Here is a 55,306-nt window from a genome sequence, read left to right as displayed (position 1 = left end):
TCAAGCGCGTCGGGGGCACCCGCCTGGCTTCGCGCTGACACCATGACGAACACCGACAACCCAGGGCCCGCCGTCACCGACGGCGGGCTTTTTCTTGGCCTGATCTCGGGCACCAGCGCCGACGGTATCGACGCCGCGCTGCTGCGCTTCGACGCCCGGCCGCAGGTGCTCTTCGGCCGCACCTATCCACTGCCGGCGGACCTGCTTGCCGACGTGCTGCGGCTGTCGCAGGCCGACGCCCGGCTCAGCCTCGACGAGGTCGGCCGGCTCGATACGCGCCTGGGCCAGGCTTTCGCCGGCGCCGCGCGCCAGGCCCTGGCCGATGCTGGCGTCCCGGCCAGCGAGGTGACCGCGATCGGCTCCCACGGCCAGACCCTGCGCCACGACCCGCGCGGCCCGGCCCCGTTCACCCAGCAGCTGGGCGACGCCAGCGTGATCGCAGAAGCCACCGGCATCACCACGGTGGCCGACTTCCGGCGGCGCGACGTCGCCGCCGGCGGCCAGGGCGCGCCGCTGATGCCGGCCTTCCACGCCGCGGTGCTGCGGGCGCCCGACGAGGACCGCGCCGTGCTCAACCTCGGGGGCATCGCCAACCTCACCCTCATGCCACGCGAGGGCGAGGTGCGCGGTTTCGACACCGGCCCCGCCAATGGCCTGATGGACGCCTGGTGCCTGCTGCACCGCCAGCAGGCCTACGACCGCGACGGCGCGTTCGCCGCCCAGGGCCACGTCGACGCTGGCTTGCTCGAGGCCCTGCTGGCCGACCCCTGGTTCAGCCTGCCGCCGCCCAAGAGCACCGGGCGCGACCAGTTCCAGCTGCAATGGCTGCAGGCGCGGCTGGGCGGGCAATCGCCGGCCGACGTGCAGGCGACCCTGTGCGAACTGAGCGCCGCCACGGTCGCCCAGGCCCTGCGGCGCGAGATGCCCGGCTGCCGGCGTTTGCTGGCCTGCGGAGGCGGCGTGCACAACCCCGAACTGATGCGACGGCTGGCCGTGCGCTTGCCGGACGTGACGGTGGCGAGCACGGCCAGCGCCGGCATCGACCCGGATTTCGTGGAAGCGGCGGGATTTGCCTGGCTGGCGCGCGAAACCCTGGCGGGACGCCCGGGCAACCTGCCGGCGGTCACCGGGGCGCGCGGGCCGCGCGTGCTGGGCGCGATCCACCCGGCCTGAGCCGGCGCTTCAGTCGCCGGACTTCTTGCCGGGCGGCGGCATGTAGGCCGGGGCGTCGTCGGGCAGGTTGTTGAGCGCCGCCATGGCCTCGGCGAAGGCCCGGCTTTCGTCGTCGTTCCAGGAGCCGGTGAGCCGGGCGATGTCGCCTGGCTCCGGTGCCGGCTCGGGCTCGACGATCCCCAGCGCCTGCTTGAGCAGGTGCAGGATGACGTCGTTCAGGGGCCAGCCCTTCTGGCGCGCCATCTCCTTGATGCGCTCGGCTACACGCTCGTCGATGTCGCGCAACAGGAAGTCGGCCATGGCCTCGATCCTCGGGGGGACGCCCAGCATACGGCCACTGGCCGCGATGGCAAGACCATGGGTTCAGCCGCTGTTGTCCCGATAGCCGGCATCGCCCAGCGATTGTTCGATCAGGCCGGCGCGCAGCATGAACAGGTAAAGCAGCACGCCGGGCAGGGCCACGAGGGTCGTGAGCAGGTAGAACTGCACGTAGCCCAGCGATTCGATCAGTCCGCCGGCCGTGGTGCCGGTGACCAGTCGCCCGACCACGCTCGCCGCCGCCGACAGCAGCGCGAACTGGGTCGCGGTGAACGCCAGGTTGCACAGCGCCGACAGGTAGGCCACCACCACCACGCCGCCGATGCCGCTGGCCAGGTTCTCGAAGCCGATGGTGAAGGCGAGCAGCGCATTGGAGTGGCCCACCGAGGCCAGCCAGGCGAAGCTGAGGTTGGAGACGGCCATCAGCACCAGCGCCACCAGGACCGAGCGCTTCATGCCGATCGCCGCGTACATCATGCCGCCCAGGAAGATGCCGGCGAGCATGGCCACGAAGCCAAAACCGACGTCGTAGGTGGCGATCTCGTCGTTGGAGAAGCCCAGGTCGTTGAGCAGCAGGCGCAGGGTCAGGTTGGCCAGGGTGTCGCCGATCTTGTGCAACAGCACGAACAGCAGCACCAGGAAGGCGCCCCGGCGGCGGAAGAACTCCAGCAGCGGGCCGGCAGTGGCTTCCCAGGCCTGCCGCAGGCCGCGATGCGTGGACACGACCACGTGCCGGGCCGGCTCACCCATCACCAGGCCGGTCAGCATCGCCGGCAGCGCGAACACGGCGCACAGCATGTACGCCAGCGCCCAGCCATGCCGGGCAGCCACGAACAGGGCCAGCGATCCGGCGGCGACCGAGCCGATGCGCCAGCCGTACTGGGACATGCCCGAGCCGACGCCAAGCTGTTCGGGCTTGAGCGTTTCGATGCGGTAGGCGTCGATGACGATGTCGTAGGTGGCGCCGGCCGCGCCCACCGCCACGGCCGCCAGTGCGAACAGTCCCAGGTTGGCGGCCGGGTCGAGCAAGGCCAGCCAGACGATCGCCGCCATCGCCAGCGTGCCCGCCAGCACCAGCCAGGACACGCGCTGGCCCAGCCGCCCCAGCAGCGGCAGCCGCACCGAATCCACCAGCGGCGCCCAGAGGAACTTGAAGTTGTAGACCAGGAAAGCAAGCGAGAACGCCGTGACCGCCTTCTTGTCGATGCCGTCCTGGGCCAGGCGCGTGGTCAGCGTCGCGCCGATCATGGCGTAGGGAAATCCGGAGGAAATCCCCAGCATCAGCGCCGCCAGCGGCTCGCGCTGGACGTAGGGCTTGAGGCCGGCGCCAATCCGGTCGATCCAGCCGGCGCTCACGCGTAGTCCACCACGAAGGGCGCGTGGTCGCTGAACTTCGGCTCGGGGTGGATGGCGCAGCCGCGCAGGCGGTCACGCAGCGAGGGCGTCACCACCTGGTAGTCGATGCGCCAGCCCACGTCCTTGGCGCGGGCGGCGCCGCGCTGGCTCCACCAGGTGTAGTCCTCGCCTTCCGGGCGCAGGTGGCGGTAGCTGTCGACCCAGCCGCGTTCCTTGAACAGCTGGTCCAGCCAGGCGCGCTCTTCGGGCAGGCAGCCGGAGTTCTTCTGGTTCGAGGTCCAGTTCCGGATGTCCCTGCGCGTGTGCACGATGTTCCAGTCGCCGCAGATCACGTAGTCGCGGCCGCTGGCCAGCCACTGGTCGAAGATCGGCGTGATCCAGTCCATGCAGCGGAACTTGTAGTCCTGGCGCACGTCCCCGGACGAACCGGAGGGAAAATACAGCGACACCACGCTCAGGTTGCCGAAACGCGCCTCGATGTAGCGGCCTTCCTCGTCGAAATCCGGCCAGCCCAGCCCGGTCAGCACCTCGTCGGGCGCCTGCCGGCTGTAGATGCCGACGCCGCTGTAGCCCTTCTTGGTGGTCGCGTCGCGAAAATGCGCGTGGTAGCCGTCCGGGCGCAGCCCGGGGGCGCCGAGCTGGTGCTCCTGGGCCTTGGTTTCCTGGATGCAGACGATGTCGGCGTCCTGGCCGGGCAGCCAGTCGAAGAAACCCTTGCTGGCGGCCGAGCGGATGCCGTTGGCGTTGAAGCTGATGATTCTCAAGGCGGGGGGGACCGATGCGATGTCGGGGGAAGGTTAGCCCAATCAAGCGCCATCGCGGGTGCCGACGGCACGCCGGCTGTTGCACAATCGGGTTTTGCCCACCGGGTCGCCCCATGAAACCGCACCAGCGCCGATTCCTGGACCTGGCACTGGACCGGCAGGTCCTGCGCTTCGGCCAGTTCACCCTCAAGTCCGGCCGCACCAGTCCGTACTTTTTCAACGCCGGGCTGTTCGACTCCGGTGCCGCGCTGCAGGCCCTGGGCGACTGTTATGCCGATGCACTCGACGACAGCGGCCTGGCCTACGACATGCTGTTCGGGCCGGCCTACAAGGGCATCCCGCTGGCCACCGCGCTGTCGGTGGCGCTGGCGGCCCGCGGCCGCGACGTGCCGGTGGCCTTCAATCGCAAGGAAGCCAAGGCGCACGGCGAGGGCGGCACGCTGATCGGCGCCCCGGTGCGTGGCCGGGTGCTGGTCGTGGACGACGTCATCACCGCCGGCACCGCCATCCGCGAATCGATCCAGACCATCCGCGCCGCCGGCGGCGAACCCTGCGGCGTGCTCATCGCCCTGGACCGCCAGGAGCGCGGCCAGGTCGGCGAGCGCTCGGCCGCCGAGGAGGTCACCGCCGAATTCGGGCTGCCGGTGCATGCCGTGGCCGGGCTGGATGAACTGTTGGCCCGCGCCGACGAGCGGCCCGACCTGGCCGGGCACAAGGACGCCCTGGTGGCGTATCGTGCGGCGTATGGAAGTCGTCGCTGAACGCGGGAGCCCGACCATGAAGACCAAACTCACCCTGATCGCCCTCGCCCTCGCGCTGGTCGCCGGCGCCGCCGATGCCCAGAACAAGGCCAAGAAGCTCTACCGTTGGGTGGACAAGGACGGCAAGGTCCAGTTCTCCGACACGCTGCCGCAGGAGGCGCTGGACCAGGCGCGCACCGAGATCAACGCGAGCAGCGGCCGCACCACGGGTGAAGTCGAGCGTGCGCTCACCGAGGAAGAGCAGGCCGAACGCGACCGCCTCGCCGCCGAACGGGCCCTCCAGCAGCGCGCCGACGAACAGGAACGCCAGACCGAGGAGGCCATGCTGGCCTCGTTCCAGACCGAACAGGACCTGCGCCGCTCCTACGGCGTGCGCGTCACCCTGATGCAGGAAAACCTCAACGCCATCGAAGCCGGCATCGGCAGCCAGCGCAACAGCCTGACCTCGCTGCTGGCCGAAGCTTCGGAGGCCGAGCTGCAGGGCAAGCCGGTGAACGCCAAGCAGGCCGCCACCATCCGCGAGCTGCGCGAGGAAATGGCCAAGCAGCAGAACATGCTGGTCGTGAAGCAGGCCGAGTTGATGAAGCTCGACGAAGAGCTCGAGTACCTGGTGCAGCGCTTCCACGAGCTCAAGGGTGGCGGCGCGGCGCCGGCCACGCCCGAAGCCGCCGCCCAGCCGGCCGGAGAAGACCCGACCGGCTGAGGCCGGTCAGGCGATCAGAACGGCAGCTTCAGCGACGAGTCGGTCGCCAGCAGCTGTTCGCGGAAGGCTTCCTTGATGCGCGTAAGCGCGGCCTCGTCCTTGGCGTCGAAACGCAGCACCAGCACCGGCGTGGTGTTCGACGCCCGCACCAGACCCCAGCCGTCGGGCCAGTCGGCACGCAGGCCGTCGATGGTCGCCAGGCGCGCACCCTCGAACTTCGCCTTGGCCAGGAAGTCCTCGATGAAGGTGTACTGGCGGCCTTCCTCGACCTCGATCTTGAGTTCGGGGGTCGACACGCCCTTGGGCAGGGTGTCGAAGATCTCCTGCGGCGTCTCGGCGCGGCTCGAAAGGATCTCGAGCAGGCGCGCGGCGGCGTACAGGCCGTCGTCGAAGCCGTACCAGCGCTCGCGGAAGAAGAAGTGGCCGCTCATCTCGCCGGCCAGCTCGGCTTCGGTCTCGCGCATCTTGGCCTTGATCAGGGAGTGCCCGGTCTTCCACATCAGCGGGCTGCCGCCATGGCGCAGGATGTGCATGGCCAGGTGGCCGGTGCACTTGACGTCGTAGATGATGCAGGCGCCCGGGTTGCGCTCGAGCACGTCGGCCGCGAACAGCATCAGCAGGCGGTCCGGGTAGATCATCTCGCCCGACTTGGTGACCACGCCCAGGCGGTCGCCGTCGCCGTCGAAGGCCAGGCCCAGGTCGGCGTCCACGCGCTGCACCACGTTCACCAGGTCGCGCAGGTTGGCCGGATCGCTGGGGTCGGGATGGTGGTGCGGGAAGTTGCCGTCCACCTCGCAGAACAGCGGCTCGACGTCGGCACCGATGGCTTCTAGCAGCTGCGGCGCGATGGCGCCGGCGATGCCACTGCCGCAGTCGACGACGACCTTGATCTTGCGCTCGATCTGGATGTCGCCGGCGATGCGGTTGACGTAGTCCTCGGTGATCTCGCGCTTGCTGGCCAGGCCGGGTTCGTCGGCCAGGTAGAGGTCGTTTTCGACGATGCGTTCGTAGAGGTTCCCGATGGCGTCGCCGGCCAGGGTTTCGCCCTCGATGACGATCTTGAAACCGTTGTAGTCCGGCGGGTTGTGGCTGCCGGTGACCGAGACGCAGGAGCCGGCGCGCAGCTGGTAGGCCGCGAAGTAGGTGACCGGGGTCGGCGCTTCGCCGATGTCGAAGACCTCGCGCCCGGCACGGCGCAGGCCGTCGATGAGCGCGGCGGCCATGCGCGGCGACGACAGGCGGCCGTCGCGGCCGACCACGATCGCCTTGGCGCCCTGGGCCTGCATCACGCTGCCGATGGCCTGGCCGATCAGGCGTGCGGTTTCTTCGTCCAGGGTTTTCCCGACCACGCCGCGGATGTCGTAGGCGCGGAAAATGCTGCGATCGAGCACGGTGCGGCTGGCGGCGGCCGCCGGCGGCATGGGCGGCTTTTGCATGCCGTCGGCTTCGGGCTCGGGCTCGGGCGGCTTGATCCGGCCGCTGGCCTGCAGCTCGGCCAGGGTCGGGCCGGCATCCGCGGTGTCGCCCGGGGCTTCGTCGCCGTCGGCCTTGCGGCGCAGCTTCAGGTGCGGCTGCAGCAGCAGGCCGGCCGCCACCAGCAGCGACAGGGCCGCCAGCAGGAAATGGGTGAGCATGCCGCCACTGCCGGCGGGCGCCGCGGCGACCACGCGCAGGCGGGTGCCGGCCAGCGGCACCGCGCCGTATTCAGCGCTGTTGGCCAGCGCGGTGTCGCCGCGCTCGAACACGCTGTGCCGGCCCTGGCGCAGGGCCAGGTAGGACTGGTCGGACAGCTCCGCCGACGCCAGCGGCGCGGTCACGGTTTCCAGCGGCAGGCGCACGTAAACGACCGACAGCACGCGGCCATCGGCCAGCACCGGCGCGGCCAGCGCAAGGCGCGGCGCGCCGGCGTCCTTCACGATGGCGGCGCGGGTGGTGTTGTCCTGCAGGGCCAGTTCCAGCACGCCGAGCTTGCCGTAGCCGAAGGCCTTGGGGTCGGCATAGGGTTCGTCCAGGCCCGGGTCGTGCCACTCCACGGCTTCCACCGCGGCCCAGGCACCCTTGATGACGTCGTCGGCCGACGCCTGGTCCTCGCGCTGCAGCGCCGTGGCCAGGGCCACGCGACTGCGCCGCCCCTCGAGTTCGGAGATCGCCTTCTGCACCCGGCTCACCGCCTCGGCACCGGCGGAAATACGCGTGGCGTCCACCTGCGACTGCAGGCGGGCAAAGGCCAGTTCCTGGACACCCGCCCAGGCGAACCAGGCGGCCGCCAGCAGGGCCAGGCCAGCCAGCAGCCAGGCCGGCTTGATGGATTTGAACGCGTTCTTACCCGACGATTTCATGCTTCCCCCTGGTTCCGGCGCGACTGTGAGCGCCGTTCAACGCGTCCCGGTGTGGCCGAAGCCACCTTCCCCGCGCGCGCTGCGTTCGAAGTCGTCCACCTGGCGCAGCGCTGCCCGGGCCACGGGCAGGAAGACCAGCTGGGCGACACGGTCCCCCGGACTGATGGTGAGCGGTTTCGGCCCGCGATTCCAGAGGCTGACCATCAGCGGTCCCTGGTAGTCGGCGTCGATGAGCCCGACCAGGTTGCCCAGGACCAGCCCATGCTTATGTCCCAGGCCCGATCGCGGCAGGATGACCGCGCACAGGGCCGGGTCGCCGATGTGGATCGCCAGGCCGGTGGGCACCAGTTCGGCCTCGCCCGGGGCCAGCGCCAGCGGGGCGTCGGTCATCGCCCGCAGGTCCATGCCCGCCGACAGCGCGGTGGCGTAGTCGGGCAGCGGGAATTCACCGCCCAGGCGTGCGTCCAGGCGCTTGAATTGGATTTCGACGGTCATTCCATGGCCTCCAGGCGTTCGGCGATGATCAGCAGCAGATCGGTGGCGATGCGCGTCTTGGGGCCCAGCGCGAGATCGCGGCGGCCGTCGCGCCAGAACACCGACAGGGCGTTGTCGTCGCCTTCGAAGCCCTGGCCGGGACGCGAGACGTCGTTGGCGGCGATCAGGTCCAGGCCCTTGCGATGCAGCTTGTCGCGGGCATAGGTCTCGAGATCGGAGGTTTCTGCGGCGAAACCCACCACCAGCCGCGGGCGCGCGGGATGCGCGGCGACGTCGGCGAGGATGTCGGGCGTGCGGACCAGGGTGAGGGTCAGGCTTTCGCCGGATTTCTTCAGCTTCTGCGGCAGGGTTTCGGCCGGGGCGTAGTCGGCGACGGCGGCGGCGCCGACGTAGGCGTCCTGGCCAGGCAGCGCCGACAGCACGGCCTCGCGCATCTGCGCGGCGCGGCGGACGTCGACCCGGGTGACGCCCGGCGGCGTCGGCAGCGACACCGGCCCCGCCACCAGCGTCACCTCGGCGCCCATGCGGCGGGCGGCGTCGGCGACCGCGAAGCCCATTTTCCCGGAGCTGCGGTTGCCCAGGAAGCGCACCGGGTCGATGTCCTCGAAGGTGGGCCCGGCGCTGACCAGCAGGCGCCGCCCGGCCAGCCGCGGCGGCCGCAGGCTGGCGATCACGGCGGCGACGATCTCGCCGGGCTCGGCCAGGCGGCCTTCGCCGACTTCGCCGCAGGCCTGGCCACCGCTGCCGGGACCGACCACCTGCACGCCGCGGGCGACCAGCGTCGCCAGGTTGGCCTGGGTGGCCGGATGCGACCACATCACCCGGTTCATCGCCGGGGCGACGATCAGCGGGGCTTCGCTGGCCAGGCACAGGGTGGAAAGCAGGTCGTTGGCCTGGCCCTGGGCCAGCCGGCGCAAGGTGTTGGCGGTGGCGGGGGCGACCAGGACGCGGGTGGCCCAGCGCGCCAGCTCGATGTGGCCCATGGCGGCCTCGGCGGCCTCGTCCCAGAGCGAACTACGCACGGGGTGCGCGGACAGCGCCTGGAAGGTGGTGGTGCCGACGAAATGCCGGGCCGCGTCGGTCATCACCACGCGCACCTCGGCGCCTGCGTCCTGCAGGCGACGCAGCAGTTCGGCGGCCTTGTAGGCGGCGATGCCGCCGCTGACGCCGAGCAGGATGCGCTGTCCCTTCAGCTCGTGCACCGGGTTTCCTTACCTTGCTGAACGCGCCTAGCTTACCCGAAGCGCCAGCCGCCCCCGACGCCGGGTCATCGCGTCGACGGCCATGCTGCAGGCATGCGATTGCAGGACTGGCCCGAACAGGAAAGACCCCGCGAAAAACTGCTCGCGCGCGGCGCCGGGTCGCTGTCGGACGCCGAGGTGCTGGCCCTGCTGGTCGGCACCGGCCGGCAAGGCACCCACGCGGTGGCGATGGCGCGGCGCCTGCTGGCCGAAGCCGGCGGCCTGCGCGGCTTGCTCGACCAGCCGGCCGAGCGCCTGGCGCGGCTGCCGGGCATCGGCATCGCGCGCGCCTGCCGCCTGGCGGCGGTGGTCGAACTGGGCCACCGGCACCTGGCCCAGGACCTGGCCCGCGGCGAGGCGCTCACCGACCCGGCCAAGGCCGGCGACTACCTCACCCGGCGGCTGCGCGCCCTGCCCTACGAAGTCTTCGCCTGCCTGTTCCTGGACACCCGGCACCGGGTGATCGCCTTCGAGGAACTGTTCCGCGGCACGCTGGACGGCGCCGAGGTGCATCCGCGTGAAGTCGTGCAGCGCTGCCTGGCGCACCACGCGGCGGCGGTCATCCTGGGCCACAACCATCCCAGCGGCTGCACCGAGCCCAGTGCCGCCGACCGCGCGGTCACCACGCGCCTGCGCCAGGCCCTGGGCCTGGTCGAGGTCCGCCTGCTGGACCACTTCATCGTCGGCGACGGCCCGGCTTGCTCGATGGCGCGGCTGGGGGCCCTTTGAAACCCCGGCTGGCTGGCGGCGGCCCGTCGCTACGTATACTGCAGGCAGGCACTGGCCAGGACTCCGGGAGCAGGCGTGATCCTCGGGATATCCAATCTCTACGCCGGCGACGCCGTCGAAGCCGCCCTGCCCGATGCGGCTGCCGCACGGCGGCTGCTGTCGGAAAAGGAACCGGACCTGGTGCCGCGGCTCGAGGCCATGGGTCGGCGCGCCGCCGGGGCCGGCTTCGATGCCGCCGACCTGGCCCGCCATGTCGATGCCACCGTGCTGGGCCTGGCGCGGCTGGGCCTGCGCCACGGGCGGCTTGGCCAGGACCTGCACGACTACCACTGCGAAGCCCACGTCATGGAGCTGGCCGAGCGCCGCCTGGGCCACGTCATCGACGTCCTGGGCCACGGCGCCCTGGCGCCGGTGGAGTGGCTGGCGCTGCTGGTGTTCTCGGCCTGCCACGACCTGCGCCAGCGCGAGCCGGTGCCGCCCCCGGGTCCCGTGGGTGGCAACGAGGCCGCCTCGATCGCCGAAACCTTCCGCATCCTCGCCGCGTGCGGCTTCGACCCGGTGGCCGACCGCGACCAGTACGTCACCCTGGAACTGATGATCGCCGGCAGCACCTTCGACGCCCGGCCCCTGCCCCACCCCGAGGCCGCCGAACTGGCCACCGCCGCCGGCGGGGCGCTGGCCCGCGGGCTGGGGCTTTGGCTGGACGGCGAGCGGCCGGACTGGACCGCCGATCCCGCGGCCCGTCGCGGCGAACGCCTGGGCCGCCTGGCCGCCGACCTCGACACCGCCAATGTCGGGGAGTCCTTTGATTTGTTGTCCGAAAGCGCCCTGCGCCTGTGCCGGGAGCTCGAGCGGCGCGCCGGCCGGTCGCTGGACGAGCCGGCCAGCGGCCGCAGCTGCCTGGGCTTCCTGAGCCGGGGCCAGGAAGCGTATTTCTTCGAACTGCACCGCTTCGCCAGCCGCGAAGGCGAGCGGGTGTACGGCCCGGGCAAGATCGCCAACGGACCCGGCGTGCGCCGGGTGTCGGCCGGCCTGGTGCAGCGCTTCGCGGCGCAGGCCCCGGCCTCGGGCCAGGCGGTGCTGGACGCCTTCGCGGCCCTGGGCGCGGCCGAAGCCGGCTGACGGGCAAAAAAAGAGCCGGCCCCGGGCCGGCCCTTGCCCCGGTACCCGGCGCCCTGGCCAGTCCGAAAGTTGGGAGAGAGCACGTTGTCTGTGCGTGCCGGGGCATTGTCCGGTCGCTTGGTGACAGGCCCATGACGGAAGATGCCCGCCCATGCCGGCACCTGCCCCCGGGCGCGATACAATAGCCAGTTCACCTCCGTGGAAACCCCTATCCCGTGAAAGACCACCTTCGCGAACTCGTGGCGCAGGCCCTGCTCGACCTCAGGCGGCATGGCCGCCTGCCCCAGGACCTGCCGACCCCTGCCTTCGTGGTCGAACGCACCAAGTCGCGCGAACACGGCGACTACGCCTCGAACGTGGCGATGCTGCTGGCCAAGCCCACCGGCATGAAGCCGCGCGAGCTGGCCGACCTGCTGGTGGCGGCGCTGCCGGCTTCGCAGCACGTCGAGAAGGTGGCCATCGCCGGCCCCGGTTTCATCAACTTCACGCTGGCGCGCGGCTGCCGCCTGGGCACCATCCGCCGCGTGTTCGAGCTGGGCAAGGACTATGGCCGCGCGCCGGAAGGCAGCGGTGAGTCGGTGACGGTGGAGTTCGTTTCGGCCAACCCGAACGGCCCGCTGCACGTCGGCCACGGCCGCGGCGCCGCCTACGGCGCGTCGGTGGCCAGCCTGCTCGACGCCGCCGGCCACAAGGTCCAGCGCGAGTACTACGTCAACGACGCCGGACGGCAGATGGACATCCTGGCGGTGTCGGTCTGGTTGCGCTACCACGAGCTGGGCGGCGTCAACATCCGCTTCCCGGACAACGGCTACAAGGGCGAGTACGTGGTGGACATCGCCCGCGGCCTGCGCGCCAAGGCCGGCGACGGCCTGCGCCACAGCGCCATCGAAGTCACCGACGGCCTGCCGCCCGACGAAGGCCAGGGCGGCGACAAGGAAAGCCACGTCGACGCGCTGATCGCACGCGCCAAGCAGCTGCTGGGCGAGGCCGGCTACCGCCAGGTCTTCGAGGCCGGGCTGTCCTGGTGCCTGGGCGACATCCGCGAGGACCTCGCCGGTTTCGGCGTCAACCACGACAACTTCTTCTCCGAACGTTCCCTCATGACCGAGGGTTACGTCGATCGCGCCATCAAGACCCTGGAAGAACAGGGCCACCTGTTCGAACAGGACGGCGCGCTGTGGTTCCGTGCCACCGCCTTCGGTGACGACAAGGACCGCGTGGTTCGCCGCGAGAACGGCGTCACCACCTATTTCGCCTCCGACCTGGGTTACCTGCTGAGCAAGTTCGAGCGCGGCTTCGAGCGCGCGATCTACATCTTCGGCGCCGACCACCACGGCTACGTGGCGCGCCTGAAGGCCGCCGCCCAGGGCCTGGGCCTGGACCCGGCCAGGATCGAAGTGCAGCTGGTGCAGTTCGCCATCCTCTTCCGCGGTGGCGAGCGCGTGCAGATGTCCACCCGCGCCGGCAGCTTCGTCACCCTGCGCGAGCTGCGCGAGGAAGTCGGCACCGACGCCGCGCGCTTCTTCTACGTGATGCGCGGCAACGACCAGCACCTGGACTTCGACCTGGACCTGGCCAAGAGCCGCAGCAACGAAAACCCGGTCTATTACATCCAGTACGCCCACGCCCGCGTCTGCTCGCTGTTCAACCAGCTCGCCGAACGCCAGATGAGCTACAACCGTGGCGCCGCCGAAGCCGCACGCCAGCGCCTGGCCGAACCGCACGAAGAAGAGCTGGTCGACGAACTGATGCGCTTCCCGGAAGTGGTGGAAGCCGCCGCCCTCGCCCGCGCGCCGCAGACCGTCGCCAATTACCTGCGTGAACTGGCCGGCGCCTTCCACGCTTTCTACAATGCCCAGCCGATCCTCGTCGCCGACGAAGAGCTGCGCAACGCCCGCCTGGGCCTGGCCAAGGCCACCCAGCAGGTGCTTGCCAATGGCCTGGCCCTGCTGGGCGTGTCCGCCCCGGAGAAGATGTAATGGCCCGCCGATCCAAGAACCAGGCCAAGCGCAACGGCAACCAGGGCACGCCCGGCTGGGTCTGGCTGCTCGGCGGCCTGGTCGGCGGCGCCGTCATCGTGCTGTTCCTGCTGATGCGCAACGGCGGCGACGTCGGGCAATTGCTGCCCAAGCCCGACCCGGAAGCCCGTGCGCCGGTCGTCACCGACGAGCCGGTGGCCCAGGACGCGCCCGAGCCGCGCAAGCCCAAGTACGACTTCTACGACGTGCTGCGCGACAAGGAAGTGGTCATTCCCGACGCCGAGCTCAACGCCCAGGCCCAGGCCGAAGCCCAGGCCCCGGCCACCGAGGACCCGGCCCCGGCCGCCAGCGGCGTCCGCTACCTGATCCAGGCCGGCGCGTTCCGCTCTTCGTCCGACGCCGAAGCCTTGAAGGCCCGCATCGCCCTGACCGGCGAACTGGCGCGGGTGGAATCGGCCCAGATCGAAGGCGGTACCATCTACCGCGTGCGGCTCGGGCCCTACCCGAACGCCGCCAGCCTGGCCGCCGCCAAGCGCGCGCTGGGCAACCACGGCATCGAAGCCCTGGCGATCAGGGCGGAATAGGCGACTGGCGCGGGGGATCCTCCCGATGACCTGGAAAGTGCAGTACCTGGCGGACGAAGACGTGGTGCAGGTGACCGCGCAGGGCCTGCACGACCGCGCGATGCTGCGCGAGCTGACCCGCGACGCGGTCGCCGCCGGCCACCGGCACGGCACCCCGCGCTTCCTGATCGACCACCGGCTTACCCGGCTGGCGCTGGGCACGGCCGAGATCTTCGACATGCCCAAGCGCGGGGAGGACGCCGGCTTCGGCAACCAGCTGCGCATCGCCATCCTGATCGATGCCGATGGCCCGGCGCGCGCCGACTTCGAGTTTTATGCCGTGCAGTGCGGCAACCTGGGCATCCACTTCATGCGGCTGTTTTTCGACCGCGACCAGGCGATGGAATGGCTCAAGTCCGACCGTCGGCCGCCTGGCTAACCCCCTGTGGGAGGGACTTCAGTCCCGAAGCCCCTGGCGAGTAAGCTTCGGGACTGAAGTCCCTCCCACAGAAGTGGGGGTCAGCCGCGTTTTAGCGTGATCAGTGCCGAGGTGTCGGCATCGCCTTCGCCGCGCTCCACCAGTTCGGCGTAGTCGGCCAACGCCTGTTCGATCACCGTGGTGCGCAGGCCCAGCGCCGACGCCATGCCATGCACGATGCGCAGGTCCTTGAGCAGGTGCGCGCACTTGAAGCCGGGCGTGAACTGGTTGGCCAGCATGGTGGCGCCGCGCTTTTCCAGGAACCAGTTACCGGCGGCCCCGGCCATCAGCGTGGGCAGCAGCTTGTCCGGGTCCAGGCCCAGCTTCTCGCCCAGCGCCAGGCCTTCGCAGACCGCTTCGTTGATGCCGGCGACCAGCACCTGGTTCACCGCCTTGGTGGCCTGGCCGGCGCCGGTGTCGCCCATGTGGGTGATGCGGGCGGCATAGGCGTCCAGCACCGGCCGCGCCTTGGCCAGTTCGGCCGCGTCGCCGCCGGCCATCACCGACAGCTTGCCGTTGCGGGCGCCTTCGACGCCGCCGGACACCGGCGCGTCGATGAAGCCGATGCCCTTCGCGGCCAGCAGATCACGGGCCTGGCGCGCGGTGTCGACCGACACCGTCGAATGGTCCACGACCACCGCGCCGGCGGGCAGCACGGCGGCCAGCGCCTGCACGTTTTCGATGACGTCGGCGTCGAGCGAGACACACAGCGCGACCACGTCGCAGCCGGCGAAATCCGCGGCCGAGGCCGCGGCCGCCACGCCCAGCTCCTGGGCCAGGGACTGCGCTTTCGCCGCCGTGCGGTTGCCTACCACCGCCAGCAGGCCGCGGGCGTGCAGGTGCCGCGCCATCGGGGCGCCCATCGCGCCCAGGCCGATGAAACCGGTGCTCATGCCGGCGTACCGCCCGCGTTTTCTTCGTGCAGGTAGGTGTAGCCGGTCAGGCCCGTTTCCAGGTCCACCAGCAGCTTGGCGGCTTCGCCCGGCTCGAGCGCGGCGGCGTCGACCTTGGCCTTGTAGGCGCTGCGCAGCTCGGCCAGGTCGTAGCCGACGTAGTCGAGCATCACGTCGGTGGTGTCGCCCTTGCGCTGGCGGGTCACCAGATAGCCGCCGTCCGGACCCAGCTGGACGTTGGCGGTGTCGGTGTCGCCGAACAGGTTGTGGATGTCGCCCAGGGTCTCCTGGTAGGCGCCGACCATGAAGATGCCCAGCCGGTAGCTTTCGCCCTCGCGCGGCGAATGCAGCGGCAGCGAGCTGTCGAGCGATTCGGACTCGACGTAGCTGTCGATGCGTCCGTCCGAATCGCAGGTGAGGTCGGCGATGACGCCACGGCGGTCCGGCGCCTCGTCCAGGCGCGCGATCGGCACGATCGGGAAGACCTGGTCGATGGCCCAGACGTCGGGGATGGATTCGAACACCGAGAAGTTGACGAAGTACTTGTCCACCAGGCGCTCGTTGAGTTCGTCGAGCACGTCGCGATGGCTGCGTTCGTGCGCCGTCAGGCGCTCGCGCACGTCCTGGGCGATGGCGTAGAACAGGTCGTCCAGCCGCGCCCGGTGGCGCAGGGTGATCTGGCCCAGGGCGTAAAGGGCCTGGCCCTCGGCGAGGTGGTGCTGGGCTTCGTGGAAGAGTTCCAGCGCCGGGCGCTGGCCCAGGGCAGCGTGGGTTTCACGCAGGTGGCGCAGCACGGAGGGTTCGTCGTCGTCGGTGCGCGGCACCTGGCCTTCGGGGGCGCGCTCGACCTCGGAGACGTTCACCACCATCACGGCGTGGTGCGCGGTCATCGCGCGGCCGGCTTCGGTGACCATGCGCGGCGGCGTGATGCCCTCTTCGGCGCAGGCTTCGGCCAGCGGCTGCACCAGGGTGTGGGCGTACTGGTCGAGGCCATAGTTGACCGAGCAGAAGCCGCGTGAGCGGGTGCCTTCGTAGTCCACGCCCAGGCCGCCGCCGGAATCCATGAAGCGCACGTTGCAGCCCAGGCGGGTGAGTTCGACGAAATAACGCACGGCCTCGCGCATGCCGTTGGCGATGTCGCGCACGTTGGAGATCTGGCTGCCCATGTGGAAATGCAGGAGCTGCAGGGCATCGACCATGTCGGCGGCCTTGAGGCGTTCGACCAGGTCGAGCACCTGGCGCGGCGAGAGGCCGAACTTGGCCTTGTCGCCGCCGCTGTTCTGCCACTTGCCGGCGCCCAGCGAGGCCAGGCGCAGGCGCACGCCCAGGCCCGGCTTCACGCCCAGGGCCTTGGACTCTTCAATGACCATCGCCAGCTCGCTGGGCTTTTCGATGACGATGAAGGTTTCCAGGCCCAGCTTGCGGCCGATCAGCGCCAGGCGGATGAATTCGCGGTCCTTGTAGCCATTGCAGATGACCAGGCTGCCCGGGCGGGCCAGGCCCAGCACGGCCATCAGCTCGGGCTTGGAGCCGGCTTCCAGGCCAAAGCCTTCGCCGCCCGCGGCGGCCAGCTCGCCGGCGACGCCGCGGTGCTGGTTCACCTTGATCGGGTACACGGCGGTGTAGCCGCCCTGGTAGTCGAGTTCCTTCATCGCCCGGCCGAAGGCGGCCTGCAGCTTGCCCAGGCGGTCGCCCAGGATGTCGGAAAAACGCAGCAGCAGCGGCAGCTTCAGGCCGGCGTCGGTGGCCTTGGCCACGACCTCGGGCAGGGCCAGCGCCGGGCCTTCGGCGCCGCGCGGGCGCACGACCATGCGGCCCTGCGCATCCACGTCGAAATAGCCCTCGCTCCAGTAGGGAATGGAGTAGGTGTGGCGGGCGCGGTCGAGGGACCAGGCGGACATGGCGGATTCCAACGCGGGTGGGCCTTGCATTGTACCTCCCGCGCCCCGGTGGCGCGGCCCGCTCAGCGCCGGAACACCGGCTCGCCCGCGGCCTTTATGACGCGGCGTGCATTGGCGCCGTTGCCGGGTTTTTCCAGCGCGTAGAGGCTGCCTGGCAGGTTGAGCAGGGCCAGCAGGCGATTGAGCTCAGACTCGGCCGACAGGACCATGCCGCGCCAGTCCACCACCAGCACGAAGTGCGGCGGGCCCTCGCCCGGCACGTCTTTGCGCACCAGCCAGGCCTTCTTGATCTTGCCGTGTTCCCCGCACGCGTCCAGCAGCGCCTGCAGCTCGTCCGTGCCAAGCGCGTGCGGACCGTAGCGGTCGTTCTTGCCCAGCCGCCCGCGTTCGGCGTCATGCGCCGCCTGGCGCGCATGCCAGGCGCGCAGGCGGGTGGCGACGGCGTCGTGGGCGGCGTCCTCGTTGCGCCGGTAGTGGAAGTCGGCCATCAGCTGCAGCGCGCGGCCTTCGAACGCCGGGTCCTGCACCAGGGCATGCTCGACCAGCGCCAGGCCGTCCGGGTCGCCCCGCTCCAGGCGCAGCGACCCTACCGACCACAGCGCCGCGGCATTGTCGGGCGCCGCCGCCAGGGCCTGTTCGTACAGCCGCAGGATGTCGCCACCCAGGCCCAGCTGCTCGCAGAGCATCGCCCATTCCAACTTTTCAGCCGGGGACAGGTCTTCACCGAACTGCTTTTCCTCCAGCGCGGCGTGGGCCTCGCGGGCGGCGGCGTAGCCTCGGTGGCGATTGGCCCAGTGCTTGCTAACCCAGGCCTGCCAGTCCTGGTCGAACTTTGTCTGCAGGGTGTCGGCCAGCGGGCCCAGCCAGGCGTCGGCGGCGGCCTGCCCGGCCGGGGCAGGCAGCTCGGCCGTGACGCCAAGGGCGGCCAGGCGGGCCGAGAGCACCGGATGGGTGTCATCCAGGCCGGGCGATTCGGACAGGGCGCGGGCCAAGCGGTCGGCGTCGTCGGCTGCGGGCTGCGACAGATGCCGGGCCATGTTGCCGTAGAGCGCGGCCGGCGGCTCGGGCTCGACCAACGCCAGGCGATCGACCTCGGGCCAGAACTGGTTCCCCAGGCGGTCGCCCGCCAGGCTGACCCGCACCAGCGCACGGCCGGCCACCTGCGCGCCGGCCACCTGCGCTGCCATCGCATCGGCATCGTATTCGTTGCTGCGGGCCAGCACAAAGCTGTAGGCATTGAAGTACGGCGCGTACCAGTCGAAGAAGCGCACGAACAAACCGGTGGCTGCCGACTGCTGCGCCTGGAGGGCACTGAGCAGGCGGAACCAGGACAGGCGCACCCGGTAGATCCAGCCGCTGAATCGCCCGTGGCCACCGCCGAAATGGCCGAATTCATGCGCGATGACCGACGCCAGCTCCTCTGGCGACATCACCCGCATGAGCGGCAGGCCCAGCACCAGGAAATGGCGATTGCCGGCCAGACCGAGCAGGCGCGGCACGCTGGCCGCGGCGGCATTGAGGTCGGCGTCGATGACGATGCCGGCGAGCTTCGGTGCGCCGGCTCTCTGCCGCAGGCGTTCGACCTCGGCTTCCAGCACGGGGGCTTCGCCGGGCTGCAGGTGGTGGCCTTCGGGCTCGGGGATCTTGACCCACAGCGCCTTCAGTATCAGCCAGGCCAGCACGAGCGGGATCCACACCAGCTTGATCAGCTTGATCGCCCAGACGCTCTTGGTGAGCAGCAGCAAGATGCCCAGCCCGACCGACAGGGCGAGCGCCACCAGCACAGCCACGGCGAGCACGCCATAGCCGGCGAGCGCCAGCAACATCAGCTGGACACGGTACAGTCGCGGCGAACGCACGGCGATGCGCTCGAGGCGCTCGACCAGGTGGCGGTGGCTGGCTACGGAAGGCATGGCAGGGCTCGCTCGACAGGAACGGCGATGCTAAGTCGCGCCGCGGCGCCCGCCAAGCTGGCCGCAGCCCCGCGCCCGAGGCGTTACAATGCGCCCCCCTTTCTGGACCACCCCGGGACCCGGCGATGACGACTACCTGGCTACACGAGAATTTCGAACACACCGGCTCGGCCTTCGGCCTTCGCATGAAGCGCAAGCTCGAAGAGGTGCAGTCGCCGTTCCAGAAGATCGAGATGTACGAGAGCACCGACTGGGGCAACGTCATGCTGATCGACGGCGCGATGATGGTGACCACGCGCGACAATTTCTTCTACCACGAGATGATGGCGCATGCGCCGCTGTTCACCCACGCCGATCCCAAGGACGTGGTGATCATCGGCGGCGGCGACTGCGGCACCCTGCGCGAGGTGCTGCGCCACCCGGGCGTGCGCACGGCGGTGCAGTGCGACATCGACGAGCAGGTGACGCGCATGGCCGAGAAGTACTTCCCGGAGCTGTGCGAGTCCAACAACGACCCGCGCGCGACGGTGATGTTCGACGACGGCATCGCCTACATGAAAAACGCCAAGCCGGAATCGATCGACGTGATCATCGTCGACTCGACCGACCCCGTTGGCCCGGCCGAGGGCCTGTTCAACCAGGCCTTCTACGAAACCTGCCTGAAGGCCCTGCGCCCGGGCGGCCTGCTGGTGCAGCAGAGCGAAAGCCCGCTGGCGCTGATGCAGCTGATCCTGGACATGCGCCAGGCGATGACCGACGCCGGCTTCACGACCTTCCGCACCCTGCCCTTCCCGCAGCCGTGTTACCCGACCGGCTGGTGGAGCTGCACCATCGCCTCGAAGGAAAGCCGCGACCTGACCGCGTTCCGCGAAGCCGACGCCGCGGCGAAGTCCTTCGACACCCAGTACTACACCGCCGCCATCCATAAAGGCGCGCTGGCGATGCCGCCGATGATGCAGAAGGCGCTGGGCGACTGAGCGCAGTCAAACCGGCCCGATAAAAAAAGGCCCCGCACTGCGGGGCCTTTTTCGTGGGGCGGACTGGCCTCAGAGCGCGTCGCCGTCGAGTTCACCGGTGCGGATGCGCAGCACCTTGTCGAGGTCGTAGACGAAGATCTTGCCGTCGCCGACCTTGCCGGTGTTCGCCGCCGCCTGGATGGCTTCCACCACCCGGTCGGCCTGGTCGTCGGTGACCGCGACCTCGAGCTTGATCTTGGGCAGGAAGTCGACCACGTATTCGGCGCCCCGGTAGAGCTCGGTGTGGCCTTTCTGGCGGCCGAATCCCTTGACTTCGGTGACCGTAACGCCCGAGACGCCGACTTCGCTCAGGGACTCGCGCACGTCGTCGAGCTTGAAGGGTTTGATGATGGCCATGACCATTTTCATGGAAGGATCTCCCGGGGGGTTCAAAGGTTGTAACCGCGTTCGTTGTGCAGGGCGAGGTCCAGTCCCTCGGCTTCCTGGTCCTCGTCCACCCGCAGCCGGATGACCAGGCCGACCAGCTTCAGAAGGACATAGGTGACGACCGTAGTGTAGGCGATGGTGAAGCCCACGCCCTTGGCCTGCACCCAGACCTGGGCCGGGATGTCGGTGACCGTGCCGAAGCCGCCCAGGGCCGGGGCCGCGAAAATGCCGGTCAGCAGGGCGCCGACGATGCCGCCCATGGCGTGCACGCCGAACACGTCCAGCGAGTCGTCGTAGCCCAGCCGGCGCTTGAGCGAGGTGGCGCAGAAAAAGCACGCCACGCCCGAGATAAAGCCGATGGCGATGGCGCCTACCGGCCCGGCCGTACCCGCCGCCGGGGTGATGGCCACCAGCCCGGCGACCACGCCCGAGGCGATGCCCAGGGCGCTGGGCTTGCCGTGGGTGATCCATTCCACCGTCATCCAGCCCAGGGCCGCGGCGGCCGTGGCGACCTGGGTGACCAGCATGGCCATGCCGGCGGTTTCATCGGCGGCCACCGCCGAACCGGCGTTGAAGCCGAACCAGCCCACCCACAGCATCGCCGCGCCGACCAGGGTGTAGGCCAGGTTGTGCGGCGGCATGGGGGTGACCGGATAACCCTGGCGCTTGCCCAGCACCAGGGCCGCCACCAGGCCGGCGACGCCGGCATTGATGTGCACCACGGTGCCGCCGGCGAAGTCGAGCACGCCCCAGTCCCACATCAGGCCACCGTCGCCGGCCCAGACCATGTGGGCGATGGGGGCGTAGACCAGGGCGAACCACAGCAGCATGAACACCAGCATCGCCGAGAACCGCATGCGTTCGGCGAAGGCGCCGACGATGAGCGCCGGGGTGATGATGGCGAAAGTCATCTGGAAGGTGATGAAGACGCTTTCGGGGAAGGCGCCGACGACGCTTTCCTTGGTGAGGTTCCTCAGGAAGGCGTTCTCCAGGCCGCCAACGAAGGACGCGAGGTTCACCGTGCCCGCTTCCATGCCGGTGGTGTCGAAGGCCAGGCTGTAGCCGAACACCACCCAGGCCACCGAAATGACGCCGGTGATGGCGAAACACTGCATCAGCACGGAAAGGATGTTCTTCGAGCGCACCATGCCGCCGTAGAACAGCGCCAGGCCCGGGATGACCATGAACAGCACCAGGGCGGTGGCCGTGAGCATCCAGGCGGTGTCGCCCGAATCGATGGGCGGCGGCGCGGCAGGGCTGGCCAGGGCAAGCCCGGGCAGGAGCAGGGTGGACAAAAGCAACGGCAGGGCGCGGACCATGGTCGTGGCCTCCAGTGGCTGGGGAAGGGTGGCAAAGCGGGGACACCTGAACCTTGCCCGCCACGCGGCGATTGATTGCTCGGCCCGGGCGTGGAATTCTTGTGGGCCCCGTGGGGAATCCCCGACAGACGCCGGCCACGCCCGGGCGCATCGTGGCCCCACCCCACCGGAGCGACCCCATGATCGACCTCAAGAACATCGACGACCTGGCCCGCAAGCTAAGCAACCTGGTGCCCCCGGGCCTGAAGGACGCGCGCGCCGACCTGGAACAGAACTTCAAGGCCACCCTGCAGTCGGGCCTGAACCGGCTGGACCTGGTGACCCGCGAAGAATTCGACGTGCAGCGCGCCGTGCTGCTGCGCACCCGCGAGAAGCTCGACGCCCTGGAGCGCAAGCTGGCCGAGCTCGAGGCCCGCGGCGGCGCGCCCGACGCCAGCGCCCACTAAGCCCCCGCTTCCCCTGCGATGAACCTGGCGCTGGCGCATAGCCGCGCCCGGGTTGGCGTGCTCGCGCCCGCGGTGCGGGTCGAGGCGCACCTGGGCGGTGGCCTGCCGAACTTCACCCTGGTCGGCATGCCGGCCACCGCCGTGCGCGAGAGTCGCGAGCGGGTGCGCTCGGCCATTGGCAATGCGCAGTTCGAGTTCCCGCAGCGGCGCATCACCGTCAACCTGGCGCCAGCGGATCTCCCCAAGGAAGGTGGCCGCTACGACCTGGCCATTGCACTGGGACTACTGGCCGCCAGCGGGCAGGTACCCGTGCAGGCGTTGGGCGAAGTGGAGCTACTGGGCGAGCTGGCGCTGACCGGCGAGCTCAAGCCCGTCGACGGCGTGCTGCCTGCGGCCCTGGCTGCAGCGCGCGAAGGCCGCTCACTGATCGTGCCCACGGCCAATGGCGCCGAGGCCGCACTGGCCAGTGACGGTCGTGCATTCACGGCGCGCACCCTGCTCGAGGTCTGTGCGCACCTGCGCGGCGAGTCGGTGTTGCCCACGGCCAGCACCAGCGACGTTGCCCTGGCCACGACGCGTTACCCGGACCTTCGCGACGTGCGCGGGCAGGCGGCCGCACGGCGCGCCTTGGAAGTCGCTGCCGCTGGTGCCCACGCACTGCTGTTCATCGGTCCGCCCGGCTGCGGCAAGACCTTGCTGGCCTCTCGCCTGCCGGGGCTGCTGCCGGATCCGGGCGAGGCCGAGGCGCTGGAAACCGCCGCCATCTACTCGGTCAGCGGCCAGGGCCTGGACTTGTCCCGCTGGCGACAGCGGCCGTACCGCAGTCCTCATCATCTGGCGAGCGCGGTGGCGCTGGTCGGTGGTGGCGGTAACCCACGCCCCGGTGAGGTCTCGCTGGCGCACAACGGCGTGCTGTTCCTGGACGAACTGGCCGAGTGGTCACGCCAGGCGCTGGAAACCCTTCGCCAACCGATGGAATCGGGCTGTGTCACCGTGTCGCGCGCAGCGCGACAAAGCCAGTTCCCGGCCCGCTTCCAACTCGTCGCCGCGATGAACCCCTGTCCTTGCGGCTGGGCCGGCGATCCCAGCGGCCGCTGTGGCTGCAGCGCCGAATCGGTGGCGCGTTATCGGGCCAAGCTCTCCGGACCGCTACTGGACCGCATCGACCTGCAGCTGGCCGTGCCACGACTGCCGCCGGCCCAGCTGCGTCCCGACCAGCCGCCCGGCGAATCGACCGCCGCGGTGCGCGAACGCGTGCTGGCGGCGCGCGCCCGGCAACTCGAACGTGCCGGCGTACCCAACGCCCAGCTCGACCAGGCAAGCACCGACCGCGATTGCCTGCTCAGGCCAAAGGATCGCCGTTTGCTGGAACGCGCCATCGACCAGCTGCAACTTTCGGCCCGCGCCTTGCACCGTATCCAACGCGTCGCGCGCACGCTGGCCGACCTCTCTGGTGCCGACGCCATCGGCACCGAGCATGTTGCCGAAGCCATCGGTTACCGGTTGCTGGATCGCCCCGGCCCGCCGGCCTGAGCTAGCATCGCGGCAGGAGGTCGCCATGAGCCCTGTTTCCGCTGAAACTGCATCCGGTCGCTGCCTGTGCGGCGCGCTCGGCTTCGACGCCACGCTACCCTCGAAATGGATGGCCCACTGCCACTGCAGCCTGTGCCAGCGCGCCCACGGCGCCGGCGTGGTCACCTGGGTCGGCTTCGAGGCCACGCAGGTTGTTATTAACGACCCCGACGGCCGGCTTACCTGGTACGAATCCAGCCCCGGCGCCGAACGTGGCTTCTGTACGCGCTGTGGCAGCACGCTGTTCTTCCGGTCGCAGAAGTGGGCCGGCGAGCTGCACATCGTGCGCAGCAATTTCGACACCCCGCTCGACCGCGAACCGCAGGTGCACGTCTATTACGACACCCACGCGCCCTGGCTGCCGACGGCGGACGACGGGCTGCCGCGCAAGGCGGCGCCCGGCAGCGGTTAGGCCACGGCCTCGCCGGGCGTCACCGGGTCGAACACGTCGAGCTCCAGGGTCTTCATTTCCATGGCCCGCGGCCCGAAGCCCACCAGCGCAATCGCGCCCTCGCGCAGCGGCGGCAGGTCCAGGGCCTGCTCCACGTCACGGTCGTTGATGGCGGCGGTGACGAAGCAACCCAGGCCCAGCTCGGTCGCCGAAAGGTACATCGTCTGCGACAGATGCCCCACGTCCAGGTGCACCACGCGCCAGGCCTTGGTGTGGCGGCGGTACTTCCAGAACAGCCGGTCGAAGCGCGCCACCATCACCACCATCACCGGCACGTCGTGGAACCAGTCCTGGCCGGCCACGAACCGGTGCGCCCACGCCGCCGCCTCCTCGGTAGACAGTGCCTGCAGGGGCTCGAGCGCGTGCTGCATCGACAGGTAGTGGTAGAAGCCCGGCGCCACGCCCTCCACGCGCTGCACCAGCACGTAGGCCTCGACCGCATGCAGGCCACCGCCGGCCGGGCTGGTCTTTTTCACGGCCACCGCGCCCGGCGCCAGCGTCTTGGTGCCCAGGGCGCCCCAGACGCGACGCATCATGGTGGCGAAGGAGCGGGCGTCGAGCGTCGCCGCCGGGTCGAAATTGCGGCAGGTCCGGCGGGCCGCCAGCAGCTCGTCGAAGCCCGTGCGGGTCGGGGTCGCCAGGGCCTGCACCGGCCCGTCCGGGGCACGCCGGAAATCCGGCTCCGGCGCGGCGCCGAAGGCTTCCACCATCTGCTCGCTCGACAGCATCAGGCCCTTGTTGTTGCGGTCCTCGATGTCCACCGCCTCCCAGGTGCCATGCGCCTGGGCCACCAGGGCGGGCGTCCACCAGGCGATCTCGCGCGCGTTGTCGTCGCGCCGGCGGACCCCGTCCTGCGCCGATTCGTCGGTAATCAGCAGCCCACTGGCAAGCAACCGGTCGATCGCCTCGGCGTGTTGGGCCACCGCGTCGCGTTCCAGCCATTGCCCGTCGGGCAGCGACTGCAGCACGGCCAGGTCCTGCCATTGCACCGGCACCGAATCCGGCAGATGGGGCGCATGCGCCATCCAGCGCGCCGACCGGTCCAGTCCATCACCGCCCTGGAACAGCGACTCAAGCGAAAACCGGGGCGTCTGGTCCAGCTCGACCATCAGGTGACTGCAGCGTCGAAAACGCATCCCGGGACTCGCTCTGGAAAGGGAAGACGCGGCATCTTGCCAGCGCTGGCCTGGTGACGACAGGTTTCAGGGCGGCCTGACAGCAAATACGAACCCCGGCTAGACTGCCGCGGCACGCCTTTCGTGCCATTGCCAGGGGAATCCGATGTCCAAGCCACTTTCCGAAAAGACCGCCGACGCCTTGCTCGACAAGCTGTCCAGCGACGATGCTTTCCGTGCCCGTTTCCAGGCCAACCCGAAGGAAGCCACGCGCTCCCTGGGCACCGACGATCCCGCGGTCGACAGCCTGCCGGAAAGTGAGATGAAGGCCCTGGCGGACAAGGAAGTCCTGAACAAGTCGCGCCAGGAATTCCGCAAGGTGCTGGTTGAATCCCAGTCCCCGTTCAATCCGATCAACCTCGAGACGCCCAAGCGCTGATTCCGCGGGATGGGGTGCCTTCAGGGCGCCCCGCCCCTGCGCACCACCTCGGGGAAGGCCTCGCCTCCGGGCCAGGCGGTGCTGAAGTCCTTGGCCGCCTTGTCGGCACGCACCGGATCCAGGTCCTTCGAGACCTTGGCAAGGGTTTGCAGGGCCAATGTGCTTTCCGCGACGTTGGCCAGCTGCCAGCCCCAGACGTAGGTGGGTTCGCCAAAGGCGATACCGCGGTTCTCGGCCAACCAGGTCGCCATGCGGACGGCTTCCTTGTGGTCACCTGCGGCCACGAGCGCCCGAAGCAATACCGCCCGGCTGAAATAGATCGCCCGGTCCTTCTCGACATCCTCGCTCAGCACGGCGATAGCGTCGGAAGGCCGTCCTTCCGCGAGCGCAAGCTCTGCCTGCACGACCCGGGCCATGGCGGCATTGGCGGGGTACACGCTGGCCTGTGGCTCGTCGCTGACCGTGTCCAGGAGTTTCCTGGCCAGTTCGACGTCGCCGGTATTCGCGGCCATCCAGGCGCCGGCGAGCAGGCGGAAGATCACCTGGCGCCGCAACATGAGCCCCGAATCCTCCAGCGTTTTAGACTGCCGCAGGGCCCAGTCGCGCAGGTCCTTCCCGAAGCTCTCGTCCGGCGCGTAGACGCGCAGGGAGAAGGCCATCAGGTCCAGGGTGTCGATGACCACCGCCGGGGCTTCGGCCACCAGGCCCTCGGCGCGCAGCCTGGCCACGGCAGCCCGGGCCTTGGGCCAGTCGCCCAGGTCGAGGGGCAGGCTGGCTTCGTGGTAGCGGCTTTCGATGTCCTGCCAGACGATGCCCACGGGCGCCTGCAGCGTTGCAATGCGGCGTGCTTCGTCATGGCGCCGTAGCGCAGTGAGTGCGTCCACGTATTCCCGGACGTTGCCGCCATGGCCGAGGTTCATGGCCCTCTCGAACTCGGAAACCGCCCGTTCGGTTTCGCCCAGCGCCAGGGCCACCGAGGCATCCAGGTACAGGGCGTTCACGCGGGCGGCGTTCTGGCTTACGTCGGTGCCTTGCAGTGCGCGTCGCGCTTCGGTCGGGCGCAGCAGGTCGAAATGTGCGAAGTAGGCTTCGTTGTACTTGGCCCGGAAGTCGTCCGGATAAAGCGAGGTCAACAGCCGGAAGCGTTCGACGGCGCGGGGAGCGTTCGCAAGAGTCGCCTCGGCGCCTTCCAGGAAAAGCAGCTCACGCCGGGTCAACCGATCACGATGCGCGAGTGCCTGGTCCAGGTGGGCCTGGGTGGTTTCGGCGTCGCCCTGTACGTAGGCCAGGAAGGCCAGTCTCAGCCAGGCCATCGCGAAGCCCGGGTCGAGCTTTACCGCTTCCTCGAACAAGACCTTGGCATCCGCGGCCCGGCCTTCGCTTCGGGCCTGCATGCCCAGTGAAAGTGCACGCAGGGCCTCGATGTTTCCGGTCGTGGCCTTTTCCAGGGCGATTTCCTGGCCCGCTACCGCGCCCATGGCTTCGCCCAGGCGACTGCGCACCTGGACCAGCGATGCATCGAGCGAAGGCAAGACGCTTTCCATCCCCCTGCCGTCTGCGCTTTCGCTGTAGATCGTCACGCCACTTTGGGGGTCGATCACCTCAAGACTGACCCGGATGACACCCCCCACCTGCGCGACCGTTGGCAGGATGACGGCGCGGGCGCCCTCGCGCAGCGCCAGTTCGGCAGCCAGGCGCCGATCCAGTGGCTGGCCCGGCCGCTGCATGCGCGCCAGGGCGCCATCCACGCGCAGGTCGCTGAAGACATTCACATGTTGGGACTGTTCCAGGCCAACCCGGAGCGCCGTATCCAGGGCATCGTCGAACAGGGTTTCGTCGGTCTGGTTCTGCACGTCCGCCACCACCACCCAGTCGCGCTCGGCGAAGGCGATGGCGGGTTCGCTGCGGAAGGTGGTCCACAGCAGGCCGACGCCGAGGGTGACCAGCAGCAGGGCTTCGGCGGCGATGACCGGCGGCCGCCGCCATATCGGCAGTTCGCGCCAGGCCTTGGCGCCCGACTCCGGGGCCCGCAGCGGCGCGATGCCGGGTTCGCCGACTTCGTGCACCAGCATCGGTGCCGGCACGCCCTTGAAGCGGTAGCGACCGTGCACCAGCCAGCGCAGGCGGCCGGCGCGTTCACCCAGCTCACCGACGGCGCGGTGGGACAGGTTCTGCGCCATGCCCGACATCAGGATCTGGCCGGGCGTGGCCAGGTTCATCAGCCGGGCCGCCACCGGCTTGGCCAGGCCTTCGACTTCGATCGGCTTGGCGCCGGCCTGCACGTCGCGGGGATGGTTGGCCCAGGTCATCACGTCGCCGACGTGGATACCGGTGCGGGCGCGCAGTTCGATGCCTTCGGACTTGCCCAGTTCGTACAGGCCGCGCTGGTAGCGCAGGGCGAAGTCCAGGGCCTGGATCGGCCGCTCGAACAGCGCCAGCACGCCGTCGGCCTTGTCCACCAGCTGGCCGTGGCAGAGTTTCAGGGCCTGCAGCAGCAGCTGGTCGTGCCGCTGCATGAAGCCCGCGACCCGGGCATCGCCCAGTTTTTCCACCATCGCCGTCGAGCCGGCGATGTCGCACACCAGCACCGCGCGCAGCATGGGCCGCACGGCGGGGGCATCGGGGCGACTCGGGTGGCGGGATTCCATGACGTCCATTTATCAGCTGGCAAGCGTCCTAACGGGGTGAACGCAGGCGCCCTGGCACGCCGGACAGAGAATTATTCGTCCAGGCGCCAGGCGTCGCCGCCCTGGCGCTTGGCGGCGTACAGGGCCTTGTCGGCCTGGCTGTACCAGGCCGCCCAGCCACCCGGGTCGGCACAGAAGGCGCCACCGACGCTGACGCTGAGCCGGCTCTCGCCCAGGCTCGGCAGCCGCAGGCTGCGCACGGCCGCCAGCAGGCCCAGGGCCCGGTTGGCCAGCTCGCCGCGGTCGGCGACGCGCAGCACCAGGGCGAATTCGTCGCCGCCCAGCCGGCACGGCAGCTCCAGCGGGCCGGCCATGCGGCGCACTTCTTCGGCGATGGCGCGCAGCGCCGAGTCGCCGGCCAGGTGGCCGCTGCGGTCGTTGATCTTCTTGAAGTGGTCGATGTCGATCAGCAGCAGGGCCAGGCGCTGCCCGGCCAGGGGCTGGTGGCCCAGTTCGTCCAGGTAGCGGTAGAGGCCGCGGCGATTGGAAAGGCCGGTCAGGTCGTCGCTGCGCACCAGCTGCTGGGCGACGGTGAGTTCGCTGCGGGTCTGGCGCAGGGTGTCGAGCGTCTGCAGCAGGTCTTCGTTGCGGCGGCGCAGGCCCTGCACCAGTTGGTGTTCGCCGGCGACCAGGTAGGCGAAGCTGCGGCGCATGAAGCGCGCCACGTGCGCCGGCTCGCGTTCGATCAGGGTTTCGAAGGCGTCCTGGGTGATCTCGTAAAGCACGCCGGCGGTCTCGGCGACGGCGCGGGCGAATCGTTGGTGGCGGCCGATGAAAACCGCGAGTTCACCGAAGTACTGGCCGGGACCGAGCAGCTTGTCGACCAGGCCGTCGTCGAAACACAGGCGCACTTCGCCGGTGTCGACCAGGAACATGCTCTGCCCGTCTTCGCCGCGCCCGAACAGCTCTTCGCCGGGCAACACCGCGCGACTGACGCCCACCGAAGCGAGCACCCGGAACTGGTCGGGTGACAGTTGGGACGGCAGTCGGGCCTCGACGTCGCTGCCGGCTTCGGCGGCGATCGGGCCCGGATGATCGGCTGGACTCACTGGGATGACTCGACCTCTGGATGGCCTGAGTGTAACCGGGACCGGAGGCCGGAAAAGCGATATCCGTCAAAATCGGGCCGGCCCCGTCCCCTGTCGGGGCCGGCCCTGCGCGGATCAGGCGGCGTCCGCCTGGCGCTCCCCGTGGAACTGTTCTTCTTCGGTCGAGCCCTTGAGCGCGACGGTGGAGCTGTTGCCGCCCTGGATGGCCTGGGTCACCGAATCGAAGTAGCCGGTGCCGACCTCGCGCTGGTGCTTGACCGCGGTGAAGCCCTTGTCGGCGGCGGCGAACTCCTTCTCCTGCAGCTCGACGAAAGCGCTCATCTGGCGGCGCGCGTAGCCGTGGGCCAGTTCGAACATGCCGTAGTTGAGCGCGTGGAAGCCGGCCAGGGTGATGAACTGGAACTTGTAGCCCATCGCGCCCAGTTCCTTCTGGAACTTCGCGATCGTGGCGTCGTCGAGGTTCTTCTTCCAGTTGAAGGACGGCGAACAGTTGTAGGCCAGCAGCTTGCCCGGGAACTTGGCGTGGATGGCTTCGGCGAACTTGCGCGCGAACTCCAGGTCCGGCTTGCCGGTCTCGCACCACACCAGGTCGGCGTAGGGCGCGTAGGCCAGGCCGCGGCTGATCGCCTGGTCGATGCCGTTGCGGGTCTTGTAGAAACCCTCGGGCGTGCGTTCACCGGTGCAGAAGGGCTTGTCGTTGTCGTCGATGTCGCTGGTCAGCAGGTCGGCGGCCTCGGCGTCGGTGCGCGCGACCAGCAGGGTCGGCACGTTCATGACGTCGGCGGCCAGGCGCGCGGCGATCAGCTTCTGCACCGCTTCCTGGGTCGGCACCAGCACCTTGCCGCCCATGTGGCCGCACTTCTTGACGCTGGCCAGCTGGTCCTCGAAGTGCACGCCGGCGGCGCCGGCCTCGATCATCGCCTTCATCAGCTCGAAGGCATTGAGCACGCCGCCGAAGCCCGCTTCAGCGTCGGCCACGATCGGCTGCAGGAAATCGATGTCGTCATTGCCTTCGGCGTGGTGCAGCTGGTCGGCGCGCAGCAGCGCGTTGTTGATGCGCTTGACCACCAGCGGCACCGAATTGGCCGGGTACAGCGACTGGTCCGGGTACATCTCGCCGGCGACGTTGGCGTCGGCCGCGACCTGCCAGCCGCTCAGGTAGATGGCCTTCAGGCCGGCCTTGACCTGCTGCATGGCCTGGTTGCCGGTCAGCGCGCCCAGCGCGTTGACGAAGGGCTCGCTGCCCAGCGACTTCCACAGCTTCTCGGCGCCCAGGCGGGCCAGGGAGTATTCGATGTTGACGGTGCCGCGCAGGCGCACCACCTCGTCGGCGCCGTAGCCGCGCTGGATGCCGGACCAGCGGGCGTCGTTGGCCCAGGTCTGGGTGAGTTGTTCGGCGGTGGGGAGGGCGGTGGTCATGGCGGCAGGTCCTTTTCGGTGGGAGTCTGGAGTTCGGGTTGCCCTGTGGGAGGGACTTCAGTCCCGATGCTTTCATCGGCAAGGCATCGGGACTGAAGTCCCTCCCACAACGGGTCAGACGATTACAGGCGCTCGTAGGCGGGCAAGGTGAGGAACTCGACCAGCTCATCGGCGTGCGTCAGCTCGTCGAGCAGGGCGATGGCTTCGTTGATCTTCGAACCGCCCGGCAGCTTCATCCGGTCGGCGAGCTTCGAGGGCAGCGCCAGCAGCGCGCGGTCGAACAGCGAGAAGTCCACGGGGGTGCCGTCGTCGAGGTGCAGGTTGCGGTTGTGCAGCCACTGCCAGAGCTGGGCGCGGCCGATCTCGGCGGTGGCGGCGTCTTCCATCAGCCAGTGGATGGGCACGCAGCCGTTGCCGTCGAGCCAGGCGGCGAGGTAACGCACGCAAACCTCGACGTTGTTGTCGAAACCCTTGCGGGTGATGGTGCCGACGCTCGGGCGGATCAGCATGTCCCGGGTCACCTGCACGTCTTCGCGGCGGGTGTCGTGCTGGTTCGGTCCGGGCATGCCGGCGTCGAAGATCTCCCGCGCCACCTTGATCAGCGCCGGATGCGCGACCCAGGTGCCGTCGTGGCCGGCCTCGACTTCGCGCTGCTTGTCGGCGCGGACGCGGGCGATGGCCTCCTCGTTGGCGATCGGGTCGCCGGCAATCGGGATCTGCGCCGCCATGCCGCCCATGGCGTGGGCGCCGCGGCGGTGGCAGGTCTGCACCAGCAGTTCGGAGTAGGCCTTGAGGAAGGGCTGGGTCATGCCGACCTGGCCGCGCTCGGGCAGTACCCGGTCGCGATGGCGGCGGAAGGTCTTGAGGTAGCTGAAGATGTAGTCCCAGCGGCCGCAGTTGAGGCCGACGATGCGGCCGCGCAGCGCGTGCAGGATCTCGTGCATCTCGAAGGCCGCCGGCAGGGTCTCGATTAGCACGGTCACCTTCATGCAGCCGGCCGGCAGGCGCAGGCGCTGTTCGATGTAGGACAGCACCTCTTCCCACAGCGCCGCTTCTTCCATGCTCTCGAGCTTGGGCAGGTAGAAATACGGGCCGCGCTGGCCCGCCTGCAGCACGGTGGCGTTATGGAAGGCGAACAGGCCCAGGTCGAACAGGCTGGCCGACAGGCGTTCGCCGTCCACCAGCACGTGTTTTTCGTCCAGGTGCCAGCCGCGCGGGCGCACGATCAGGGTGGTCGTGGACTTCGGGTCGAGCACGTAGTGCTTGCTGCCGTCCGGCGCCATCCAGTCGAGCGTGCCGCTGGTGGCCTTGCGCAGGGCGCGCTGGCCGACCAGCAGGTTCTCCCAGGTCGGGCTGGTCGAATCCTCGAAGTCGGCCATGTAGCAGCTGGCGCCCGAGTTCAGGGCATTGATCACCATCTTGGGCTCGACCGGCCCGGTGATCTCGATGCGGCGATCAAGCAGGGCCGCCGGGATCGGCGCCACGGTCCAGTCGCCTTCGCGGATGGCGCGGGTGTCTTCGCGGAAATCCGGCAGTTCGCCGGCGTCGAAGCGGGCCTGGCGCGCGCGCCGGGCCGCCAGCCGGGACTGGCGCCCGGGCTCGAAGGCGCGATGCAGGTCCACCAGGAAATCCAGGGCCGCCGGGCCCAGCAGGTCTTCCTGGCCGGCCAGGCGCGGGCCGAGCAGGGCCAGGGGGGAAAGGGTGCGTGCCGCGTCGCCTGCCATGGGGGAACTCCGGAGTCGGGACTGGCTTCGACCCTAGGTCCGGAACGGTGACTTTGACAAAACAAATGTTTTGATACTTGGTATAAGCTCACCTTATACCAAAGCGGAAACAGTCACTTATGGCCGAGCGCAAGCCCCGTTTTTATTACAAGGGCGACCGACTCAAGCCCGTGCGGGCCTTCTGCCAGGTGGCCCGCCTGGGCTCGGTGACGCGGGCGGCCGAGGCCCTGTTCCTCAGCCAGCCGGCCGTGACCCTGCAGGTGCAGGCCCTGGAGCGCGAGTTGGGCACACCGCTCTTCGAGCGCATCGGCCGGCGCTTCAGCCTGACCCGGGAAGGCCAGCTGCTCTACGACCTGGCCCGGCCCCTGGTCGAGGGCCTGGACGGCCTGGACGCGGAATTCCGCAGCCGCATCAAGGGCTTGAAGGCTGGTGAGCTGCACGTGGCAGCGGGCAGTTCGACCATCCTCTACCTGCTGCCAACCCTGGTGCAGGCCTTCCGGGAACAGCACCCGGAGGTGCAGCTGGTGCTGCACAACGTCACCGGGCAGGACGGCCTGGGCCTGCTGCGTTCGGACGGGGTGGACCTGGCCGTGGGCTCGATGCTCGACGTGCCCACCGACCTGGCCTACGAGCCGGTGTATTCCTTCGATCCCATGCTGATCTGCCCGCCCGGGCATCCGCTGGCGAAAAAGCCCGACCTGCGGCTCGAGGACCTCTCGCCCTACGGCCTGATCCTGCCGCCGCGGCGGCTCACCACCTACCGGCTGGTGGACCTGGTGTTCCAGCAGCAGCGCGTGCCCTACACGGTGGCGCTGGAAGTGGGCGGCTGGGAGGTGATCAAGCAGTACGTGGCCATGGACCTGGGCATCAGCATCGTCACCGCGATCTGCCTGACCGAGGCCGACAAGCAGCGCCTGGTCGCGCGCAGCCTGGCCGACTACTTCCCACCGCGCAGCTACGGCGTGGTGATGCGCAAGGGCAAGTACCTGAGTCCGCAGGCCCGCGCCTTCGTCGACCTGGTCAAACCCGGCCTGTTCCAGCGCCGCGATTATTTCGACTCAGGCCACTCCGAGCGCTGAGGCGATTGCTGTGGGAGGGACTTCAGTCCCGAAGCTTTTCGGGACTGAAGTCCCTCCCACAGAGCTTGGAAACATCACCACCGGACGGGGCCTGGAATGCGCGCAAGCCGAACTCCGGAAGGATCGCCAGCAGGTGGTCGAAGATGTCCGACTGGATGTCTTCGTACTCACCCCAGGCCGTGGTAGCGGTGAAGCAGTAGATTTCGATCGGCAGGCCCTGCGGGCCCGGATCGAGCTGGCGCACCAGCAGGGTCATGTCGTCGCGGATGCCTTGGTGTGCCTGCAGGTAGGCACGGGCATAGGCGCGGAACGTGCCCAGGTTGGAAAGCCGGCGCAGGTTCACCGGCGCCTTGCCCTGGCGCTGGGCGTTGAATTCGGCCAGCTCGGACGCCTTGCGGTCCAGGTAGGGCTGCAGCAGGACGAACCGCGACAGGTCCTCGCGCTCCGCGTCGGACAGGTAGCGCACGGTGCCCTGGTCGATCGGCAGCGCCCGCTTGATGCGGCGGCCACCGGACTCGCTCATGCCGCGCCAGTTCCTGAAGCTGTCGGCGATCAGCGCGTGGGTGGGGATGGTGGTGATGGTCTTGTCCCAGTTCTGCACCTTCACCGTGTGCAGGGCGACGTCGATGACGTCGCCGTCGGCGCCGTACTTGGGCATCTCGATCCAGTCGCCGACGCGCACCATGTCGTTGGACTGGATCTGCACGCTGGCGACCAGGGACAGGATGGTGTCCTTGAACACCAGCATCAGCACCGCCGTCATCGCGCCAAAACCCGAGAGCAGCAGCAGCGGCGATTTGTCCACCAGCACCGCGATGACCAGCACCGCCGCCAGCACGAACAGGATGATCTTGGCGACCTGCAGGTAGCCCTTGATCGGGCGGCTGCGCGCGCGCTCGGGGTCGCCGGCCTCGTAGATGTCCTGCAGGCTGGCCAGGAAGGCGCTCAGGGCCTGGGCGGCGGTGAGCACCACGTAGGCGGCGGCGACGTTGCGGACCACCTCCACCGCACCCTCGGGCAAGCCCGGCACCAGCGGCACGCCCAGGTAGATCACGACTGCCGGCACCGCGTGGGCCAGGCGCGCGATGACGCCTCGCGACACCAGCGCGTCGTCCCATTTCACCGACGAGGCCTCGACCACCCGGACCAGCACGCGCAGCAGGATGCGCTGGGTCAGCTGGTCGGCCAGCCAGGCCAGCAGCAGCAGGGAGAGCCCGATGGTCGCCGAATGCAGCCAGGGATGGGCGGTAATCTGGTCGTAGAAGTCGTAGATGAAGTCCATCGGGTCAGTCTAGCGGCCCAACGTGGGTGGCCCAAATGCGAATCGGGACGTGAAGTCCCTCCCACACGGTCATCGGACCTAAAGCGTGTCGCGGTTCTTGCCGATATGGGGCCGGTAGATTTCGCGGATGCGCGCCATGTCGGCGGCCTGGTCGTCGCTCAGCTCGACCCGGGGACCCAGGCCGATCGTGCGCGTCGGGTAGTGGAACCAGGCGCAGAACACCGGCACGTCGGCGCGCCGGGCGATCTTCCAGAAGCCGGTTTTCCAGGCGTCGACGCGCTTGCGCGTGCCTTCGGGCGCCAGCACGAAATACATGCGCTCGGCGGCGCGGATCTTCTCGACCGTCTGGTCGACCAGGCCGCCCGGCGCGCTGCGGTCCACGGGCACGCCGCCCAGTTTGCGCAGCAGCCAGCCCACGGGCCCGCGGAAAAGTTCGGCCTTGGCGATGAAGGTGATGTCCACGCCCATCGCCAGTTTCGCCGCCAGGCCCCAGATGGCGTCCCAGGCCGAGGAGTGCGGCGCCGCGATGACCACCACCCGCGGGTCGGCCGGGAAGTCGCCCTCGATGGTCCAGCCGCCCAGGCGCAGGACGCTGCGGCCGAACCAGCGGCTGACGCGGCCGCCCTGGCGCGGCGCCTGCGGCGGCAGCGCCGGGACGCGGGTCATTCGCGCTCCCAGCGCGAGGCGCTGCGCTGGCGCTTCACCGAGGCCCGTTCGCGCTTGGCGCCCAGGCGCCGTTCCTTCGAGCCCTTGGTGGGTTTGGTCGCGATGCGCTTCTTCGGCGCCACCGTGGCGGCGGCGATGACCGCCGCCAGCCGCTCGCGGGCGTCCTCGCGGTTGCGGTCCTGGGTGCGGAAGCGCTGGGCGCTGAGCACCAGCACGCCGTCGTCGGTGAGCCGGCGGTCGCGCCGGGCCAGCAGGCGCGCCCGCACCGGTTCGGGCAGCGACGGCGAATTGGCCACGTCGAAGCGCAGCTCGACCGCGGTCGAGACCTTGTTCACGTTCTGCCCGCCGGGCCCGCCCGAGCGCACGAAGCGCTCGACCAGTTCGTCGTCGGGAATAGCCAGCGTGGGCGTGACCTGCAGCATGGCGCGCATTCTACTTCCGCCACTCCCCCTGTAGGAGCGCCTTCAGACGCGAATGCTCTGGCGCGGTGAAAAGCTTCGCGCCTGAAGGCGCTCCTACAGGGGGTCGGCCCGGTACAATCCCTCCCCTCATGCAAGGCCTCAACCCTCCCCAGAAAGAAGCGGTCGCCTACACGGCCGGTCCCCTGCTCGTGCTCGCCGGCGCGGGCAGCGGCAAGACCAGCGTGATCACCGAGAAGATCGCCCACCTGATCGCCAGCGGCCAGCGCGAGGCCCGGCACATCGCCGCCATCACCTTCACCAACAAGGCCGCGCGCGAGATGCGCGAGCGCGTCGCCCGGCGCATCAAGGGCGACGCCGCCGACGGCCTGACGGTCACCACCTTCCATTCCCTGGGCCTGCGCTTCCTGCAGATCGAACACGAGCGCGCTGGCCTGCGCCGCGGCTTCTCGATCTTCGACGCCGACGACCAGATGGGCATCATCAAGGACCTGGCGCCGCAGGGCCTGAAGAAGGACGCGCTGTACGCACTGCAGAACCTGGTCAGCGCCGCCAAGAACAACGCGCTCACGCCCGAGCAGGCCGCCGAGGCCGCGCGCTCGATGCGCGAACGCGAGGCGGCGGCGCTCTACGCCCGCTACCAGGCGCGGCTGCAGGCGTTCAACGCGGTGGACTTCGACGACCTGATCCGGCTGCCGCTGCAGCTGCTCGAAGCCGAGCCCGACCTGGCCGCCGGCTGGCGCGAACGCATCCGTTACCTGCTGGTGGACGAATGCCAGGACACCAATGGCGCCCAGTACCGCCTGCTCAAGCAGTTGGCCGGGCCCAAGGGCAACATGACCTGCGTCGGCGACGACGACCAGTCCATCTACGCCTGGCGCGGCGCCCAGCCGGAAAACCTGGACCTGCTGGCCCAGGACTACCCGGCACTGAAGGTCATCAAGCTCGAACAGAACTACCGCTGCACCGGCCGCATACTGCGCTGCGCCAACACCCTGATCGAAAAAAACCCGCACAAGCACCTCAAGCAGCTCTGGAGCCAGCACGGCGACGGCGAGCCGGTGCGGGTCTGGCAGTGCCGCAATTCCGAACACGAAGCCGAACGCATCGCCGCCGAGATCCACTACCTCAAGCAGGCCAAGGAAATCCCCTGGGGCGAATTCGCCATCCTGTTCCGCGGCAACCACCAGTCTCGGCCGCTGGAAAAGGCCCTGCAGCTGCTGCGCGTGCCCTACCACCTCACCGGCGGCACCGCGTTCCTGGACCGGGCCGAGGTCAAGGACCTGCTGAGCTGGCTGCGGGTGTTGGCCAATCCCGATGACGACACCGCCTTCCTGCGCGCGATCGCCGCGCCCAAGCGCGAAGTCGGTGCGACCACGCTGGAAAAGCTGGCGGCGATGGCGCAGACGGCCGGCCTGTCGATGTCGCGGGCCGCCGGCCAGGTTGGCTTCCTCAAGCAGCTCACGCCGCGGGCGGCCGCCGGCCTGGATGAGTTCAGCCGGGTCGTGCAGTCGCTGCGCGACGAGGCCGAACGCCTGACGCCGGCCGAGCTGGTGCCGGTGCTGGCCGAGCGCAGCGGCCTGCTGGCCATGGTGCGCGCCCAGTGCAAGGACGAGGCAGGCTTCCTGCGCCGCAAGGCCAACCTCGACGAACTGGCCTCGTGGTTCGAAGGCGCCCGCGGCGGCGGCCCGGGCGAACTGGCCGCGCAGCTGGCGCTGCTGTCGAACGCCGACCGCGGCGAACCCGGCAACGCGGTGCGGCTGATGTCCCTGCACGCGGCCAAGGGCCTGGAGTTCCGCACGGTGTTCGTGATCGGCTGCGAGGACGGCAACCTGCCGCACGAAGCCAGCGTCGAGGAAGGCGGGCTCGAGGAGGAGCGCCGGCTGATGTACGTCGGCATCACCCGCGCCAAGGAACGCCTGTACCTGTCGCACAGCGCCGAGATCAAGCGCTGGGGCGCGGTCGAACACCTGCTGCCCAGCCGCTTCCTGGACGAACTGCCGGCCGCCGACCTGCTGCGCGACGGCAGCGACCCGGAACGCGAGACCGCCGAGAAAAAACAGCGCGGCCGCGCCCACATGGACGCCATCGCCGCGCTGTTCGGGGACTGATCGCGGGCGACGGGATCAGATCGCCGAAACCAGCGAAAAATCCATGACCTCGACGTCGTGGGTGGCGCCACCCTGGCCCGCGGCCACGCCACCGCCGATCACCACGCGGAACCCAACGTCCTTGACGCCCTCGCGGCCGATCACGGCGTAGATGCCGTCCTTGGCGCCGAAATCGCCGCCGATGCCGCCCACCTTGCCCGACACGCCACCCTTGGGCCCGGCGAAGATCGTCACCGTGCCGTCCATCGAGAACTCCGCCTCGGCATGCATGCCCAGGTCGGCGCCCACGTCCGACAGCGGCCCCCACTTGAACTTGCGGGTGCCGATGACGTTGATCTCGGCGACGAACTTGATCTTTCCGCAGGTGGCCTCGACCGAGAAGTTGTTGCTGAAGGCCCACTTGCCCGACGCCCACTGCGACGCCGCGCTGCAGGCCGGGGCGTCCACCACCACCTCAGGCGCCTCGCCGGTCGCGTCGCCGACGGGTCCGTAGCAGGCGCTGCCCGACGGCGCGGCGTGGCTGAAGGCAAAGGCGACCTCGCGCTGCACGTGGCCATGCAGGTTCAGCACCTGCTGTTCGATCTCGATGCGCGACAGGTCGTGCCAGCCGCCCGCCGGCAGGTTGGAGGTGATCGCGGTGGACAGCCCGTAGGCCTGGCCGAAAAACACCCGCATCTGTTCTTCGTAGTCACGCGCGTAGGGCGTGAACTCGGCGATGTTGCGGTTGACCTCGCGCCGGTGGATCGCGCAACACGCCGGCGACGTGCTGCCGACCGGGCAGCGGGCGTCGCGACGGTAGCGCTCGTAGAGCCGGTCCGCCGCCCGCTCCATCTCGTATTCCGCGCGGGCGGCGTCGAGCGCCGCGAACCGGGTGGGCGAACCGCTGGCCAGGATCAGCCGTTCCTTGCCCGCGTCCAGCGGATGCATGTCGGTGTCGATCGGTTCGAGCATCCACGGCGTCGACACGCGTGTGTGGATGGCCTGCTGGATGGACTCGCCGAGGGTCATGCGCCGCACCACCAGCGAAGTCATCGTCGGGCCCATCTGCTCGCGCAGCGCCGCGGCCTTTTCGCGGGCCGCGAGGAAACGCGCCGAAGCCCGGGTGGCGTACGTGGCGTAACTCTCGTCCGCGGCCGGATAGAGGATGTGCGGCCAGGCGATCTGCCCCTGGCGGGACAGGTCCAGGGCAATCCACAGCGGCAGGGAAAGCTGGCCATGGCGCTGCTCAAGCCAGGGCGCGCGCGTCCACCCGGCCACCTGTTCTTCACTGCCGGCGGGCGGGGCGGGTTCGCCTTTCCCGCCTTCCTCGTCGCGCGTGGGCACCGGCTGCCCCGGCTGGCCGCGCAGGCGCCACGTCGCGCGTGGCACCAGCATGCGTGCTTCGTCCCGACGGTCCTGGCGCAGCAAGGCATGCACGAGGTTGCGCGCGGCCTCCGACATTTCCGGATTGCGCTGCAAGGCCTCGCGCAGCGCGGCTTCGGCATCGGCGTAACGCCCCTGCAGCAGCAGCGCGTGGCCACGGTTGTTCAGCAAGGCCGCGTACTCGTGCATGCCCACGGGCGTCGACCCGGCGTCGGGCCCAAGCCGCTCTGCCCGGTCCAGCAGCGCCAGCGCCACCGCCGGCAGGCCCTTGCTGTTGGCGATGGCCGCCAGCGCCACCAGCGCCGTGGCGTCGTCTTCGTCGGCCTCGTGCGCCACCAGCAGGTTGGCCACGGCGCCCCAGGCATCGCCCGCGGCCATCAGCGGGAGGCTGTGCGAAACCAGCACCTCGGGGCGACTGCCCTGGGGGCTTTCGCGCAGCCGACGGATCAGGCCGTCGCCACCGTCCTCGGACTCGACCCCTTCGACCAGGCGCTCGAGCGCGTCGTCGAAATCCATCCCGTCATCCTGGTCGGCGTGCACGGCCGCCTCGGCGCGCGCACCCTCGCGCGCCAGGCGGTCCAGCACCCGCTCCGGGTCGATGGATGGCAGGGAGGCGGCCCCCAGCAAGCGGCCTTCGCCGCCGTCGGTCGCGGCGCCGGCCGGGGCGATGCCTGCCGGCAGGGTCGCCCGGCCGGGCCCGTCGCCGGCCCCACCGGCGACCATGAAGGCCAGGGCCGGTCCGGCCACGGCGGCCATCACCACGCCGGCCTGCGCCAGCCTGGGCAGGGTCGCGAACCCGCGCACTGCTTCCCCCACCCACCCGGCGACACGCGCCGCCAGCTTCCCGGCTTCCATCATCGATTCCTCAGGCAATAGTGCGCGGCGCCGCCAGGGCGGGTGCGCGTCCACGGGCATGGCCCGGCGGCCCCGACGGGCCGGTGGCGCATGATTCACGTTCCCGGGCACGGGCGCGTGGGGAATCAGTCATGGGCGTCGGCTAAACTGCGTGGCCTTGCCTGCCAGGAAGTCGCCGATGTCCCTGTCCCGCCCCCTGCTGCTGTCCGCCGTGCTGCTGTCCCTGGCCGGCTGCCAGACCCTGCCGGCACCCGCCCCGGCGGCCCCGGCCGCGCCAGCCGCTCCGGCCGCGCCGGAAGTCGCCGCCACACCGGCAGCCAACGACAACCTCAATGCCGTGGCCTGGGTGCAGACCGCCGAGGAATACCACCTGATCGCCGGCCAGACCTTCCGCGCCGCCCTGGCCGAGCTCGACCGCGCCATCAAGACCCCGGGCTGGGACGCGTTGGTGCCGGCCGAACGCGCCAACCCGGCCGACGGCCTGCCGCCGGCGATCATCGTGGACATCGACGAGACGGTGCTGGACAACTCGCCCTACCAGGCCCGCCTGGTGCGCGACGGCGGCAGCTACAACGAAGTCACCTGGGACGCCTGGGTGCGCGAGGAAAAGGCCCGGCCGGTGCCCGGCTCCCTGGAATTCGCCCAGGCCGCCGCCGCCCGCGGCGTCACGATCTTCTACGTCTCCAACCGCGCCGCCCACCTCAACGAGGCCACGGTCGCCAACCTCAAGGCGGTGGGTTTCCCGATCGAGTCCGAAGACCAGTTCCTGGGCCTGGGCTTCTACGTGGACGGCTGCGAACAGCACGGTTCGGAAAAGACCTGCCGCCGCCAGCACGTCGGCCGCACGCACCGGGTGCTGATGCAGTTCGGCGACCAGATCGGCGACATGGTCACCATCGACGCCAATACCCCGGCCGGCCGCAAGCAGGCCCTGCACCCCTGGCTGGGCTGGTTCGGCGAACGCTGGTTCGTGCTGCCCAACCCGACCTACGGCAGCTGGGAGCCGGCCCTGTTCAACAATGCCTGGGAACTGCCCGCCACCGAGCGTCGCCAGCGCAAGCTCGACGCCCTGAACTACGCCGAATAACGCCATGATCCCCGTCCGCGACCGGCTCATCTTCGCCCTCGACGTCCCCACCGCCGCCGAGGCCAGCGCCTGGGTCGAACGCCTGGGCGACAGCGTGGGCTTCTACAAGATCGGCATGGAGCTGCTGACCAGCGGCGACTACTTCCGCGTGCTCGAGGACCTGGCCGGGCGCGGCAAGCAGGTGTTCGTGGACCTGAAGTTCCACGATGTGCCCGCCACCGTGGCCGCAACCATCCGCGGGCTGCGCCGCTACCCGGTGTCGTTTTGCACCATCCATGGCCAACATGGCGCCATGATGCAGGCAGCTTCGCAGGAGAAGGGCGACATTCGCCTCCTTGCCGTGACCGTGCTGACCTCCATGGATCGCGGCGATCTTCGCCAAATGGGCATCGATCGTGAGCCTTCCGAGGTGGTCGTGGAGCGCGCCCTGGCCGCCCAGGCCGCCGGCTGCGACGGCGTCATCGCCTCGGGCCAGGAGGCCGCCGCCATCCGCCGGGCCGCCGGGCCGGGTTTCCTGGTGGTCTGCCCGGGCATCCGCCCGGCCGGCCCGGGCGGCGACGACCAGAAGCGCACCGTGGACGTCGCCTCGGCCTTCGCGGCCGGCGCCGACTACATCGTGGTCGGCCGGCCCATCCGCAACGCCGCCGACCCGGCCGCCGCGGCCGAGCAGATCCAGGCCCAGGTCGGCCAGGCCCTGGCCGCCGCGGAAAACGGGTCCTGAACGCCCGATCTGCTAGATTCGGCGCCCGAATTCACGTACACCGAGCCCCATGATCCGAAACCCGAACTTCCGGGCCCTGGTGGTCCTGCTGCTGGTCGCCTTCGTGCTGGCCGCCTGTGGACGCGATGAGCCGGCCGATGACGCCTCCACCGTCCCCGGCGACCCGGTCGCCGCGATCGAGGCCCAGGCCCAGGCCCTGCGCGACAACGACCTGGTGCGCTGGTCCCGGCTGGGTCTGCCGCCCGAGCTGCACGCCCGCACCGAGGCGCTGTGGAACCGCCGCCTGGCCGAAGCCGAGCCCGCCGACCCGGAAGAGGCCCGCGAGTACGCCGACGTCATGGCCCGCCTGACCGCCCCGGACGCCGAACGCGCCCTGATGCGCGACATCGAGCCCAAGCTGGCCGAGTTCGAGACCGAGATCGCCGGCCAGTGGCCGCTGATGCAGGCCACCGCCGGCATCTTCCTCAACGCCGCCATCGAGGCCAACACCGAGCTCAGCGCGACCGACAAGAACCACGGCCAGGCCCTGGTGGCCGCCCTGCTGGCCTGGGCCCAGCCGACCCTGTTCACCGACCGCAAGCGCGCCCGCGAAGCCATCGCCGCGCTCAGCGCCACTGCCCACGAACTGGACCTGCCGACCCTGGAACAGGCCCGCGCCCTGGAAATGATGCCGGCCATGGAAAAGGGCGGCATCGCCCTGGCCGGCATCAAGCAGGCGGCCAAGGCCTACGACATGGACCTCGACGCCTCCCTCGACGGCGTCGAAGCCGAGCTGCTCTCGCGCGACGGCGACCAGGCGACGGTGAAGGTCAGCTACCCGCTGCTGGGCAGGACCATCAGCTTCGAGACCCAGATGCAGCGCGTCGGCGAAGGCTGGTACAGCGCCGACGCCATTCGCCAGGCCGAAGCCGACCTCGCCGAGGCCGGCCCGGAAGTGGCCGCCGCCACGTCCACGCCAGCGGACGCCCCGACCCAGGCCGCCGCGGACGCCGGCAGCGCCGACTGAGCCAGCACGCATGGATGCCGTGAACACGCCCATCCCGGGCCCGCCTCCCCGTCCGCCCGGCAAACCGCCGCTGTGGGCCCGCCTGATGGAAGGGCTGCTCAAGCCCTGGATCGAGATCAAGCGCGAACCGGCCGAGCCGCCCTTCGACCTGGACCGGCCGATTTGCTACGTCATCGAGAACTACGGGCTCTCGAACACCCTGATCCTGGACCGCGCCTGCCGCGAGGCCGGCCTGCCCTCGCCCCTGGGCGCGCTGCCCGGTGACCCGCTGGGCCGCAAGCGCGCCTACGTGGCGCTGTCGCGCCGGCGTGCCGGGATCTTCGGCCGCCCGCGCAACCGCAACCACTCCGATGCGCTGTCCCGCCTGCTGATGGCGCACCGGCTGTATCCGGACCAGGACGTGCAGCTGGTGCCGGTGTCGATCTTCGTCGGCCGGGCACCGGCGCGGCAGTCGGGCTGGTTCTCGGTGCTGTTCTCGGAAAACTGGGTGCTGGTCGGCCGCTTCCGCCGGCTGCTGGCCATCCTGCTCAATGGCCGCGACACCGTGGTGCAGTTCTCGCCGGGCGTGCGGGTCTGGGAAATCCTGGGCGACGACATGCCGCACGAGCGCCAGGTGCGCAAGGTCAGCCGGGTGCTGCGTGCGCACTTCCGCCGCATCAAGACCGCGGTCATCGGCCCCGACCTGTCCACCCGCCGGCTGCTGGTCGACCGCGTGCTCGACGCCGAACCGGTGCGCAAGTCCATCGCCGACCAGGCCCGCCGCGACGGCACCGAATACCTCGACGCCTGGAAGAAGGCGCATTCGTTTGCCTGGGAAATCGCCGCCGACTATTCCAACCCGGTGGTGCGCTCGGCCTCGTTCGCGCTCACGGGTTTCTGGAACCGCATCTACGACGGCCTCAACGTCCACCACCTGGACACGCTCAAGCAGGTCGCGCCGGGCCACGAAGTCATCTACGTGCCCTGCCACCGCAGCCACATGGACTACCTGCTGCTGAGCTACCTGCTCTACAGCCGCGGCATCGTGCCGCCGCACATCGTGGCGGGCATCAACCTCAACATGCCGGTGCTGGGCCCGATCCTTCGCCGTGGCGGCGCCTTCTTCATCCGCCGCTCGATCCGCGGCAACGCGCTGTATGCGGCGGTGCTGGGCGAATACGTGGCGCAGCTGGTCGGCGAGGGTTTTTCGCTTGAGTACTTCATCGAAGGCGGTCGTTCGCGCACCGGCCGGCTGCTGCCGCCCAAGGGCGGCATGATCGTGATGACGCTTAAGGCCTTCCTGCGCGCGCCGCGTCGGCCGGTGGTGTTCCAGCCGGTCTACATCGGCTACGAGAAGCTGATCGAGGGCAAGAGCTACCTGGACGAACTGACCGGCCAGCCCAAGGAAAAGGAAACCATCTGGGCCCTGGTCAAGGCCGCCGGCGGCATTCTGCGCCAGCACTACGGCAAGGTCGCGGTGAACTTTGGCGAGCCGATCTTCCTGGACCAGGTGCTGGCCACGCACGCGCCGGACTGGCGCGAGCGCAACGCCGCCGACCCGGATGAAAAGCCGACCTGGCTCAACGCGGCCGTCGAGGACATCGCCAACCAGATCCAGGTCAACATCAACCGCGCCGCCGACGTGAACCCGGTCAACCTGCTGGCGCTGGCCTTGCTGGCCACGCCCAAGCACGCGATGTCGGAAGCCGACCTGCTGGCGCAACTGGGCCTGTACAAGAAGCTGCTGGCGACGCTGCCGTATTCGGACCGCGTCACCGTCACCGAACTCGACCCGGCCGGGATCGTCGCCTACGGCGAGAAGATCGGCGTACTCACCCGCACCGACCACCCGCTGGGCGCCGTGCTCAGCGTCGAGGGTGAAACCGCGGTGCTGCAAAGCTACTTCCGCAACAACGTGCTGCACCTGTTCGCCGGTGCCGCCTGGGTGGCGCTGTGTTTCCAGAACAACCGCCGCATGAGCCGCTCCGGCCTGCTGCGCCTGGGCCGCACGATCTATCCCTTCGTGCAGGAAGAACTCTTCCTGCCCTGGGACGGCGACGGCTTCGTCGCGCACCTGGACGCCACCATCGACCTGTTCGTGTCCGAAGGCCTGCTGTCGCTGGCCAGCGAGGACGACGGCGGTTACCTGTCGCGCGGCCCGGGCCAGACCGACGAAGTCTTCCGCCTGCGCGCGGTCGCCCACAGCCTGCAACAGGCCTTCGAGCGCTACTTCATCGCCATCACCACGCTGGTCAAGAACGGTCCGCGCACACTCAGCTCGGGCGAGCTCGAAACCCTGTGCCAGCTCACCGCCCAGCGCCTGTCCCTGCTGTACGCGCCGGCGGCGCCGGAGTTCTTCGACAAGACGCTGTTCCGCGGCTTCATCCAGAAGCTGCGCGAGATGAAGCTGGTCTGGATCGCCGAGAACGGCAAGCTCGACTTCGACGAGCCGCTGATGGCCTGGGAGAAGGACGCCAAGGTGGTGCTGGGCCGCGACCTGCGCCACACCATCGCCAAGCTGTCGCCCGAGGCGGTGAGCAAGGTGGCGCGCTCGGGGACCCGCGAAGACGAAGGCACGAAGGCGGACTAGGCAAAACCCGCGCCACGCTGGCGAAGATCAGGCGTCGAGGTCGGGAATAAGCCGGCTCTCGAGCGCCGTGATCATGTCCTTGATGCGCAGCTTGCGCTTCTTCAGGCGCTTGAGCGCCAGCTCGTCGGCCTGCAGGTCGGCGGCCAGGCGCTCGATGGCCTGGTCGAGGTCGCGATGCTCGACCCTGAGTTCGACCAGCTGGGCAGTGATCTTGGCGGGATCTTCCGTGGCCATGCGTTCTCCCGGTTCCCGGCAAGCTTACTACCGCCCGCCCCCATGTAGGAGCGCCTTCAGGCGCGAATCTTTGGACTTTGCCTTTGGCAAAGAAGGGATTCGCGCCTGAAGGCGCTCCTGCACGGGAAAGGCGTAAAATGGCCGACCGCTTCCTTTCACGTGCCGCGATGACCCTGCCGCTGCAAGACCCCGTCCCGCGCAAGCAAGCCCACGAGCGCGCCAAACTGGCCAAGCGCCTGCGCCGCCAGGTCGGCCAGGCGATCGCCGACTACGGCATGATCGAGGACGGCGACAAGGTGATGGTGTGCCTGTCGGGCGGCAAGGACAGCTACGCGATGCTCGACATCCTGCTGCAGCTGCGCAGGAAGGCGCCGGTGCGATTCGAGCTGGTGGCGGTGAACCTGGACCAGAAGCAGCCCGGTTTCCCCGAACACGTGCTGCCCGACTACCTGCGTTCGATCGGCGTGCCTTTCACCATCATCGAGCAGGACACCTATTCGGTGGTCAAGCGCGTCGTGCCTGAAGGCAAGACGATGTGCTCGCTGTGCTCGCGCCTGCGGCGCGGCGCGCTGTACCGGCACGCCAGCGAGAACGGCTTCACCAAGATCGCGCTGGGCCACCATCGCGACGACCTGGTCGCCACCTTCTTCATGAACCTGTTCTTCCACGCCAAGCTGGCCACCATGCCGCCCAAGCTGCGCAGCGACGACGGCGAGCACCTGGTCATCCGGCCGCTGGCGACCTGCCGCGAGGCCGATCTGATCGCCTACGCCGACTGGAAGCAGTTCCCGATCATCCCCTGCACCCTGTGCGGCTCGCAGGAGAACCTGCAGCGCAAGCAGGTCGGGCGCATGCTGGCCGCCTGGGAAAAAGAAAGCCCCGGCCGCATCGAGACCATCGCCAAGGCGCTGGCCGACGTGCGCCCGGGCCAGCTGGCCGACCCGGCCCTGTTCGATTTCGTCGGCCTCGGCCGCCGCGGCGACACGCCCGCGCCCGACGCGCACGCCTGGCTGGCTGGGGACGGGTGCGATTAACCCGTCCCGGCTGGACATCGCTTACCTGGATTCACCGGCACGGGTTCATTGCACCCGTCCCCATTCCCTGGAGTCTTGATGTTTTTTCGTAACCTCACGTTCTTCCGCTTTCCCGCCACCCTCGCCAAAACCCTCGATGACCTCGACGCCCGCCTGGAAGAGTGCAAGCTCAAGCCGGTCGGCCCGTCCGAGCTGATGTCGCGCGGCTTCATCTCGCCCTTCGGTCGCGACGGCGCGACCCTGAGCCATCGCGTCGGCGACGCCATCTGGATCACCCTGGGCGGCGAGGACCGGCTGCTGCCGGCGGCGGTGGTCAACGACCACCTGGGCCGCAAGATTTCCGAGATCGAGGACAAGGAAGGCCGGCGCCTGGGCGGCCGCGCCCGCAAGCGCCTGAAGGAAGACATCGTCATGGAACTGCTGCCGCGCGCCTTCGTGCGCCCGGTGCGCTGCTCGGCCACGCTCGACCTCGAACACGGCTTCATCGCGGTGGACACCAGCTCGCGCAAGACCGCCGAGAACCTGGTGTCGGAAGTCCGCCACGCCCTGGGCAGCTTCCCGGCCCTGCCGCTCAATGCCGAAGTTTCGGTGCGCGCCATCCTCACCGGCTGGCTGGCCGGCGAGCCGCTGCCGCCCGGGCTGGCGCTGGGCGACGAATGCGAGCTCAAGGATCCGGTCGACGGCGGCGCGGTGGTGCGCTGCAGCCGCCACGAGCTGGAGGTGGACGAAATCCGCCAGCATCTCGAGGCCGGCAAGCAGGCCACCCGCCTGGCCCTGGTGCTGGACGACCACGTCGGCTTCGTGCTCGGCGAGGACCTGGTGATCCGCAAGCTCAAGTTCCTCGACGGCGCCGTCGACCAGCTCGAGGGCACCGAAAACGACGGCGTGCAGGCCGAACTCGATGCCCGTTTTGCGCTGATGGCCGGCGAGCTCAAGCGCCTGTTCGCCGTGCTCGAGCCGGCCCTGAAGTTCAGCCGCGCCGAGGCCTGACACAGGGTCCTGTAGGAGCGCCTTCAGGCGCGAATTACTTCTTTGCCAAAGGCAAAGTCAAAAGATTCGCGCCTGAAGGCGCTCCTACAGGCCTTGGGCGCGGTAAATTGGCGGCATGTTCCTGCGAACCAAGCGCCCCGCAACGCCCGTGCCCGAAATCCGGCCGCTGGCGCTGGCCGACGGCCGCGAAGTGCCGGTGCGCTGGGTCCGCGACCGGCGCGCGCGCCGGCTTCGCCTCCTCGTTTCTGACAAGGGCGCCCGGCTGACCCTGCCGATGGCGGCATCGGTGCGTATGGCCGAAGCCTTCCTGCGCGAACACCGCGACTGGCTGGCCGGGCAACTCGCCCGCCAGCGCCCCGATGACTTACCGCTGTTTGGCCGCGACTGGCAGGGCGCGCTGCCCTTGCGCGGCGCCGACGCGCCGCTGCATTGGCGCGAGGGTCGCTTCGCACGGGCGACGCTCGGCGAACACGGCATCGAACTGCAGCTGCCCGAACGCGCCGACGACCGCCGCGCCCGCGCCACCCTGCGCGAGTTCTACCTGCAGCAGGCCCGCGCCGACCTGGGCGCCTGGCTGCCGCGCTACATGCCCGGGCTGCCACGGCCGCCGACGGCGCTGCGGGTGCGGGCCCTGTCGTCGCTGTGGGGTTCGCTCAGCCCCGGCGACGCGGTGTCGCTGGACCTGGCGCTGGTGCTGGGCCGCAGTTCATCGTTCGAATACGTGCTCGTGCACGAGCTCTGCCACCTCATCCACGCCGACCACTCACCGCGTTTCTGGCGCGAGGTCGAGACGCGCTGGCCGGGCTGGCGCGACGAACGCGACTACCTGCGGGCCGACGGCCTGGCCTTGAAAGCGACGCTGGCGCGTTTGACCGGGTAAGTCCCCGTCGCGGAGCCTGCCATGGCCCCGAGCGCCCGCCTGATTCTGGTTGCCTGCCTGGCCGTGCTGTCGTGCGGCGCCTGCAGTCGCGACCGCCACAGCGCCTCGGAAACCCTCGTCGACGAAGCGCTGGAGGCCAACGCGCGCCAGCAGGCCGAAGACACCGCCGGCCAGGCACGCGAACGCGAACTCACCCTGGAAACCGAAGCCGGTCTGTACCGGGCCAGCAGCGGCGACGACCTGCCCCTGCCGGCCGGCTTTCCCGGCGACATCACGCTGCCGGCGGACGCCCGCATCGTCACCGCCACCGAACTGGGCGACACGCTGTCGCTGGGCCTGCACAGTCCGCGCAGCGTCGAGCTGGTGCTCGCCGAGTTCCGCCGGGCGCAGCGCGCCGCCGGCTGGACCGAGTCCACGATGCAGGACCAGGCCACCGTGCGCATCGCCGGCTTCGACAAGGGCGACCGTTACCTGGAAGCCAACGTCGTCCAGGAACCCGAAGGTGGCAGCACGCTGACGATCACCGTCGGCCCCGCGGCCGACTAGCCGCGCAGGAAATCGACCAGGGCCGCGGCCACGGCGGCCGGCTGTTCCATGTGCAGGTGGTGGCTGCCTTCGAGTTCGACCGCGCTGCCCTCGCGCAGGCAGGCCAGGCGCGCCGCACGCACCGGCGCCGGGAAGAAGGACGGCGCCGGGTCGGCCGCGACCACGCGCACCGGCGCCTCGATGCCGCGCAGCATGGTCTGGATGGTCGTTTCGTCCATGCGCACGTGGTTGGGCCAGGTCAGGCGCGGGTCGCTGCGCCAGGCAAACCCCCCGGGCACGGGGCGCAGGTTGCGTTCGACGATCAGCCGGGCGGCGGCGGGCGACATGCGGGTGGCGAGCAGGCGCGCGGCGACCGCGGTGTCGACGTCGGGCAGCGTGCGCGGCGGACGGGACGGTTTGTCGCGGCGCGCGGCCACGGCGTCGCGCAGGCGCTGGCCGGCCTGCTGCGGATCGCCGGCAACCGGCCCCAGGGCTTCCACCAGCGCCAGCCGCTGCACGCGGGCCGGCACCGCGGCCGCGAGCACGCAGGCGATGGCGCCGCCCATCGAGTGGCCCAACAGGTTCGTCTGCGGCCAGTCCAGGGCGTCGAGCACATCGAGCACGTCGTGCAGCCAGTCGGCGAAGGCGTAGTCATAACCCGGCGCCCGGTGCGAAGACGCGCCATGGCCGGGCAGGTCCAGCGCCACCCAGTCGAAGTCGTCCAGGAACGGGGCCAGTGGCACGAAGCTGGCGGCGTTGTCGAGCCAGCCGTGCAGGCACAGCAGCCTGGGGCCCGCCGCGTGGCCACCGCGCAGGGCGGCCAGCGGGCCGCGGGCGGTGTCGAGCCGGATTTCCTGCATCAGTGCGGCCAGCCCTGCAGGTGCCGGCGCGCCAGCGCCGACAGCGCCGCGACATGGCCGGGTTCGTCGTTGAGGGCGCTGATGTAGCGCAGGACTTCGCCGCCAGCGTGGCGGAAGACTTCGTCGTTCTCGACGGCGATTTCCTCCAGGGTTTCCAGGCAATCGCTGGCGAAGCCCGGGCAGACCACGTCCACGGTCCGGACACCCTCGCCCGCCAGGCGTTCGAGGGTTTTGTCGGTGTAGGGCTGCAGCCACTCTTCGCGGCCGAAGCGCGACTGGTAGGTCAGCAGCCAGTCCTGGTCGGCCAGCTCCAGCCGCGCCGCCAGGGCGCGGGCGCCGGCCTCGCACTGGCGCGGATACGGGTCGCCGGCGGCTTCAAAGCGCTTGGGCAGGCCGTGGAAGGACATCAGCAGGCGATCGGCGCGGCCGTGCAGGTCCCAGTGCGCGCGCACGCGCGCTTCCAGGGCATCGAGCCAGCCGGGGTCGAGGTGGTAGTCGGCGACCAGGCGCAGCTCCGGCGTGCGTCGCCAGGTCGCCAGTTCCTGGCTGACCGCGTCGTAGACGGCCGCCGTCGTGGACGCCGAGTACTGCGGGTACAGCGGCAGCACCAGCAGCCGCTGCATGCCCTCGGCCTGCAGCTGGCGCAGCACGTCGGGCACCGAGGGGTTGCCGTAGCGCATGGCCAGGCGCACCTGCACGTCCGGCAGGGCGTGCTGCATCTGCCGGGCCAGGCGCTGGCCGTAGACCAGCAGCGGCGAGCCGCCTTGCATCCAGACCGTGGCGTACTTGCGCGCCACCTTCGGCGAGCGCAGCGGCAGGATCACGAAATGCAGCAGCGGGCACCACAGCCAGCGCGTGAGTTCGACCACCCGGTGGTCGTGCAGGAACTGCGCCAGGTAGCGGCGCACGGCGGCGCTGGTCGGGGCGTCGGGCGTGCCCAGGTTGACCAGCAGCAGGGCCGTGCGGCCGGGGCCGGGCACGGAAGTCGGGGCATCCAGGTAGGGTTTCATGGGAGACGGTGATTGTCGGCTGCGGTCAACTTATCATCCAGGCGGTGAAGGCGTGGCTCACCCAGGGTTCATGGCCCGCGCCCATACTCGGCCCCGTCGCGACTTTCCCCGGAGACAACCCCATGACCCGATTCCTGGCCCCGTTCATCGCCGCGTTCGCGCTGGCCCTTACCGCCGCCCCGGCCCTCGCCGGCGAGAAAGAGGAAGCCAAGGCCGCCGACGCGGCCCGCGTGCTGGCCGAAATCATGCGCATCCCGGAGACGGCCATTCCCGAGAAGATGTTCGACGAAGCCTATGCGATCGCGGTCATCCCGGACGTGGTCAAGGCCGGTTTGATCATCGGCGGCCGCGGCGGCAAGGGCCTGATCTCGGTGCGCAGCGCGGACGGCACCTGGTCCAACCCCAGCTTCATCAAGCTCGGCGGCGGCAGCGTCGGCTTCCAGGCCGGCGTGCAGTCGGCCGACGTGATCCTGGTGTTCCGCTCCGAGCGCGGCATCAACGACATCGTCAACGGCAAGTTCACCCTGGGCGCCGATGCCTCGGTGGCCGCCGGCCCGGTGGGCCGCAGCGCCCAGGCCAGCACCGACGAACAGCTCAAGGCCGAGATCTACAGCTATTCGCGCGCCCGCGGCCTGTTCGCCGGTGTCGCCCTGGACGGCACCTGGCTGCGCATGGACCACACCGCCAACCAGCGCGTCTACGGCAACAACACCACGCCGCGCCAGATCTTCGAGGGCCGCACCCCGTCGGCGCCGACCGCGGTGGTGGATTTCCGCGACCGGCTCGAGGAAAACACCGTTTCCCAGGACTGATGGCCAGGGCGGCCGGGGCCGGGCTGCGCTAGACTCCGGCCATACCTAATTCGCGGGACGAAGGCAGATGGGCAGTTTCAGCATTTGGCATTGGGTGATCGTCCTCGTCGTGGTCGTGCTGGTCTTCGGCACCAAGAAGCTGTCGAACGTCGGCAAGGACCTGGGCGAAGGCATCAAGGGCTTCAAAAAGGGCCTCAAGGACGGCGACGAGACGCCGCCTTCGCAGCTGGGCAGCGAACGCCGCGACGCCGAAGAAGCGCCGCGCGAAGGCGCGTCGCAGGACAGCCAGCGCAAGGATTCCTGAGCCCGGCCCCCGGCCGGCCCCGCTGCCGCCATGTTTGACCTGGGTTTCAGCGAGCTGCTGGTGATCGCGGTCGTGGCCCTGGTGGTGCTCGGGCCCCAGCGCCTGCCCAAGGCCGCGCGGTTCGCCGGCCTGTGGGTGCGCAAGGCGCGCGCGCAGTGGTATTCGGTGAAGTCCGAGTTCGAGCGTGAGATGGCCGCCGAGGACCTCAAGCGCAGCATCGGCGATCCCACGCGCGAGCTGCGCCGCGATGCCGAGGACATCCGCCGGGAGCTGGACGACACCAGTGCCCAGGTCGGCGCCGGCCTGCGCGAAGTCCGGGCCGATGTCGAAGCCCGGGACCCGCCCGCGGCCGGCAAGGCCGCCGACGCCGGCCCGCCGCCCGACGACGTGACCGGCGACGGGCAAGCCGCGGACGAACCAACGCAACCCTCCCTGCTGCCGCCGCGCCGCGATGACTGACGCCGCCCCGCCGCGCGAAGAAAGCCTGATGGGCCACCTGCTGGAGCTGCGCTCGCGCCTGCTCAAGGGCGTGCTGGCGGTGGTCGTGGTGTTCGTGGCGCTGATTCCCTTCGCCAACGACATCTATTCCCGGCTCACCTCGCCGCTGCTGGCGGTCCTGCCGGCCGGGACCCAGCTGGTGGCGATCGAGGTCGCCTCGCCGTTCTTCATCCCGATCAAGGTGGCGTTTTTCGTCGCCGTCCTGCTGGCGATGCCGGTGCTGATCTACCAGGCCTGGGCGTTCGTGGCGCCCGGCCTGTACGAGCAGGAAAAACGCCTGACCCGGCCGCTGCTGGGCGCGGCGATCGTGCTTTTCTACGTCGGCTGCACCTTCGCCTACTTCCTGGTGATGCCGACGGTGTTCGCGTTCCTGGCCGGCACCACCCCCGACGGCGTCGCCTGGACACCCGACATCACCCAGGTGCTGGATTTCCTGCTGGTGCTCTTCCTGGCCTTCGGCCTGAGCTTCGAGATGCCGGTGGCGGTGATGGTGCTGGTGCTGCTCAAGGTCGTGACGCCGGCGCAGCTGCGCGAAGCGCGCGGCTACGTGATCGTCGGCGTGTTCGTGCTGGCCGCCATCATCACGCCGCCGGACGTGGTCTCGCAGATCCTGCTGGCGGTGCCGATGTGGCTGCTCTACGAACTGGGCATCCTGGCCGGCGCGCTGCTGTCACGGCCGTCCAAGGCGGGCTGAGCCGTGCGTCCTTCCGGCTTCTGGCGCCGCTACGCCGCCTACAGCTTGGACCTGCTGGCGCCGCTGGCGGTTTCGGTGCCGCTGCTCTGGGGCACCGGCCTGAAGATGATCGCGCGCACCGACCTGCACATGGCGCAGGCCCAGCTGCGCATGTTCGAGCTGATGGACGCGGCGATGCTGCGCCGGCCGGACCCGGTCGGGGAACTGCTGGCCTGGAGCCACGACCCGGCCCTGCGCGAGGCCCTGCTGGCCATCATCGCCGTCTGGATGCAGTCGCTGGGCATAGCGGCCGCCGTGATCGTGGCGCTGTCGGCGCTGTGGTTCATCGGCTTCGAAGCCTCGCCCTGGCAGGCCAGCCCCGGCAAGCGCCTGGCCGGCCTCAGGGTCACCACCGGCGACGGTGGCCGGCCGGGCCCGGCGCGGATCGCGCTGCGCTTCGTCGCCGGCGCGCCGTCCTGGCTGCTGCTGCACCTGGGCCATGCCCTGGCCGGCTGGCGCAAGGACGGCCGGGCACTGCACGACCTGTTGGCCGGCACCCGCGTGGTGCTCGAACCGGCGGCATCCGCGGCCATGCCGCGCTGGGCCCGCTACTGGCTGTGGGCCCAGGCGCTGGCGTTGGCGGCGCTGTTCACCGCGGTCGCCACCCAGTACGCGCTGCTGGCGGCCGCGGCCTGGCAGGCCGGCCTGCCCTGAGCCAGGCTCAGGCCTCGACCGTGCCTTCCTGCGGCGACGCGCCGGTCTCGTCGGCCAGGCCGAAGATCTCGCGCCAGCCGTGGTAGTAGAACGCGAACATCAGCGCGTACACGCCCAGCATCACCAGGATCATCAGCGGGACCACCACCAGCACCACCAGCACCGGACTGACCATGGCCAGCAGGGTCATGATCAGGCCCAGCAGCAGCAGCACCAGCATGCCGCCGAAGAAGCCGACGATGCCCAGCACCAGGATGAAGCCCAGCAGCGGCAGGAAGTTGCGCAGGGCCGCCAGGGCGCCGGCGACCACGGCCGTGGCGACGTCCACTTCGCGCAGGGCGGCGGTTGCCATGGCCAGCATCTGGGCGTGCACCCAGGTGGCCAGGACGATGGCCAGCACCGGCAGCCACAGGAAGGTCGCCGGCGAGGTGTTTTCGAACAGTACCTGCAGGGCGGCCACGTCCGGCTCGCCTCCCGGCGGGGTGGCCAGGGCGATGGTGAAGTACTCGCGGAAGAACTGTCCGATCGGCGTCAGCAGCAGCAGCGCGGCCAGCGCCAGGTAGGCCAGCGAATAAATCAGCGAGGTCAGGATCAGGCGCTTGCCGCCCTGGCCCTTGCCGTAGGCATTGAAGACGTCGCTGGCCGCCACGGGCAGGCCGCGGTCGGTGGCGTCGATGACCCGGAACAGGCCACCGAGCAGCGGCGGCAGCGCGACCCAGTTCACCAGGGTCATCACCGCCATCACCACCATCAGGCCGGTCATCGACGGCTGCGCCGCCACCTGCAGGAACATCTGGACCATCGTGATCGCCACGACCATCAGGATCACGAAGGCGATGGCGCCGAACAGCGCCTTGGGGTTGCGGCGGCCGACGTCGAGCGACTTGCGCAGCCAGCGGAACGGGGCGGACATGCCGACGGTGGATGGACTCATGGTTTCAGGCTCCGTTGCGGGCGCGCTGGCGCGCCAGGTGGATGAATCGGCGCAGCACCCGCCGCGCGATCGGCGTGGGGCGCACGGCGTCGGCCAGGGTATCCGGGCAGGTGCCTTCCTCGCGCAAGGCGCCGGCGCGCGCATGGATGTAGCGCTTCATGACGTGCACGCTGAATTCGGGGTGGAACTGCACGCCCCAGGCTGCTTCGCCCCAGCGGAAGGCCTGGCAGTCGTCCCGGTCGGAACGGGCCAGCACCCGGGCGCCCGGCGGCGGCTTCATCACGGTCTGCAGGTGCGTGGCCTGGGCCGGGAGCGTGTCCGGGAAGCCG

General features: G+C 69.8%; 52 protein-coding genes and 2 pseudogenes (2 of these 54 cut by a window edge). 29 read left to right on the top strand and 25 right to left on the bottom strand.

Annotated elements, in window-relative coordinates; all coding sequences use genetic code 11:
* Together N788_RS10865 and N788_RS10860 are read left to right on the top strand one after the other, a co-directional pair.
* Positions 1 to 38 carry the 3' portion of a peptidoglycan DD-metalloendopeptidase family protein gene (locus N788_RS10865; protein ID WP_152560461.1) on the top strand. The gene continues 1,270 nt to the left of window position 1, outside the view, so the window shows 38 of its 1,308 coding nt (coding positions 1,271–1,308); its start codon lies off the left edge, out of view; the stop codon is at positions 36 to 38.
* A gap of 4 nt (positions 39 to 42) precedes the next feature.
* Entirely contained in the window at positions 43 to 1,173 is a 1,131-nt protein-coding gene (locus N788_RS10860) for an anhydro-N-acetylmuramic acid kinase (protein WP_034224924.1), read from the top strand.
* A gap of 9 nt (positions 1,174 to 1,182) precedes the next feature.
* On the opposite strand, the gene N788_RS10855 is transcribed toward N788_RS10860, so the two are convergent.
* The 3 genes from N788_RS10855 to N788_RS10845 form a co-directional block, all read right to left on the bottom strand.
* Entirely contained in the window at positions 1,183 to 1,473 is a 291-nt protein-coding gene (locus N788_RS10855) for a hypothetical protein (RefSeq protein ID WP_051924584.1), read from the bottom strand.
* Between the two features lie 63 nt (positions 1,474 to 1,536).
* Positions 1,537 to 2,847, bottom strand: coding sequence for an AmpG family muropeptide MFS transporter (locus N788_RS10850; protein WP_051924583.1), 1,311 nt, complete (start codon positions 2,845 to 2,847; stop codon positions 1,537 to 1,539).
* On the bottom strand, positions 2,844 to 3,611 hold the full coding sequence (locus N788_RS10845) for an exodeoxyribonuclease III (RefSeq protein WP_034224922.1): 768 nt from the start codon (positions 3,609 to 3,611) through the stop codon (positions 2,844 to 2,846). Before N788_RS10845 ends, N788_RS10850 begins: the two co-directional genes overlap by 4 nt.
* Positions 3,612 to 3,724: 113 nt before the next feature.
* Between N788_RS10845 and pyrE the strand changes: the two genes are divergently transcribed.
* Together pyrE and N788_RS10835 are read left to right on the top strand one after the other, a co-directional pair.
* Positions 3,725 to 4,372, top strand: a complete 648-nt coding sequence (gene pyrE / locus N788_RS10840; protein ID WP_034224920.1) for an orotate phosphoribosyltransferase — start codon at positions 3,725 to 3,727, stop codon at positions 4,370 to 4,372.
* 16 nt (positions 4,373 to 4,388) lie between these two features.
* Positions 4,389 to 5,075 (top strand): DUF4124 domain-containing protein, encoded by a 687-nt coding sequence (locus N788_RS10835; RefSeq protein WP_034224918.1) that lies wholly within the window; start codon positions 4,389 to 4,391, stop codon positions 5,073 to 5,075.
* A gap of 14 nt (positions 5,076 to 5,089) precedes the next feature.
* Here the strand turns inward: N788_RS10835 and N788_RS10830 are convergent, their stop codons facing one another.
* From N788_RS10830 to coaBC, 3 genes are read right to left on the bottom strand one after another with little or no spacing between them, the layout of a single operon-like run.
* On the bottom strand, positions 5,090 to 7,414 hold the full coding sequence (locus N788_RS10830; protein WP_051924582.1) for a phosphomannomutase/phosphoglucomutase: 2,325 nt from the start codon (positions 7,412 to 7,414) through the stop codon (positions 5,090 to 5,092).
* Positions 7,415 to 7,450: 36 nt separating this feature from the next.
* Positions 7,451 to 7,909, bottom strand: a complete 459-nt coding sequence (gene dut / locus N788_RS10825; protein WP_034224916.1) for a dUTP diphosphatase — start codon at positions 7,907 to 7,909, stop codon at positions 7,451 to 7,453.
* A complete protein-coding gene (gene coaBC, locus N788_RS10820; protein WP_034224914.1) occupies positions 7,906 to 9,111 on the bottom strand; it encodes a bifunctional phosphopantothenoylcysteine decarboxylase/phosphopantothenate--cysteine ligase CoaBC in 1,206 nt (401 codons plus the stop codon). The genes dut and coaBC overlap by 4 nt, the downstream gene beginning before the upstream one ends.
* A gap of 93 nt (positions 9,112 to 9,204) precedes the next feature.
* Between coaBC and radC the strand changes: the two genes are divergently transcribed.
* From radC to N788_RS10795, 5 genes are all read left to right on the top strand, one after another.
* Positions 9,205 to 9,879: a RadC family protein gene (gene radC / locus N788_RS10815; RefSeq protein ID WP_034224912.1), complete on the top strand. Its 675-nt coding sequence runs from the start codon at positions 9,205 to 9,207 to the stop codon at positions 9,877 to 9,879.
* 75 nt (positions 9,880 to 9,954) lie between these two features.
* Positions 9,955 to 11,001: a hypothetical protein gene (locus tag N788_RS10810; protein ID WP_034224910.1), complete on the top strand. Its 1,047-nt coding sequence runs from the start codon at positions 9,955 to 9,957 to the stop codon at positions 10,999 to 11,001.
* A 215-nt stretch (positions 11,002 to 11,216) separates the two neighbouring features.
* Positions 11,217 to 12,980: an arginine--tRNA ligase gene (gene argS / locus N788_RS10805; RefSeq protein WP_034224908.1), complete on the top strand. Its 1,764-nt coding sequence runs from the start codon at positions 11,217 to 11,219 to the stop codon at positions 12,978 to 12,980.
* Positions 12,980 to 13,564 carry an SPOR domain-containing protein gene (locus N788_RS10800; RefSeq protein ID WP_034224906.1) on the top strand — a complete coding sequence of 195 codons (585 nt, stop codon included), beginning with the start codon at positions 12,980 to 12,982 and terminating at the stop codon, positions 13,562 to 13,564. The genes argS and N788_RS10800 overlap by 1 nt, the downstream gene beginning before the upstream one ends.
* Before the next feature lie 25 nt (positions 13,565 to 13,589).
* Positions 13,590 to 13,982 (top strand): hypothetical protein, encoded by a 393-nt coding sequence (locus N788_RS10795; RefSeq protein WP_034224904.1) that lies wholly within the window; start codon positions 13,590 to 13,592, stop codon positions 13,980 to 13,982.
* Positions 13,983 to 14,062: 80 nt separating this feature from the next.
* Here the strand turns inward: N788_RS10795 and N788_RS10790 are convergent, their stop codons facing one another.
* The 3 genes from N788_RS10790 to N788_RS10780 form a co-directional block, all read right to left on the bottom strand.
* Complete coding sequence (locus N788_RS10790) at positions 14,063 to 14,914, bottom strand: NAD(P)-dependent oxidoreductase (RefSeq protein WP_034224902.1); 852 nt, start codon at positions 14,912 to 14,914, stop codon at positions 14,063 to 14,065.
* Complete coding sequence (speA, locus tag N788_RS10785; RefSeq protein WP_034224900.1) at positions 14,911 to 16,815, bottom strand: arginine decarboxylase; 1,905 nt, start codon at positions 16,813 to 16,815, stop codon at positions 14,911 to 14,913. The genes N788_RS10790 and speA overlap by 4 nt, the downstream gene beginning before the upstream one ends.
* Positions 16,816 to 16,877: 62 nt before the next feature.
* On the bottom strand, positions 16,878 to 18,728 hold the full coding sequence (locus tag N788_RS10780) for a M48 family metallopeptidase (RefSeq protein WP_034224898.1): 1,851 nt from the start codon (positions 18,726 to 18,728) through the stop codon (positions 16,878 to 16,880).
* A gap of 125 nt (positions 18,729 to 18,853) precedes the next feature.
* Here N788_RS10780 and speE point away from each other — a divergent pair, with 125 nt between their 5' ends.
* Positions 18,854 to 19,705, top strand: coding sequence for a polyamine aminopropyltransferase (speE, locus tag N788_RS10775; protein ID WP_034224896.1), 852 nt, complete (start codon positions 18,854 to 18,856; stop codon positions 19,703 to 19,705).
* 69 nt (positions 19,706 to 19,774) lie between these two features.
* On the opposite strand, the gene N788_RS10770 is transcribed toward speE, so the two are convergent.
* Both N788_RS10770 and N788_RS10765 read right to left on the bottom strand, forming a co-directional pair.
* Positions 19,775 to 20,113 (bottom strand): P-II family nitrogen regulator, encoded by a 339-nt coding sequence (locus tag N788_RS10770; protein ID WP_034224894.1) that lies wholly within the window; start codon positions 20,111 to 20,113, stop codon positions 19,775 to 19,777.
* A 20-nt stretch (positions 20,114 to 20,133) separates the two neighbouring features.
* The gene (locus N788_RS10765) at positions 20,134 to 21,450 is read right to left on the bottom strand and encodes an ammonium transporter (protein ID WP_034224893.1); all 1,317 of its coding nucleotides are present in this window, start codon (positions 21,448 to 21,450) and stop codon (positions 20,134 to 20,136) included.
* A 179-nt stretch (positions 21,451 to 21,629) separates the two neighbouring features.
* On the opposite strand from N788_RS10765, the gene ubiK reads away from it, so the two are divergent.
* From ubiK to N788_RS10750, 3 genes are read left to right on the top strand one after another with little or no spacing between them, the layout of a single operon-like run.
* Positions 21,630 to 21,896, top strand: a complete 267-nt coding sequence (gene ubiK / locus N788_RS10760; RefSeq protein ID WP_034224892.1) for a ubiquinone biosynthesis accessory factor UbiK — start codon at positions 21,630 to 21,632, stop codon at positions 21,894 to 21,896.
* A gap of 18 nt (positions 21,897 to 21,914) precedes the next feature.
* Positions 21,915 to 23,429: a YifB family Mg chelatase-like AAA ATPase gene (locus N788_RS10755; RefSeq protein WP_034224890.1), complete on the top strand. Its 1,515-nt coding sequence runs from the start codon at positions 21,915 to 21,917 to the stop codon at positions 23,427 to 23,429.
* 25 nt (positions 23,430 to 23,454) lie between these two features.
* Entirely contained in the window at positions 23,455 to 23,880 is a 426-nt protein-coding gene (locus N788_RS10750; protein WP_034224888.1) for a GFA family protein, read from the top strand.
* On the opposite strand, the gene N788_RS10745 is transcribed toward N788_RS10750, so the two are convergent.
* Positions 23,877 to 25,055: a putative peptide maturation dehydrogenase gene (locus N788_RS10745; RefSeq protein WP_034224886.1), complete on the bottom strand. Its 1,179-nt coding sequence runs from the start codon at positions 25,053 to 25,055 to the stop codon at positions 23,877 to 23,879. The two genes, N788_RS10750 and N788_RS10745, sit on opposite strands and share 4 nt — an antisense overlap.
* Positions 25,056 to 25,200: 145 nt before the next feature.
* Here N788_RS10745 and N788_RS10740 point away from each other — a divergent pair, with 145 nt between their 5' ends.
* The gene (locus N788_RS10740) at positions 25,201 to 25,473 is read left to right on the top strand and encodes an NHLP-related RiPP peptide (RefSeq protein ID WP_034224884.1); all 273 of its coding nucleotides are present in this window, start codon (positions 25,201 to 25,203) and stop codon (positions 25,471 to 25,473) included.
* A 20-nt stretch (positions 25,474 to 25,493) separates the two neighbouring features.
* Here N788_RS10740 and N788_RS10735 read toward each other — a convergent pair whose 3' ends face one another.
* The 4 genes from N788_RS10735 to aceB form a co-directional block, all read right to left on the bottom strand.
* Positions 25,494 to 28,121, bottom strand: coding sequence for a putative peptide modification system cyclase (locus N788_RS10735; RefSeq protein ID WP_051924580.1), 2,628 nt, complete (start codon positions 28,119 to 28,121; stop codon positions 25,494 to 25,496).
* 71 nt (positions 28,122 to 28,192) lie between these two features.
* Entirely contained in the window at positions 28,193 to 29,209 is a 1,017-nt protein-coding gene (locus N788_RS10730; RefSeq protein ID WP_084696013.1) for a GGDEF domain-containing protein, read from the bottom strand.
* 114 nt (positions 29,210 to 29,323) lie between these two features.
* Positions 29,324 to 30,628, bottom strand: a complete 1,305-nt coding sequence (aceA, locus tag N788_RS10725) for an isocitrate lyase (RefSeq protein WP_034224880.1) — start codon at positions 30,626 to 30,628, stop codon at positions 29,324 to 29,326.
* Between the two features lie 122 nt (positions 30,629 to 30,750).
* Positions 30,751 to 32,352, bottom strand: coding sequence for a malate synthase A (gene aceB / locus N788_RS10720; protein WP_034224878.1), 1,602 nt, complete (start codon positions 32,350 to 32,352; stop codon positions 30,751 to 30,753).
* A 119-nt stretch (positions 32,353 to 32,471) separates the two neighbouring features.
* Between aceB and N788_RS10715 the strand changes: the two genes are divergently transcribed.
* Positions 32,472 to 33,431 carry a LysR family transcriptional regulator gene (locus N788_RS10715; RefSeq protein ID WP_034224876.1) on the top strand — a complete coding sequence of 320 codons (960 nt, stop codon included), beginning with the start codon at positions 32,472 to 32,474 and terminating at the stop codon, positions 33,429 to 33,431.
* A gap of 22 nt (positions 33,432 to 33,453) precedes the next feature.
* Here N788_RS10715 and N788_RS10710 read toward each other — a convergent pair whose 3' ends face one another.
* The 3 genes from N788_RS10710 to arfB form a co-directional block, all read right to left on the bottom strand.
* The gene (locus N788_RS10710; protein ID WP_051924579.1) at positions 33,454 to 34,713 is read right to left on the bottom strand and encodes a mechanosensitive ion channel family protein; all 1,260 of its coding nucleotides are present in this window, start codon (positions 34,711 to 34,713) and stop codon (positions 33,454 to 33,456) included.
* A 78-nt stretch (positions 34,714 to 34,791) separates the two neighbouring features.
* The gene (locus N788_RS10705; protein WP_034224874.1) at positions 34,792 to 35,379 is read right to left on the bottom strand and encodes a lysophospholipid acyltransferase family protein; all 588 of its coding nucleotides are present in this window, start codon (positions 35,377 to 35,379) and stop codon (positions 34,792 to 34,794) included.
* The gene (arfB, locus tag N788_RS10700; RefSeq protein ID WP_051924578.1) at positions 35,376 to 35,810 is read right to left on the bottom strand and encodes an alternative ribosome rescue aminoacyl-tRNA hydrolase ArfB; all 435 of its coding nucleotides are present in this window, start codon (positions 35,808 to 35,810) and stop codon (positions 35,376 to 35,378) included. Before arfB ends, N788_RS10705 begins: the two co-directional genes overlap by 4 nt.
* 119 nt (positions 35,811 to 35,929) lie before the next feature.
* Between arfB and N788_RS10695 the strand changes: the two genes are divergently transcribed.
* Positions 35,930 to 37,909 (top strand): UvrD-helicase domain-containing protein, encoded by a 1,980-nt coding sequence (locus N788_RS10695; protein ID WP_034224870.1) that lies wholly within the window; start codon positions 35,930 to 35,932, stop codon positions 37,907 to 37,909.
* A 15-nt stretch (positions 37,910 to 37,924) separates the two neighbouring features.
* On the opposite strand, the gene N788_RS10690 is transcribed toward N788_RS10695, so the two are convergent.
* Positions 37,925 to 40,126 carry a tetratricopeptide repeat protein gene (locus tag N788_RS10690; protein ID WP_034224868.1) on the bottom strand — a complete coding sequence of 734 codons (2,202 nt, stop codon included), beginning with the start codon at positions 40,124 to 40,126 and terminating at the stop codon, positions 37,925 to 37,927.
* Between the two features lie 178 nt (positions 40,127 to 40,304).
* Between N788_RS10690 and N788_RS10685 the strand changes: the two genes are divergently transcribed.
* The 4 genes and pseudogenes from N788_RS10685 to plsB form a co-directional block, all read left to right on the top strand.
* Positions 40,305 to 41,213: a 5'-nucleotidase, lipoprotein e(P4) family gene (locus tag N788_RS10685; RefSeq protein WP_034224866.1), complete on the top strand. Its 909-nt coding sequence runs from the start codon at positions 40,305 to 40,307 to the stop codon at positions 41,211 to 41,213.
* A 4-nt stretch (positions 41,214 to 41,217) separates the two neighbouring features.
* Entirely contained in the window at positions 41,218 to 41,934 is a 717-nt protein-coding gene (pyrF, locus tag N788_RS10680) for an orotidine-5'-phosphate decarboxylase (protein ID WP_034224864.1), read from the top strand.
* 49 nt (positions 41,935 to 41,983) lie between these two features.
* The gene (locus N788_RS10675) at positions 41,984 to 42,940 is read left to right on the top strand and encodes a hypothetical protein (protein WP_034224862.1); all 957 of its coding nucleotides are present in this window, start codon (positions 41,984 to 41,986) and stop codon (positions 42,938 to 42,940) included.
* Positions 42,903 to 45,509: pseudogene (plsB, locus tag N788_RS10670) on the top strand (glycerol-3-phosphate 1-O-acyltransferase PlsB); the annotation flags it as partial. The gene N788_RS10675 and the pseudogene plsB, both read left to right, overlap by 38 nt.
* A gap of 27 nt (positions 45,510 to 45,536) precedes the next feature.
* Here plsB and N788_RS10665 read toward each other — a convergent pair.
* A complete protein-coding gene (locus N788_RS10665) occupies positions 45,537 to 45,743 on the bottom strand; it encodes a YdcH family protein (protein WP_034224861.1) in 207 nt (68 codons plus the stop codon).
* A gap of 167 nt (positions 45,744 to 45,910) precedes the next feature.
* Here N788_RS10665 and ttcA point away from each other — a divergent pair, with 167 nt between their 5' ends.
* The 4 genes from ttcA (at position 45,911) to N788_RS10645 (ending at position 49,193) form a co-directional block, all read left to right on the top strand.
* Positions 45,911 to 46,777 (top strand): tRNA 2-thiocytidine(32) synthetase TtcA, encoded by an 867-nt coding sequence (gene ttcA, locus N788_RS10660; protein WP_152560462.1) that lies wholly within the window; start codon positions 45,911 to 45,913, stop codon positions 46,775 to 46,777.
* A gap of 78 nt (positions 46,778 to 46,855) precedes the next feature.
* Positions 46,856 to 47,767 carry a recombination-associated protein RdgC gene (locus N788_RS10655; RefSeq protein ID WP_034224857.1) on the top strand — a complete coding sequence of 304 codons (912 nt, stop codon included), beginning with the start codon at positions 46,856 to 46,858 and terminating at the stop codon, positions 47,765 to 47,767.
* A gap of 115 nt (positions 47,768 to 47,882) precedes the next feature.
* Entirely contained in the window at positions 47,883 to 48,647 is a 765-nt protein-coding gene (locus N788_RS10650; protein ID WP_051924577.1) for a YgjP family zinc-dependent metalloprotease, read from the top strand.
* Positions 48,648 to 48,668: 21 nt separating this feature from the next.
* A complete protein-coding gene (locus N788_RS10645) occupies positions 48,669 to 49,193 on the top strand; it encodes a hypothetical protein (RefSeq protein WP_034224855.1) in 525 nt (174 codons plus the stop codon).
* Here the strand turns inward: N788_RS10645 and N788_RS10640 are convergent.
* Both N788_RS10640 and hemH read right to left on the bottom strand, forming a co-directional pair.
* Entirely contained in the window at positions 49,190 to 50,032 is an 843-nt protein-coding gene (locus tag N788_RS10640; protein ID WP_034224853.1) for an alpha/beta fold hydrolase, read from the bottom strand. The genes N788_RS10645 and N788_RS10640 overlap by 4 nt on opposite strands.
* Entirely contained in the window at positions 50,032 to 51,042 is a 1,011-nt protein-coding gene (hemH, locus tag N788_RS10635) for a ferrochelatase (protein ID WP_051924576.1), read from the bottom strand. The genes N788_RS10640 and hemH overlap by 1 nt, the downstream gene beginning before the upstream one ends.
* A 122-nt stretch (positions 51,043 to 51,164) precedes the next feature.
* Between hemH and N788_RS10630 the strand changes: the two are divergent.
* The 5 genes and pseudogenes from N788_RS10630 to N788_RS14040 form a co-directional block, all read left to right on the top strand.
* Positions 51,165 to 51,839: pseudogene (locus tag N788_RS10630) on the top strand (lipid-binding SYLF domain-containing protein); the annotation flags it as partial.
* A gap of 82 nt (positions 51,840 to 51,921) precedes the next feature.
* On the top strand, positions 51,922 to 52,158 hold the full coding sequence (gene tatA, locus N788_RS10625) for a Sec-independent protein translocase subunit TatA (RefSeq protein ID WP_034224846.1): 237 nt from the start codon (positions 51,922 to 51,924) through the stop codon (positions 52,156 to 52,158).
* A gap of 30 nt (positions 52,159 to 52,188) precedes the next feature.
* Positions 52,189 to 52,617 (top strand): Sec-independent protein translocase protein TatB, encoded by a 429-nt coding sequence (tatB, locus tag N788_RS10620; RefSeq protein WP_034224844.1) that lies wholly within the window; start codon positions 52,189 to 52,191, stop codon positions 52,615 to 52,617.
* Entirely contained in the window at positions 52,610 to 53,350 is a 741-nt protein-coding gene (gene tatC, locus N788_RS10615; protein ID WP_034224842.1) for a twin-arginine translocase subunit TatC, read from the top strand. The genes tatB and tatC overlap by 8 nt, the downstream gene beginning before the upstream one ends.
* Positions 53,351 to 53,353: 3 nt before the next feature.
* Positions 53,354 to 54,043 (top strand): RDD family protein, encoded by a 690-nt coding sequence (locus N788_RS14040; protein ID WP_051924575.1) that lies wholly within the window; start codon positions 53,354 to 53,356, stop codon positions 54,041 to 54,043.
* 7 nt (positions 54,044 to 54,050) lie between these two features.
* Here the strand turns inward: N788_RS14040 and N788_RS10605 are convergent, their stop codons facing one another.
* Both N788_RS10605 and N788_RS10600 read right to left on the bottom strand, forming a co-directional pair.
* Positions 54,051 to 54,977: a hypothetical protein gene (locus tag N788_RS10605; RefSeq protein WP_152560460.1), complete on the bottom strand. Its 927-nt coding sequence runs from the start codon at positions 54,975 to 54,977 to the stop codon at positions 54,051 to 54,053.
* A 4-nt stretch (positions 54,978 to 54,981) separates the two neighbouring features.
* Positions 54,982 to 55,306 carry the final stretch of a glutamine amidotransferase gene (locus N788_RS10600; RefSeq protein ID WP_034224838.1) on the bottom strand. Its footprint extends 404 nt past the window's final position, so the window shows 325 of its 729 coding nt (coding positions 405–729); the start codon falls outside the window, past its right edge — the gene reads right to left on this strand; it ends in the stop codon at positions 54,982 to 54,984.

The sequence above is a fragment of the Arenimonas donghaensis DSM 18148 = HO3-R19 genome (assembly GCF_000743535.1).
Taxonomy (GTDB): Bacteria; Pseudomonadota; Gammaproteobacteria; order Xanthomonadales; family Xanthomonadaceae; genus Arenimonas; species Arenimonas donghaensis.
The sequence above is the reverse complement of the archived record's forward strand: the minus strand, read 5'-3'. Positions and strand labels throughout refer to the sequence as shown.

Excerpts from the sequence above, each read along its gene's own strand:
- N788_RS10860 (WP_034224924.1), top strand. The coding sequence starts at position 43 with ATGACGAACACCGACAACCCAGGGCCCGCCGTCACCGACGGCGGGCTT.
- N788_RS10855 (WP_051924584.1), bottom strand. The coding sequence starts at position 1,473 with ATGGCCGACTTCCTGTTGCGCGACATCGACGAGCGTGTAGCCGAGCGC.
- pyrE (WP_034224920.1), top strand. The coding sequence starts at position 3,725 with ATGAAACCGCACCAGCGCCGATTCCTGGACCTGGCACTGGACCGGCAG.
- N788_RS10835 (WP_034224918.1), top strand. The coding sequence starts at position 4,389 with ATGAAGACCAAACTCACCCTGATCGCCCTCGCCCTCGCGCTGGTCGCC.
- N788_RS10830 (WP_051924582.1), bottom strand. The coding sequence starts at position 7,414 with ATGAAATCGTCGGGTAAGAACGCGTTCAAATCCATCAAGCCGGCCTGG.
- dut (WP_034224916.1), bottom strand. The coding sequence starts at position 7,909 with ATGACCGTCGAAATCCAATTCAAGCGCCTGGACGCACGCCTGGGCGGT.
- radC (WP_034224912.1), top strand. The coding sequence starts at position 9,205 with ATGCGATTGCAGGACTGGCCCGAACAGGAAAGACCCCGCGAAAAACTG.
- N788_RS10800 (WP_034224906.1), top strand. The coding sequence starts at position 12,980 with ATGGCCCGCCGATCCAAGAACCAGGCCAAGCGCAACGGCAACCAGGGC.
- N788_RS10795 (WP_034224904.1), top strand. The coding sequence starts at position 13,590 with ATGACCTGGAAAGTGCAGTACCTGGCGGACGAAGACGTGGTGCAGGTG.
- N788_RS10790 (WP_034224902.1), bottom strand. The coding sequence starts at position 14,914 with ATGAGCACCGGTTTCATCGGCCTGGGCGCGATGGGCGCCCCGATGGCG.
- speA (WP_034224900.1), bottom strand. The coding sequence starts at position 16,815 with ATGTCCGCCTGGTCCCTCGACCGCGCCCGCCACACCTACTCCATTCCC.
- N788_RS10780 (WP_034224898.1), bottom strand. The coding sequence starts at position 18,728 with ATGCCTTCCGTAGCCAGCCACCGCCACCTGGTCGAGCGCCTCGAGCGC.
- speE (WP_034224896.1), top strand. The coding sequence starts at position 18,854 with ATGACGACTACCTGGCTACACGAGAATTTCGAACACACCGGCTCGGCC.
- N788_RS10770 (WP_034224894.1), bottom strand. The coding sequence starts at position 20,113 with ATGAAAATGGTCATGGCCATCATCAAACCCTTCAAGCTCGACGACGTG.
- N788_RS10765 (WP_034224893.1), bottom strand. The coding sequence starts at position 21,450 with ATGGTCCGCGCCCTGCCGTTGCTTTTGTCCACCCTGCTCCTGCCCGGG.
- ubiK (WP_034224892.1), top strand. The coding sequence starts at position 21,630 with ATGATCGACCTCAAGAACATCGACGACCTGGCCCGCAAGCTAAGCAAC.
- N788_RS10755 (WP_034224890.1), top strand. The coding sequence starts at position 21,915 with ATGAACCTGGCGCTGGCGCATAGCCGCGCCCGGGTTGGCGTGCTCGCG.
- N788_RS10750 (WP_034224888.1), top strand. The coding sequence starts at position 23,455 with ATGAGCCCTGTTTCCGCTGAAACTGCATCCGGTCGCTGCCTGTGCGGC.
- N788_RS10745 (WP_034224886.1), bottom strand. The coding sequence starts at position 25,055 with ATGCGTTTTCGACGCTGCAGTCACCTGATGGTCGAGCTGGACCAGACG.
- N788_RS10740 (WP_034224884.1), top strand. The coding sequence starts at position 25,201 with ATGTCCAAGCCACTTTCCGAAAAGACCGCCGACGCCTTGCTCGACAAG.
- N788_RS10735 (WP_051924580.1), bottom strand. The coding sequence starts at position 28,121 with ATGGAATCCCGCCACCCGAGTCGCCCCGATGCCCCCGCCGTGCGGCCC.
- aceA (WP_034224880.1), bottom strand. The coding sequence starts at position 30,628 with ATGACCACCGCCCTCCCCACCGCCGAACAACTCACCCAGACCTGGGCC.
- aceB (WP_034224878.1), bottom strand. The coding sequence starts at position 32,352 with ATGGCAGGCGACGCGGCACGCACCCTTTCCCCCCTGGCCCTGCTCGGC.
- N788_RS10715 (WP_034224876.1), top strand. The coding sequence starts at position 32,472 with ATGGCCGAGCGCAAGCCCCGTTTTTATTACAAGGGCGACCGACTCAAG.
- N788_RS10710 (WP_051924579.1), bottom strand. The coding sequence starts at position 34,713 with ATGGACTTCATCTACGACTTCTACGACCAGATTACCGCCCATCCCTGG.
- N788_RS10705 (WP_034224874.1), bottom strand. The coding sequence starts at position 35,379 with ATGACCCGCGTCCCGGCGCTGCCGCCGCAGGCGCCGCGCCAGGGCGGC.
- arfB (WP_051924578.1), bottom strand. The coding sequence starts at position 35,810 with ATGCGCGCCATGCTGCAGGTCACGCCCACGCTGGCTATTCCCGACGAC.
- N788_RS10695 (WP_034224870.1), top strand. The coding sequence starts at position 35,930 with ATGCAAGGCCTCAACCCTCCCCAGAAAGAAGCGGTCGCCTACACGGCC.
- N788_RS10690 (WP_034224868.1), bottom strand. The coding sequence starts at position 40,126 with ATGGAAGCCGGGAAGCTGGCGGCGCGTGTCGCCGGGTGGGTGGGGGAA.
- N788_RS10685 (WP_034224866.1), top strand. The coding sequence starts at position 40,305 with ATGTCCCTGTCCCGCCCCCTGCTGCTGTCCGCCGTGCTGCTGTCCCTG.
- pyrF (WP_034224864.1), top strand. The coding sequence starts at position 41,218 with ATGATCCCCGTCCGCGACCGGCTCATCTTCGCCCTCGACGTCCCCACC.
- N788_RS10675 (WP_034224862.1), top strand. The coding sequence starts at position 41,984 with ATGATCCGAAACCCGAACTTCCGGGCCCTGGTGGTCCTGCTGCTGGTC.
- N788_RS10665 (WP_034224861.1), bottom strand. The coding sequence starts at position 45,743 with ATGGCCACGGAAGATCCCGCCAAGATCACTGCCCAGCTGGTCGAACTC.
- ttcA (WP_152560462.1), top strand. The coding sequence starts at position 45,911 with ATGACCCTGCCGCTGCAAGACCCCGTCCCGCGCAAGCAAGCCCACGAG.
- N788_RS10655 (WP_034224857.1), top strand. The coding sequence starts at position 46,856 with ATGTTTTTTCGTAACCTCACGTTCTTCCGCTTTCCCGCCACCCTCGCC.
- N788_RS10650 (WP_051924577.1), top strand. The coding sequence starts at position 47,883 with ATGTTCCTGCGAACCAAGCGCCCCGCAACGCCCGTGCCCGAAATCCGG.
- N788_RS10645 (WP_034224855.1), top strand. The coding sequence starts at position 48,669 with ATGGCCCCGAGCGCCCGCCTGATTCTGGTTGCCTGCCTGGCCGTGCTG.
- N788_RS10640 (WP_034224853.1), bottom strand. The coding sequence starts at position 50,032 with ATGCAGGAAATCCGGCTCGACACCGCCCGCGGCCCGCTGGCCGCCCTG.
- hemH (WP_051924576.1), bottom strand. The coding sequence starts at position 51,042 with ATGAAACCCTACCTGGATGCCCCGACTTCCGTGCCCGGCCCCGGCCGC.
- tatA (WP_034224846.1), top strand. The coding sequence starts at position 51,922 with ATGGGCAGTTTCAGCATTTGGCATTGGGTGATCGTCCTCGTCGTGGTC.
- tatB (WP_034224844.1), top strand. The coding sequence starts at position 52,189 with ATGTTTGACCTGGGTTTCAGCGAGCTGCTGGTGATCGCGGTCGTGGCC.
- tatC (WP_034224842.1), top strand. The coding sequence starts at position 52,610 with ATGACTGACGCCGCCCCGCCGCGCGAAGAAAGCCTGATGGGCCACCTG.
- N788_RS10605 (WP_152560460.1), bottom strand. The coding sequence starts at position 54,977 with ATGAGTCCATCCACCGTCGGCATGTCCGCCCCGTTCCGCTGGCTGCGC.